Below are 57379 nucleotides of genomic sequence, written 5' to 3'. Positions count from 1 at the left end.
AAGTCCGCGGGCGGCAGGCCGACGCCGAGCCGAACGGCCGCGCCGCCTTCGAATTGCGCGAAGTACGCGCGCACGAGCTTCTTGCGCTGCGCGATGAAGCGCTCGAGATGCGGCAGCTGGCCGAGGCCGACACGCGCGGCGACGTCGGTCAGGTTGTACTTGCCGCCGAGCACGTCGCAGTCCATGCCGTCGAAGCCGGTGCGCGTGATGCCCTGCAGCCGGTACTTCTGCGCGAGCACCGCTTCTTCCTCGTTGTTCAGCACCAGCGCGCCGCCTTCGACCGAGGTCAGGTTCTTGTTCGCGTGGAAGCTGAACGACACGATGTCGCCGAGCTTGCCGATGCGCTCGCCATTCCAGGTGGAGCCGAACGCCTGCGCGGCGTCTTCGATCACGCGCAGCTCGTGCGCGCGGGCGATCCCGTACAGACGGTCCATGTCGACCGGCAGGCCCGCCAGGAACACCGGCAGCAACGCCTTGGTGCGCGGCGTGAGCGCTTTTTCGAGCAGGTCGAGATCGATGTTGCGCGTGATCGGGTCGATGTCGGCGAACACTGGCGTCGCGCCGGTTTCGAGGATCACGTTGCAGGTCGACACCCAGGTGGCCGGCGTCGTGATCACTTCGTCGCCGGGACCGACGCCGGCGATGCGCAGGCCGATTTCGAGCGTCGCGGTACCGGAATTGAAGGTGCGCACCGGGCGGCCGCCGCAGAACTCGGACAGCGCGGCCTCGAACTTCTGGTTCTGCGGGCCGGTGGTGATCCAGCCGGAACGCAGCACGTCGGCGACGCCCTGGATCGTTTCCTCGTCGATCTCGGGTTTGACAAACGGCAAAAACGGGACTTGTGACTGGCTCATGAATGCATCGCTCGATTGAAAGGGGCGCGGCCCGACGGGCGCGAAGTAAACCACAAACTACCCGCAAACCCAAGGCCGCGGCTTAAAAAACGCAACCGCTCAGCTTACCGCGGCCTACCTTACGTCACGCTTAGGCGGCGCGTGTGCCGCGCCGGTTCCTACGCGGGGCGCCGCGCCTAGCTGCGCGCGAGCACGACCACGCCGACGAGAATGATGCCGATGCCGACCAGCTTCTGCACCGACATCACTTCGCCGAACAGGTACCACGCGGCGATCGCGTTGACGACGTAGCCCAGTGACAGCATCGGATAGGCGATCGACACGTCCACGCGCGAGAGCCCGATGATCCACACCGCCACGCTGATCACGTAGCAGGCGAGCCCGCCGATGATCGGCGGCTGGGTTGCCAGCTTGAAGCCGATGGGCAGGATGTTCGCACGGGTGAATTCGAAGTGTCCAACGGCATTCGTGCCGGCCTTGAGCAGCAGCTGCGCGCCGGCATTCAGCGTGACGCCGGCCAGGATGCAGAACAGGGAAATCGGGTTCATCGAACGGTCTGGTTCTCGAAAGGGTTAGGGCTTTGCCGCGGGCGTGGAGACGGGGGCCGGCGTGGCCGATGCCGCGGGCCTCACTTCAACGGCTGCCGAGGCGGCGTTAGCGGGGGTAGCGGGCGCTGCTGCCGCCGCTGCGGCCGGGGCGGCGGCAGCAGCGTCGGCGAGCGGCTTCATCACCACCACGCGGCGCGGATCGCGCGCGATCACCTGCATCGGCACGCCTTGCTTGACGAGGCGCTCGTAGGTCGGCGGCGGGATCAGCGCGAGCGCGTAGGGATCGGCCTTCCAGCGCTCGATCCACGCGTCGACCGTCGGCACCCATTTTTGCGGCTCGACGGACACGCCGAATGCGAGCTCGTCCGGGTGGGCGACCATGATCATCGTGTGGCCGATGTAGAACGGCAGCGTGTGGTCGAGCACGCCGACCGAGTAGAACGGCGTGTCGGGCGGCAGCTTCGCGAGCTCGGCCTTGATCGCGGGCGCGAGCGGCGCGCCGGAGCTCAGGCGCCCGAACACGTCGTGGCCGGTGCCCGCGATGGTGCCGAGCAGCAGCCAGCCCGCGCCGAACGCGGCGAGGCTGCCGAGACCGACTCGCGCGTTGGCGCCCACGCCGCCCTGGCCGCGGCGGTTCAGCCACAGCGCGAACAGCGTGAGCACGAACGCGACGGCGAGCGCGGCGAGTACCCACACGCGGTATTCGGCATACAGCTCGGCTGGATTGCGCGCAGTGCCGAAGCGCGGCAGGAACAGCGCCGCGAACGCGGCGACCACGAAAAACAGCGCGTAGCCCGCCAGATGCCGGCGCAGCTGCTCGCGCGTGACGAGCGGCAGATACATGCCGATCAGCATGGCGATCGGCGGCGCGATCGGCAGCGTGTAGGACAGCAGCTTCGAGTGCGACGCGCTGAAGAACAGGAAAATGAAGACGATCCACGTGAGCATCAGCGTGACCGGCGCGAAGCCGTTCGGCTGACGCGGCTGGCGCCACGCGTGGCGCACGCTTTGCACGGTTACCGACAGCCACGGCAGGAAGCCCACCAGCAGTACTGGCACGAAGTAGTAGAACGCGCCGGGGCGATTCTGCTCGGGCGTCAGATAGCGCTTGAACTGCTGAACGACGAAGAAGAAGTTCAGGAATTCCGGATTGCGCTGCTGCACGAGGACGAACCACGGCGTCACGATCGCGAGAAAAACGATCAGCCCGCTCACCAGATGCAGACGCTTCCACAGCGCCCAGTCGCGCGCGATCAGCGTATAGAGCACCAGCACCGCGCCCGGCAGGATCAGCCCGACCAGGCCCTTGGAGAGCACCGCCAGCGCCATCGACGCCCAGCACACCCACATCCAGCCGCGCACGCATGGGGGCCGCAGGTTCGGGCGCTGGGCGAGCAGCAGCGCGCACAGCGTGAGCGCCATCCAGAGCGACAGGCCCATGTCGAGCGTATTGAAGTGGCCCATCAGGTTCCAGTACGGCGAACAGGCGAGCACGAGTGCCGCGAACACGCCAGTCGCCGCGTTGAACACGCGGGCGCCGGTAAAGCCGATCAGCAGTACGCCGGCGAAGCCCGTCAGCGCGGTGTAGAGGCGCGCCTGCCATTCGCCGATGCCGAACCACGCGAACGTCAGCGCGTTCGCCCAGGTTTGCAGCGGCGGCTTCTCGAAGTACTTGTAGGCGTTGTAGCGCGGCGTGATCCAGTCGCCGGTCAGGAACATTTCGCGCGCCATTTCGGCGTAGCGGCCTTCGTCGCTCGGCAGCAGATGGCGCCAACCAAGCGGCACGAACCAGATCACGGCGAGAACCAGCACCAGCAACAGGATCGCGGTGCGATTGAGCGGTAGCCTCGACGGCGTATCGTTCATGAAATATCAACCCTTCTTGTTATCGACGGCGCGCGCACGGGCGCGCCGCGGGGGGCCAGAACCGGGCCGGCCGGGTGCGCCGGCGCCAGGCACGCTCAGGCCTCGATCAGCAACGCGGCCGCGACCTTGCGGCCCTCGGCCATCAGAATGTTGTAGGTGCGGCAGGCGGCCTTGAAGTCCATCGTTTCTACGCCGATGCGTTTCGCGGTCAGCGCGGCGGTCAGGCGCGGGTGCGGGAAGCGCAGCCGCTCGCCGCTGCCGAACACGACCACTTCGGGCGCGGCGTCGACCAGCATCGCGAAATGCTCGGCGCTCAACTGCTCGAACGACGAGACGGGCCAGGGAATGACCGGCGCGTCCGGCAGCACGAGAATACTGCCCGCGTGACGCACCAGATTGATTTCGACGTAGTCGGCGCCGTAGCCGGTAACGGTATTGAGCGCGCCGCTGGAATCCTGATGTAATTTCAAATTGGTTTTCCGAAGTCGTCGTGAGACGTCATGCGTGTTGCCGGCCTGGCTGCACGTCGCACAGGCCGCGCGGTTCGACGCGTGTGACACACGAGAAGGCCGAAAAGGCTTGCCGATGCGGGTGGTGCATTGCGGAAGTCGGCCAAAATCCGCTAAATTATAACTTTTTAGCCGCCTTGCGGCGCCCCTCGCTCAAGTGCCGCCACAAGCCGCGCTGGGCGCATCGCCGTGGCCCACCGGCCACCTGGGTTGGCATCGCCCGCTTTCGCTGCGTTTTTTTTCACGCCGGAACCCGAAAAGCCGCGGCCGCTCGACAGTTCGACCCCATTTCGCGACTGGCCGCCGTCGCGTCCGAATTCCCCCGTAGCGGTGAATCCGCGCGGCCCGGCGTCGTCAGCCAGGCCCCGTTTGCCCAAGGTTTGCCCCAGCCATCAACCAGGATGAAGTGCCCGCCGTGAAACCGATTCTCAAATCCAATAAGTTGTTGAATGTCTGCTACGACATTCGCGGGCCCGTCCTCGAACATGCGAAGCGGCTCGAAGAAGAGGGTCACCGCATCATCAAGCTGAACATCGGCAATCTGGCACCGTTCGGCTTCGAGGCGCCGGACGAGATCATTCAGGACATGATCCTGAACCTGCCCAGCTCGTCGGGCTACTCCGACTCGAAGGGCGTGTTCGCCGCGCGCAAGGCGATCATGCACTACACGCAGAAAAAGGGCGTGCACGGCGTCGAACTGGACGACGTCTACATCGGCAACGGCGCGTCCGAGCTGATCGTGATGGCGCTCCAGGGCCTCGTCAACGACGGCGACGAAGTGCTGCTGCCCGCGCCCGATTACCCGCTGTGGACCGCCGGCGTGAGCCTCGCGGGCGGCACGCCGGTGCACTACATCTGCGACGAGTCGAATAGCTGGATGCCCGACCTCGATGACATCCGCGCGAAAATCACGCCGAACACGCGCGCGCTGGTCGTGATCAACCCGAACAACCCGACCGGCGCGCTGTACTCGGACGAACTGCTGCTCGGCCTGATCGAGATCGCGCGCCAGCACGGCCTCGTGATCTTCGCCGACGAGGTGTACGACAAGATCGTCTACGACGGCAAGACGCACACGTCGATGGCGTCGCTGTCCGAAGACGTGCTGACCGTCACGTTCAACAGCCTGTCGAAGAGCTACCGCTCGTGCGGCTATCGCGCCGGCTGGATGGCCATTTCGGGCCTGATCGGCGAGAACCGCCGGCTCGCGAAAGACTATCTGGAAGGGCTCGGCATTCTCGCGTCGATGCGGCTGTGTCCGAACGTGCCCGGCCAGTACGCGATCCAGACCGCGCTCGGCGGCTATCAGAGCATCAACGACCTGATCGTGCCGGGCGGGCGCCTGTACAAGCAGCGCGAGCTCGCCTACGACATGCTGACGGCGATCCCCGGCGTGAGCTGCGTGAAACCCGAGGCGGCGCTGTACATGTTCCCGCGCCTCGACCCGAAGGTGTATCCGATCCAGAACGACCAGCAGTTCATCCTCGACCTGCTGCTCGAAGAGCGCGTGCTGCTCGTGCAGGGCACTGGCTTCAACTGGAAGACGCCGGATCACTTCCGTGTCGTGTTCCTGCCGAACGTCGACGACCTCGCGGATTCGATCAACCGGATCGCGCGCTTCCTCGACGGCTACCGCAAACGTCACACGGCCTGAGCCGGCCTCGCGTACGATGTGGCGCCTGATGTGTCAAATGAGGCGCGCCGCTCGTGCCACCCCCGACACCCTTTTCAAACCTCTACTAGAAACACACGCTGCATGGAACCGATCAAAGTTGGACTGCTGGGCTTCGGCACGGTAGGCAGCGGGACCTTCACGGTACTGCGCCGCAATCAGGAAGAAATCAAACGTCGCGCGGGTCGCGGCATCGAGATTGCGCGCATTGCCGTGCGCAACCCGGCCAAGGCGACCGCGGCGCTCGGCGGCGCAGCCGGCAGCGTGGCGCTGACCGATGACTTCAACGCGCTCGTCGACGATCCTGCGATCGCGATCGTCGCGGAAATGATCGGCGGCACCGGCATCGCGCGCGACCTCGTGCTGCGCGCGATCAACAACGGCAAGCACGTGGTCACCGCCAACAAGGCGCTGCTCGCGGTGCATGGCACGGAGATTTTCGAGGCGGCGCGCGCGAACGGCGTGATGGTCGCGTTCGAGTCGGCGGTGGCGGGTGGCATTCCGATCATCAAGGCACTGCGCGAAGGGCTGACGGCGAACCGCATCCAGTACATCGCGGGCATCATCAACGGCACGACGAACTACATCCTGTCGGAGATGCGTGACCGCGGGCTCGATTTCGCGACCGCGCTGAAGGCCGCGCAGGAGCTCGGCTACGCGGAAGCCGACCCGACCTTCGACATCGAGGGCGTCGACGCGGCGCACAAAGCGACGATCATGAGCGCGATCGCGTTCGGCGTGCCGGTGCAGTTCGACCGCGCGTACGTCGAAGGCATCAGCAAGCTCGCCGCGATCGACATCAAATACGCCGAGGAGCTCGGCTACCGCATCAAGCTGCTCGGCATCACGCGACGCACCGACAAGGGCATCGAGCTGCGCGTGCACCCCACGTTGATTCCGGAAAAGCGCCTGCTCGCGAATGTGGAAGGCGCGATGAACGCCGTCGTCGTGCATGGCGACGCGGTCGGCACGACGCTGTACTACGGCAAGGGCGCGGGCGCCGAGCCGACGGCTTCCGCCGTGGTCGCCGATCTCGTCGACGTGACGCGTCTGCACACGGCCGACCCCGAGCACCGCGTGCCGCATCTGGCATTCCAGCCGGACAGCCTGTCGAACACCCCGATCCTGCCGATCGAAGAAGTCACGAGCGGCTACTACCTGCGTTTGCGCGTCGCCGACGTGACCGGCGTGCTCGCCGACATCACGCGCATTCTGGCGGACACCGGCATTTCGATCGACGCGCTGCTGCAAAAGGAATCGGAGCTCGTCGACGCGAACGGCAAGGGCGAAACCGACATTCTGCTGATCACGCACGAGACGGTCGAAAAGCAGGTCAATGCCGCGATCAGGTCGATCGAGGCGCTGCAGACCGTTGTCTCGCAAGTCACGAAGCTGCGCATGGAAGCGCTGAACTAGGCCGAACTATGAACTACCTCTCCACGCGCGGCGCCGGAGCCGGCGAGCGCCATACCTTCTCCGAGATCCTGCTCGGCGGTCTCGCGAAAGACGGCGGCCTGTATCTGCCGGCCGACTATCCGCGGGTCACCGCGGACGAACTCACGCGCTGGCGCACGCTGCCGTACGCGGATCTCGCCTTCGAGATCCTGTCGAAGTTCTGCGACGACATTCCCGCCGACCACCTGCGCGCACTGACGCGCAAGACCTATACGGCCGCGACCTACTGCAACGTGCGCGACGACGAAAGCGCCGCGCAGATCACGCCGCTGAAGACGCTTGGCGTCGAAGACGGCGCGCCGCTGTCGCTGCTCGAACTGTCGAACGGTCCGACGCTCGCGTTCAAGGACATGGCAATGCAGCTGATCGGCAACCTGTTCGAGTACGCGCTCGCGAAGCATGGCGAAACGCTGAACATTCTCGGTGCGACGTCGGGCGACACCGGCAGCGCCGCTGAATACGCGATGCGCGGCAAGAAGGGCATCCGCGTGTTCATGCTGTCGCCGCACAAAAAGATGAGCGCGTTCCAGACCGCGCAGATGTACAGCCTGCAAGACCCGAACATCTTCAACCTCGCGGTGCAAGGCGTGTTCGACGACGCGCAGGACATCGTGAAGGCGGTGTCGAACGATCACGCGTTCAAGGCGAAGTACAAGATCGGCACGGTCAATTCGATCAACTGGGCGCGTGTCGTCGCGCAGGTCGTCTATTACTTCAAGGGCTACTTTGCCGCGACGAAGTCGAACGCCGAGCGCGTGTCGTTCACGGTGCCGTCGGGCAACTTCGGCAACGTGTGCGCGGGTCATATCGCGCGCATGATGGGTCTACCGATCGAGAAGCTCGTCGTCGCGACCAACGAGAACGACGTGCTCGACGAGTTCTTCCGCACTGGTATTTACCGCGTACGCAAGGCGGCCGAGACGTATCACACGAGCAGCCCGAGCATGGACATCTCGAAGGCATCGAACTTCGAGCGCTTCGTGTACGACCTGCTCGGCCGCGATCCGGCGCGCGTGCTGCAATTGTTCCGCGACGTCGAGGAGAAGGGCGGTTTCGATCTCGCGGCAAGTGGCGACTTCGCGCGCGTAAGGGAGTTCGGTTTCGTGTCGGGCAGCAGCAGCCACGACACCCGCGTCGACACGATCCGCGACGTGTTCCAGCGTTACGACACGATGATCGACACGCACACGGCCGACGGCGTGAAGGTCGCGCGCGAGCATCTGCAGCCCGGCATTCCGATGATCGTGCTCGAGACCGCGCAGCCGATCAAGTTCGGCGAGACGATCCGCGAGGCGCTGCTGCGCGAGCCGGAGCGGCCGGCGGCGTTCTCGGGGCTCGAGTCGCTGCCGCAGCGCTTCGAGGTCGTGCCCGCGGATGCGCAGCGGGTGAAGGACTTCATCGTCGCGAATGCCGGCGAATAAGGGCGAGCGGGCCGCGTGAGCCGTTTTACGGCTCACGCGGGATGCCGCGTCGCTTCACGTTGATCGACGCCCACGCCCGCACTACGAGAAAACGCTGGCCGCACCCTCGGCGGCCACGCATCGAAAAAACACCAAAAGCTCCCCATAACGCCCGGCCGCCCAGGCTAACGGCATCGGCCGCTACAATGTTCTTTTAACCTGCGGCTTCCACCCCCCCAGATGTCCACACCCACGCCCCGCGCTCCGATGCTCGCCACTGCCGATGCGCTGGCGATCCTGCTCGACGCCGCGCGCGCGCTCGACGGTATCGAAACGCTGCCGACGCTCGACGCGCTGAATCGCGTGCTCGCCACCGACGTCACGTCGCCGCTCGACGTGCCGCCGATGAACACGAGCGCGATGGACGGCTACGCGGTCCGCATCGCCGATCTCGCGCACGGCAGCCGCCTGCCGGTCTCGCAACGCATTCCGGCCGGCCATGCGCCGACGCCGCTCGCGCCCAACAGCGCGGCACGCATCTTCACCGGCGCGACGGTGCCCGCCGGCGCGGACGCGGTCGTGATGCAGGAGCAGACCGAGGCGGCTGGCGACGAGGTGACGATCGTGCATCGTCCGCAGGCGGGCGAGTGGATCACCGCGCAGGGCGCCGATATTCGCGCGGGCTCGGTGATCCTGCCGGCCGGCACGCGGCTCACGCCGCAGGCGTTGGGGCTTGCCGCGTCGGTCGGATGCGCGCGGCTCGAGGTGCGCCGCCGCGTGAAAGTCGCCGTATTCTTCACCGGCGACGAACTGACGATGCCCGGCGAGCCGCTGAAGCCCGGCGCGATCTACAACTCGAATCGCTTCACGCTGCGCGGCCTGCTCGAGAAGCTCGGCTGCGACGTGACCGACTATGGCATCGTCGCCGATCAACTCGACGCGACCCGCGCGACGCTGCGCGAAGCCGCCGAGGCGCACGATCTGATTCTCACCTGCGGCGGCGTGTCGGTCGGCGAGGAGGATCACGTGAAGCCGGCGGTGGAGGCCGAAGGGCGTCTGTCGATGTGGCAGATCGCCATGAAGCCGGGCAAGCCGCTCGCGTTCGGCGCGGTGCGGCGTGGTGCGGGTGGTGCGGGTGGTGCAAATGGGGGCGAGCCGGCCGAAACGTTTTTCATCGGCCTGCCCGGCAATCCGGTGTCGAGCTTCGTGACGTTCCTGCTGTTCGTGCGTCCGTTCGTACTGCGGCTGGCCGGCGTGCAGGCGGTCGCGCCGCGCGCGCTGTCGCTGCGCGCGGACTTCACGCAGGGCAAGGCCGATCGCCGCAACGAGTTCCTGCGCGCGCGCGTGAACGTGGCGGGAGGGCTCGATCTGTTTGCCAATCAGAGTTCGGCCGTGTTGACGTCGACCGTGTGGGGCGACGGTCTGATCGACAATCCGCCGAACCACGCGATCAGCGCCGGTGAAACCGTGCGCTTCATTCCGTTTTCTGAACTGTTGAACTGAGGCCGGTCGTCCGTGGCATGCGCGGCGTAGACCGGCGGTATCCCGATGAAGATTGAACTCCGATACTTTGCGAGCGTGCGTGAAGCGCTCAATACATCCGACGAAAGCGTCGAGGTGCCCGACGGCATCGCGACCGTCGGCGATGTGCGCGCGTGGCTGCGCGTGCGTGGCGGCATCTGGGCCGAGACGCTCGCCGAAGGCCGCGCGCTGCGCATGGCCTGCAACCACCTGATGACCGGCGCGAGCACCCGCCTCACCGAGGGCTGCGAGGTCGCGTTCTTTCCGCCCGTCACCGGCGGCTGAACCGCGCTCTCGCACATCACGTTCACGCCAGCGACAAAAGCCCTCAGGAGCCGTCCATGCCCGTTCGCGTCCAGACCGAAGACTTCGACCTCAGCGCCGAGGTGGCCGCGCTGCGCGCGCGCAATCCGAGGATCGGCGCGCTCGCGTGCTTCGTCGGCACCGTGCGCGATCTCAACGAGGGCAGCGCGGTCGAGACGATGGAGCTCGAGCATTATCCGGGCATGACGGAGAAGTCGCTCGAGGCGATCGTCGAGCGTGCGCGCGAACGCTGGCCGGGCATCGAGGTGCTGATCGTGCATCGCGTCGGCAAGCTGTATCCGCTCGATCAGATCGTGCTCGTTGCGACGACGGCCGCGCATCGCGGCGACGCGTTTGCGTCGTGTGAATTCGTGATGGACTATCTGAAGACCGAAGCGCCATTCTGGAAGAAGGAGAAAACCGACGCGGGCGAGCGCTGGGTCGACGCGCGCGTGACCGACGATGCCGCGCTCGCGCGCTGGGGAATCGATTCGGGAAATCGGACTCCGGAGTAAACGAGTCGCGGGCCGCGGAGTTGCGACGGCGCACGCGGCGTCTTTGTGTGAGGGGCGTCGGCGCCGGCCGACGTTCACTCGTCCCGCGAGCGCCCGATGATCGGCACCGGAAACGGCTCCCCAGCCGGCCGCGACGGATGCTCGCCATCGTCGTCAACGTCGCCAACTCGCGGCCGACGCTTCGGCGCCACCCGCTCGAGCAGCGCCTGCTGCTCCGGCGGGATCTTGTAATCCCAGCCGAAACGGCTCAGTTGCAGACTCTGCGCGATCCGCAGCGCCGGCTCCATGAAACGGACCGCCGCGGCCGGCTGATAGCGCGATTCGACCGTATCGAGGAACAGATACAGCCAGCGGCTGAAATGCTGCGGCTCGATGCCTTCGAGCGGCTGATGCGCCTGCTGCACGTTGCCGCGATACTGCTTCGCGCCGAGCACGAGGCTGCTCCAGAATGTGCACATCTTCGGCAGATGGTCGTCCCAGCGGTCCGCGAGCTTCGCGTCGAAGACCGGACCGAGCAGCGGGTCGGCACGCACGCGATCGTAAAAGCCATAGACGAGGTCGCCGATATTGGCGTCGGTGGGTTCGGCCGCGCGTTCGACCGGCGGCGCGGCGGGGAAAGACGGATTCATGCGGATTCCAGAAAATTGCGGTTGCCGATGACGGCTGAACTGAACCTTGAACCCCCCGTTTTTCTAACAAACGGTTGATGCGGAAAAAGCTACTATTGCTATCCGAAACAGTTTTGCCGCGCGATTCGCGGAACGACACCCGCCGGCCAGTCATGCCAGCCAGTCATGTTAGGGCGTAGCGCTCGTTCCCGGCAAACCTTGCCTGGACGCGGTTATCGGGACGTTCAAGGCACTTGCTCGCAGCCTTTCAAGCTATACCGGGACCTATGAGACTTACCGACTATACGGATTACGCGCTGCGCGTGCTGCTGTACCTCGCGGTGCGGGGCGACGGATTATCGACGATTCAGGACATTTCGCAAGCCTACGGCATCTCGAAGAACCATCTGATGAAGGTCGTGCAGCAGCTGGGTGAGCTCGGCTGGGTCGAAACCGTGCGCGGCCGCAACGGCGGCTTGCGGCTCGGCGCGCAATCGCTGTCGCTGACCGTCGGCGACGTGGTGCGGGTCACGGAAAGCGACTTTGCGCTGGTCGGCTGTCTGCCGGACCGGCAGGGCCAACAGCGGCCTTGCGTCATCACGACGCAGTGCCGGCTGCGTGGCGCGTTGCAGGCGGCGAACCTCGCTTTTCTCGCCGAGCTCGATCGTTTTACGATCGGCGAAGTCGCGCAACCGAAAAGTCCGCTCGCGGCGTTGCTCGGGTTAGGCTCCACGATTCAGATGGTGCCGCTGCCGATTACGGTGGTATCGGATAGCACGCGCGGCGGCAGTCCGGCGACGCTGGGCCACAAGAACTAGAACATCCGGCCGGCTCCCGGGTGCGCAAACCCGCCCGGCCGCGCCACTGGGGAAGGATCGCGGCAGTTCTTGCGCTCAAATGTTAAATAGTTGCGACCGAGGCCAAAAAAGCGCTTGAAACCCTAATAAAACGCCTCATTTTGGTGGTAATCGAAATTGGAGGTCTCTTGATGAGAATCGACAAACTCACCACTAAATTCCAGGAAGCGCTCGCGGACGCCCAGAGTCTGGCGGTTGGCCACGACAATCAGTACATCGAACCCGTCCACGTGCTCGCGGCACTCGTCGCGCAGCAGGACGGCTCCGCTCGGTCGCTGCTGTCGCGCGCCGGCGTGCATGTACAACCTCTACAAACCGCACTGAACGACGCGGTCACGCGGCTGCCCCAAGTGCAAGGCACCGATGGCAACGTGCAGATCGGCCGCGAACTGACCGGCCTGTTGAACCAGGCCGACAAGGAAGCGCAGAAGCTCAACGACACGTTCGTCGCGAGCGAAATGTTCCTGCTCGCGGTCGCCGACGACAAAGGCGAGGCCGGCCGTCTCGCGCGCGAGCATGGGTTGTCGCGCAAGGCGCTCGAAACCGCGATCGCCGCGGTGCGCGGCGGCTCGCAGGTGCATAGCCAGGACGCCGAAAGCCAGCGCGAAGCGCTGAAGAAATACACGATCGACCTGACCGAGCGCGCCCGCGCAGGCAAGCTCGACCCCGTGATCGGCCGCGACGACGAAATCCGCCGTTCCATTCAGATCCTGCAGCGCCGCACCAAGAACAACCCGGTGCTGATCGGCGAGCCGGGCGTCGGCAAGACCGCGATCGTCGAGGGGCTCGCGCAGCGCATCGTCAACGGCGAAGTGCCGGAAACGCTGAAGAACAAGCGCGTGCTGTCGCTCGACATGGCCGCGCTGCTCGCGGGCGCCAAGTATCGCGGCGAGTTCGAGGAGCGCCTGAAGGCGGTGCTCAACGACATCGCGAAGGACGAAGGGCAAACCATCGTCTTCATCGACGAGATTCACACGATGGTCGGCGCCGGCAAGGCCGAAGGCGCGATGGACGCGGGCAACATGCTGAAGCCGGCGCTCTCGCGCGGCGAGTTGCATTGCGTCGGCGCGACCACGCTCGACGAATACCGTAAGTACATCGAAAAGGATGCCGCGCTCGAGCGCCGTTTTCAGAAGGTGCTGGTGGACGAGCCGTCGGTCGAGGCGACCATCGCGATCCTGCGCGGTCTGCAGGAGCGCTATGAGCTGCACCATGGCGTCGACATCACCGACCCGGCGATCGTCGCGGCCGCCGAGCTGTCGCATCGTTACATCACGGACCGCTTCCTTCCCGACAAGGCGATCGATCTGATCGACGAAGCCGCGTCGAAGATCAAGATGGAAATCGACTCGAAGCCGGAGGAGATGGATCGGCTCGACCGTCGTCTGATCCAGCTGAAGATCGAACGCGAAGCGGTGAAGAAGGAGAAGGACGAAGCATCGCAGAAGCGTCTGCAGCTGATCGAAGAGGAAATCGAGCGGCTCAACCGGGAATATTCGGACCTCGATGAAATCTGGACCGCGGAAAAAGCGGCGGTGCAGGGCAGCGCGCAGCTGAAGGAAGAGATCGAGAAGACGCGTGCGGAAATCGTGCGTCTGCAGCGTGAGGGCAAGCTCGAGAAGGTGGCCGAGTTGCAGTACGGCAAGCTGCCGGGTCTCGAGGCGCAGCTGAAGGAAGTCACGCGCGCCGAGGCCGAGGAGCAGAACAGTCCGAAGCGTCCGCGTCTGTTGCGCACGCAGGTCGGCGCGGAAGAAATCGCCGAGGTCGTGTCGCGGGCCACCGGCATTCCGGTGTCGCGCATGATGCAGGGCGAGCGCGAAAAGCTGCTGCAGATCGAGTCGAAGCTGCATGAGCGCGTGGTCGGCCAGGACGAGGCGATCAGCGCGGTCGCCGATGCGATTCGCCGCTCGCGCGCGGGTCTGTCGGACCCGAACCGTCCGTATGGCTCGTTCCTGTTCCTCGGGCCGACCGGCGTCGGCAAGACCGAGCTGTGCAAGGCGTTGGCGTCGTTCCTGTTCGATTCGGAAGAGCATCTCATCCGTATCGACATGAGCGAGTTCATGGAGAAGCACAGCGTCGCGCGTCTGATCGGCGCGCCGCCGGGTTACGTCGGCTACGAGGAGGGCGGTTATCTGACCGAGGCCGTGCGCCGCAAGCCGTATAGCGTGATCCTGCTCGACGAAATCGAGAAGGCGCATCCGGACGTGTTCAACGTGCTGCTGCAGGTGCTCGACGACGGCCGCATGACCGATGGCCAGGGCCGCACCGTCGACTTCAAGAACACGGTGATCGTGATGACCTCGAACCTCGGTTCGCAGGTAATCCAGGCGATGGTCGGCGAGCCGCAGGAAGCCGTGAAGGACGCCGTGTGGGAAGAGGTGAAGCTGCACTTCCGGCCCGAGTTCCTGAACCGGATCGACGACGTCGTCGTGTTCCATGCGCTCGATCGCTCTAACATCCAGTCGATCGCGCGGATCCAGCTGCAGCGTCTGCACGAGCGGCTCGCGAAGCTCGACATGCAGCTGGTGGTGTCGGACGCGGCGCTCGAGCACATCGGCAAGGTCGGCTACGACCCGCTGTTCGGTGCGCGGCCGCTGAAGCGCGCGATCCAGCAGGAGATCGAGAACCCGATCGCGAAGCTGATTCTGGCCGGCAAGTTCGGTCCGAAGGATGTAATTCCGGTCGAAGTGGACGACGGCAAGCTGCTGTTCGAGCGCGTCGTGCACTGAAGGCGATGGCTTGATGATGCGAAGGGACGACGGCAGGCGAGTCGTTCCACCAACGTTAAGAAACCGGCAACGAAGGTGACTTCGTTGCCGGTTTTCTTTTGCCCGCCGATTTCAAACCGGTGGCATCACCGTGGAGCGAAGGTCTCTGCGAGCCGCCAGCGCATGGCGCACAGCGTGCTCAAGCGTTGCCCTTGTTGCCGAGCAGCGCCGACAGGCCGCCGAGCGCGCCGAGCACCGTGGTCGCGTTCAGCTTGCCATCGGCCGGCACTTCGCCTTCCGGCGTGGCCGCGTTGACGACGTGCGGCAGGATCTGCGACAGCAGACCCGTCACCTGATCCGGCTGGACGCCGGCCTTGGCGGCGAGACCGGTCACGGCTTCCGAGCCCAGCACGTTGTGCAGCGCGTCGGGTGCGATCGGCTGGTTTTCGCCATTGCCGACCCACGACGACACGACGTCGCCGAGGCCCTTTTCCTGGAAGCGCTGGATCAGGCCGTTCAGGCCACCAGGCTGGTTGTTGACGAATTCGAGCGCGGCGGCGATCAGCGCTTGCTGGCCGCCGCCTTCTGGCGATTTGCCAAGCAGGGAACCGATGGTGTCGAGTAGGCTCATGACGGTCTCTCTTGAATGCCGGCGCGTATGACGGCCGGGCGGGTGACGTCGACGCGCGGTTGCGCGTCGCGGTGAAACGCAGGGCGGCAGCCCCGCCGGCATCATGCGCCGGACGCAGCCGCGGCGGATGCCGCCTTGCTCTTCTTCGCTTTCTTCTTCGAAGCCTTGGTGCCGGACGCGTCGGCCGGCGCGCTAGCCGCGGCGGCCGGAGCCGAAGCGGCTGCCGCTTCGGCTGTTGCGGCCTTGTCCTTCTTCTTCGACTTCGACGGCTTCGCGGCCGAGGCAGGGGCAGCCGCGGCCGGCGCTGCCGTCGTGGCAGCGGGCGCGGCGGCGGTGGTTGCCGCGGGAGCCGCCGGTGTGGTCTTCGTGGCCGGCTTGGTGGACGTCTTCGCGCCGGTCGGCGGTGCCGACGAGCCGTTGATCGTCAGTCCGGCCGCTTCGAGGTTCTCGACCGATTTCTGGCCGATGCCCTTCACACGCGCGGCGAGATCGTCGGCGTTCTTGAACGGGCCGTTTTTGGCGCGTTCGTCGAGAATTGCTTTCGCATGCACGGGGCCGATGCCCTTGACCGATTCGAGCGCGGCCTGATCGGCGGTATTCACTTCCACGGCCGCGGCAAATCCGGCCGACAGCGACAAAGCCACAGCGAGGCAAAGCATGAAAAGCTTCTTCAGCATGGCAAGCACTCCATTGAGGGCAAAAAAGTTAGCCGGGAACGGACCACCTATCCTGTCAGCGGGCGCTGCGTTTAAGCATAGGACAAATCGCAGGCCCGATTTGAGATAGCGGACGATTTATACCGATCAATTGATGACAAGTAAATCCGCCACACAATATTTAAAGCTTTTAGCGGCATGCAGTGCCGGTGAATTTATCGGTCGATATCGTTCGATTTCGGTCGCGATAACTCGTCTGCGATAAAGAATGAGCAACGCAAAGGAATGACAGCGTCCGACGCTTGACTTAGAGTGCACTCGAAGTCCTAACCTGAGTCCGTCATGTCGAAACACTCAACCGCGCTCACCATCGGTCAGGTCGCCGAAACGATCGGCGTGTCCACGCACACGCTGCGCTATTACGAACAGGCCGGCCTGATCCGGCCGGTCGGACGCACGCAGACGGGGCATCGGCTGTACTCGCCGGCCGATCTCGACTGGTTGCGCTTCGTGATGCGTCTGAAGGCAACGGGCATGTCGATCTCCGGCATGCAGCAGATCGCCGCGCTGCGCGCGCAAGGCCATCCGACGATGCGCGCACGCCGCGACCTGCTGGTTGCGCATCGCACCGCGCTGCTCGCGCGGATCGCCGATCTGCAGAGCAACCTCGGCGCGATCGACGACAAGATCGCGTACTACGAGGCGGCCACGAGCGGCGCGCTTGAGCCCGACCCGGCACGACAGGACGACGAAGCCTCGTCGCCTTCACACCCCGATAAGGACTCGCAATGGACTACGCACACAACGACCGCTACGCGCGGGGCTGGGACAAGCTCAGGGAAATCGACGGTTCGGCGGGCGAGCAGGTAATCGCCGCGCTCGCGCCCGTCGCGCCGGAATTCGGACGCCTGTTGATCGAATTCGGCTTCGGCGACATCTACAGCCGGCCGCAGCTCGATCTGCGCACGCGTGAGATTGCGACGATCGCATCGCTCGCGACCCTCGGCGGCGCGCAGCCGCAGCTGAAGGTACATATCTTGGCGGCGCTGAACGTCGGCTGCACGCGCGAGCAGATCGTCGAGGTGTTCATGCAGATGGCGCTTTATGCGGGCTTTCCGGCCGCGCTCAATGCGCTGTTCGCGGCGCGGGAAATTTTCGAGGCCAAGGATCGGGAGGGGCAGGCCGCATACGCGGCGTGAGCGGGCTGAGCTGCGTGGGGAACGGAAAGGCGGATGCAGAACAGGTCGCCTCTCACCCCGGCTTGGGCGCAACTGACGGTCCGGTCGGTGCTATTCGTGGCCTTCCCAACCCTCCATCCCCTCAAACAGCCGAATCAACCAGCGCCGCCGCAGCCTCGCGCAAATAGCGCTGGCTCACGATTCGCCAGTACACGAGCAAGCCGAGCCCGGCAATCGCGAGACTTGCGGAATTCGCGACCCAGAAGCCGCGCGCGCCGGTCAGCCAGGGCGGCGTGAGGCCGGTCGTATCGAAGCCGAGCGCATAGCCGCCGCCGAGCCCGACTCCCCACAGCGCCACCGCATAGATGATGGTCGGCACGACCGCGACCTTGTAGGCGCGCAGCACGAACGCGGTCGAGATCTGCAACGCGTCGAACAGGTGGTAGCAGGCGACGATCAGCACCAGCGGCAACGCCTTCGCCGCGACCTGCGCGTTCGTCGTATAGCCGTCGACAATGTACGGCCGCAGCACGAGCACGAGCGCGCCATAGCAGCACGCGATCGCAACCGCCATCGCGATGCCGTGACGCGACAGCGTGCGCGCCGCCTGCGGCCGATGCGCGCCGAGCGCCTGCGCGACCAGCGTCGACGACGCGATGCCGATCGACAGCGGCGTCATATAGAGCACCGCGCCGATGTTGCCGGCGATCTGATGTCCGGCGAGCGTCGTCGTGCCGAAACGCGCGATGAAAAGCGCCATGAACGTGTACGACGTGACCTCGATCAGATACGACAGCCCCATTGGAATACCGAGCCGCAGTTGCGCGGCCTGGCGCTTCCAGACCGGCCAGCAGAAGTGCGTGAAGATGCCGAGTGCCTTGAAATCGTCGACGCGCGCGAGCAGCAGCATGCCGAGCGCCGCGAGTGCCCAGTTGAGCAGCGTGCTCGCGAGCGCGCAGCCCGGACCGCCCAGCGCGGGCACGCCGAGGCCGCCGAAAATGAACCAGGTATTGAGCGGAATTTTCAGCAGCAGCGCGACGATCTGCAGGAACATCACGAGCCGCGGTTTGGCGAGCGCATTGGCGACGGAGCCGTAGACCCGGAAGGCGAGGCCGGCGGGCAGCCCGAACGCGAGAATCCGCAGGTACGCGAGCGTGCGCTCGTGCAGCGCGTCGGGCACGCGCGACAACGCCAGCAGCGGTCCGGGGAAGAACAGGATCAGAAAGCCGATCACGGTCAGCGCGGCGGCAAGCCACCATGACTGGCGGACCTCTTCGCCGATCTCGCCGTAGCGACGCGCGCCGTACAGTTGCGCGGTGATCGGCTGCAGCGCGGTCAGGATGCCGGTCAGGCCGATATAGACCGAGACGTAGATCGACGAGCCGAGGCCGAGCGCGGCCAGATCGACGGCCGAGTAGCGCCCGACCATCGCCGTGTCGATCACGCCGAACGCGATGATGGCCAACTGGCCGATCAATACGGGCCACGCGAGCGCGGCGATCTTCCGTACGTCGGCGAACATCGTCAGTCGCGCTTCTTGTGCCAGTTGCGGCGCTTGCCGGGCGGCGGCTTGGGACGGTCGATGCGCACGTACAGTCGGAAGCGCTCGTCGCGGTCCGCCGCGCGGCGGCCTTCCCACACGAGCTTCCAGATGTAGTCGGGCATCGCGCTCGGGTTGCCGTAGTCCTGCGAGTCCTGACGCAGGATCACGTCGCAGTCCTGGTCGAACGAAAAGTGCATGTCGCCGAAATACGCGAATGTCGCGATCTGCGCATTGCCGAGGCGCACCGGTGCGATGCACGTGTAGTCATCGGGCAAGTGGGCGGCGATCTGCTGCGCGACGTCGCGATAGGTCCGGCTGTAGTTGACGACCGGCAGCCACAGCGTCATCAGCAACACCCACATCAGCGTGGTGCCGGCGCTCGACAGCACGACGCTGCGCCACAGCACCTTCGGATGACGCGCGAGGCGCCAGCGCACCAGCAGGAACCAGCACACGGTCACCGCGACCGCGCACACGAACGACAGAATCTTGAACTGCGGCACGAAGCCGGGCGCGAGTCGCGCGAGATTGCGCGCGAGCGGATGCGGAAAGCCGGTCAGGCCTGCCACATACACGAGCCATACGAAGCTGCCGAGGATCGTGAAGCTCAGCAGCGCGAACCAGTCGATCGCGTTGATCGCGCCGCGCTTGAGCGTCGGCAGCGCGAAAGTGGCGAGTACCGCGAGCGGCGGCAGCAGCAGCATGTAGAGTCGGTTCGACTGATGGCTTTGCAGCACGACGAGCACGAACAGCGGCCCGATCACCGACAGCGGAATCGCCACGTGCGGCGCGCGCCGCAGTCCCTGCCAGCTGAACCACGACCACAACGCGAGTGGCCAGGCGGGCCATGTGAAGAGCGGCAGGTTTTTCAGCGCATACGCGGCGACCGAGCCGGGCGGGCCCGCGAACGAACTCAGGCTCACGTGCAGCCACTGGTTCAGATACCAGACAGCGTCGTCCGGGAACGCGGTGAGCGCGATGATCGGCCACGACACCGCGAGCACGAGCGCCACGGGCAGACCCGCGAGCAGCAGCCAGCGCGATCGCGTTTCGCGTACGATCAGCGTCATCGCGAGCGTGCCGAGCAGCAGCGCGCCGACCAGCACCGGGCTGCTCGCGAGTGTGACGAGACCGATCGCGAGACCCCAGATCAGCGCGCCCTGAATCGGCTTGTCGATCATGCGCACGAGACCGTACACGAGCATCGCGATGCAGACGAACTGCGCGAGCTGCGGCGTGGTCTCGTGACCGCGCTCGGCGAGGCCGAAGCACGCGAGCAGGATCAGCAGTGCGCCATCGGCGAGCGTGCGGCCATAGTCGCGCGGTTCCGGCTCGCCGCCGAACGCATATTTGAATGGCTGCACTTCGGCACGCCGGCCGAGCAGATACGCCGCGTACCAGACGAACGCACAGCCCGCGCAGAACAGCAGGCCCGTGAACACGCGCGACGCGTTGCTCGCGTCGACCCAAGGCGCGAGGACGCGGATCGCGCTCGCGCCGAGCCAGTAGCCGAGCGGGCCGTCCTCGGTCAGATATTTGCCGACCAGATTCGGCAGCAGCCAATCGTGCGCGCCGCCGTTCGCCATCGTCCACATCACACCAAAGCCGGCTGCGTCCTCGTTCTTCCACGGATCGCGGCCGAACAGGCCGAACGAGGCGTAGACGATACAGATGGCCAGCAGCAGCCAGCGCGGCAACGCACTGGTCGCAGAGGCGGTGAGGCGAACGACAGGTCTCATGCGGTGTGTGGAGTCTGGATAAACGATGCAGCCGGAGCGGCGCGGCAGGTCAGGGCGCGAGGGCCCGTTTCGAGCATCCGGCATTGTAGTCGTGCCGTGCGATGCACGTCACGGCCGGTAACGCCCGGCAACGTCAATGGACAAGCTGTAACACAGTGTCGCTGTAACACAGTGTCGCGAAAGCGCGGCGTGCGACCCAGCGGGCGCACAAGCGCAGGCGACAAAAAAGGGCAGCTCGCGCTGCCCTTTCTGTTTGCTCCGTTGCCGGCCGGAAGCCGGCACCGTTGCGGTATTACTTTACTGCCTTGCCCGAAGCACGTGCGCCGAACTTCTTGTTGAACTTCTCGACGCGGCCGGCCGTGTCCATGATCTTTTGCTGGCCGGTGTAGAACGGATGCGATTCCGACGACACTTCGATCTTCGCGAGCGGGTAGGTCTTGCCGTTGAATTCCGCGGTTTCGCGCGTCTGGATGGTCGAGCGCGTCACGAACCTGAAGTCGTTCGACATGTCGACGAACAGGACTTCGCGGTAATTCGGGTGAATGCCTTCTTTCATGGTCTTTCCTTTAATCTGGCGGTAGCCAACCCGCGTGCAGCCTCGAATGGGACTGCCTTCAGGCGCGAGCCACTTGCCTACGGTCGAAAAACCGCGATTATGCCAGAAAATCAGTCGCTTGGCGATTTTTCTGCCAGCGGATTCTATTGCGGCGCAAGCGGCGCCCATTCGCGGCGTCTCAAATGGGCGTGAACGTCAAACCGACGCGCGCTGGATCTTGCCGGTAGTAGCGCGCGAGCAGTCGGTACAGTTCCGGATACTCCGCCTCGAACGCTTGGGGGCGCACGAACAGCGCCTCGCTGCATACGGCAAAAAATTCCGACGGATGGTCCGCCGCATACGGATCGATCAGCGACTCGCATTCGAAACGCGCCCAGCGTCGCTCGGGCACCGCGTCGACTTTCGCACAGAAGTGATCGTATGCATGGTCGAACACATCGGCCCATGCCTGCGCGTCGAGCGGCGCGTGCCAGCGGCGCATCAGCGGCGGGTGGCCATCCGCTTCGCCGTTGAGCATGTCGATCTTGTGCGCGAACTCGTGGATCACGACGTTGTATGCGTCGCTGCCATCGGTCATCTGCGCGTCTTCCCACGACAGCACCACCGGGCCGCCTTCCCACGCCTCGCCGCTGGCGTCGTGTTCGATCTCGTGCACGACGCCATCTTCGTCCTCAACGGTCTTGCGGATCACGAACTCGCCCGGATAGACGATCACGCCGACCCAGCCGCGATACAGATCGAGGCTCAGGTTCAGCACCGGCAGGCACGCCTGCGCGGCGATGCCGACCGTCATCGCATCGGTCAGCTCGAGCTCGTGCGCGGTCGAGAACTCCTTCTGCGCGAGGAAGAGACTCGTCATCTCGCGCAGTCGCGCAAGATCGGGCGCTTCCAGATGCGTGAGAAAGGGTAGGCCGGCGAGTGTCGCCTGCCACAAGGAATCGTCGATCGCGTAGTCGCGCAGCGCGCGCTCGCGACGCCGTGCGCCCAGCCAGTTCGTGAGTTTCGACAGCATGCTTGGAGCCCACCTTCAGTCGATCTGTTTTTGCTACGCGGCGAACGGGCCGCCGCATATCGCGACGCCGATCAGAAAATAGAAACCGTCGAGCGACGCGAGCAAACTGGCGCTGCTGCGCAATCGACCGGCTGATCGACGCGATTGCGAGCGCGTGCGCTTCGCTCGCCGCATGACCGGCGGCGGCGGAGCCGCGCGCCAGCGTCGCGAGCGTGTTCTGGTAGACCGGATTGTACGGATTCACGGACTCCGCGAGGCGACTTTGATGCAGCGTGAGCCGGTGCTGCTCGACGATGATCACCGAGGCGGTCGCGAAGGAGATGGTCAACTGCCGGACGATGTTTTTCAGCCGGTAGCCGTGCGTGAACCCCTCCTCGATCAAGAAGATGCGGCACGTCAGATTCGCGACCGGCGGCACGATGAACAGCAACAGCAGGCCGCGCAGCAGCAGCGGCAGGGCGAGCGCCGCTTCGCCGACGTCCGGTGACATGCGTGTCGTCCACCCGGCGGCGAACGCGGCCACCCCGAAGCCCGGCACGATGATCCACTTCTTGCGCGGCAGCAGCTTCGCAAAACGCAGATAGACGAACAGCGCGCTCGCCGAAATCAGCGACGTGGCGCTGACGAGCCGCCCGGTGTTCTCGACGGGATAGCCGAGGCCCCTCCGAGAAACCGCGTGTACGTTCACGCTGATGTTGAGGCGGCGCATTGTCTCTGCGGACGACGGACGAAAAAAAACCGCTCGCAGTTTGCGAGCGGTTTTTCATGCGTTGCAGTTGCCGACTTGCAGTTGCCGACTAATACGGCCAGCACGAACGTCGCGCGTTAGCTGCCGCCGCCACGACGCATCATGTCGAAGAACTCGGAATTGCTCTTCGTCTGGCGGATCTTGTCGAGCAGGAATTCCATCGACTCGACTTCGTCCATGTCGTGAATGAACTTGCGCAGTACCCAGATCTTCTGCAGCGCTTCGGGCTTGATCAGCAGCTCTTCGCGGCGCGTGCCCGACTTGTTCAGGTTGATTGACGGGTAGACGCGCTTCTCGGCGAGACGGCGCTCGAGGTGCACTTCCATGTTGCCGGTGCCCTTGAACTCTTCGTAGATCACATCGTCCATGCGGCTGCCGGTTTCGATCAGCGCCGTGCCGATGATGGTCAGCGATCCGCCTTCCTCGATGTTGCGCGCCGCGCCGAAGAACCGCTTCGGGCGCTGCAGCGCGTTCGCGTCGACACCGCCCGTCAGCACCTTGCCCGAGGCCGGGACCACCGTGTTGTAAGCGCGCGCGAGACGCGTGATCGAGTCGAGCAGAATCACGACGTCGTTCTTCATTTCGACGAGGCGCTTGGCCTTCTCGATCACCATTTCGGCGACCTGCACGTGACGCGCGGCGGGTTCGTCGAACGTTGAGGCGATCACTTCGCCGGCCACCGAACGCTGCATTTCCGTCACTTCCTCCGGACGCTCGTCGATCAGCAGCACGAACAGCACGACGTCGGGATGGTTCTGCTTGATCGCGTGCGCGATGTGCTGAAGCATCACGGTCTTGCCCGACTTCGGCGACGCGACGAGCAGGCCGCGCTGGCCCTTGCCGATCGGCGCGATCATGTCGATGATGCGGCCGGTCACGTTCTCTTCGCCACGCATTTCACGTTCGAGCAGCAGCACCTTGTTCGGGTGCAGCGGCGTCAGGTTTTCGAACATGATCTTGTGCTTCGAGGCCTCCGGCGGCTGGCCGTTGACCTTGTCCACCTTCACCAGCGCGAAATAGCGTTCGCCGTCTTTCGGCGTGCGCACTTCGCCTTCGATCGTGTCGCCCGTATGCAGATTGAAGCGGCGGATTTGCGACGGGCTGATGTAGATGTCATCCGTGCTGGCGAGGTAGGAGGTTTCCGGCGAACGCAGGAAGCCGAAACCGTCCGGCAGCACTTCGAGGGTGCCGTCGCCGAAGATCGTGTCGCCCGCTTTGGCTCGTTTTTTTAGAATAGCGAACATCAATTCCTGCTTGCGCAGGCGGTTCGCGCTTTCGATCTCGAGGCCATTGGCCATCTCGATCAATTGGGACACGTGCAGAGTCTTAAGCTCGGATAAATGCATACGGAGAACCCGCAGGAGAAGGTGCGACGAAATGAAATCTGGGAGGAGGGTGAGCGGAACCGCTCAAAGACTTACACGTCTTTTCGACGTTTTGTGGATTCTAGCATAGCACACGCCAATTTAAGCCAGTGCGGCAGCGTGGCATCTTTGTTGCAAAGCGTGTTGCCGGCTGACAACACGCTTGACCGGCGGGCGCGGCGGTTTGCTCACCCGATGCGCCCGCTTCTCCAACTGCCTGCGGCGCGCGATGGACCCGCGAGCGCCGCGGCGTACTGCTTGCTTTACAGGTTGCCGTCGAGGAACGCGGTGAGTTGCGACTTCGACAGAGCTCCGACCTTCTGAGCGGCAACGGCGCCGTTCTTGAACAGGATCAATGTGGGGATGCCGCGCACGCCAAACTTGACCGGCGTGGACTGATGCTCGTCGACATTGATCTTCGCGACTTGCAGGCGATCGGCGTAGTCCTTCGCGACCTCGTCGAGGATCGGCGCGATCATCTTGCACGGACCGCACCATTCGGCCCAGAAATCGAGCAACACGGGTTTATCGGATTTCACGACGTCCTGTTCGAACGATGCGTCGCTAATATGCTTGATTTGTTCGCTCATTTATGAATACCTCTCTCGGTTCGAGGCCCGCCTGAATTGCTCGCCACGATACGTCAAAAACTGGGAATACTTCCGTTCGCTTTGCCGCATCCAGAGCCTCGCCGCGCATGCCTGTGAAAATCAGAAGAACCGTCTGAAAAAACGCCGGATTTTCACGCAATGCGCGGAAAGAGTCGCGTATGCGGGTCTTTCAACTGGCAGTGTAGCTTAATTCGCTATGCGTTGCCGATGGCGATAGTACTCATCAAGGCAGTGGGGCCAATAGGCCGCCGCCGCAGCGTCGGCCGGTTTCTGCGGCTCACGGCGACCGCGTTGGCAATCTAAATGGAGTCGCGCGCGGCGAACTCAAGTGCCGCGCGCGGCGGGCGTCGCCGCGGTGGCCGGGAGGGCGTCTGGCGGCGTGCAGAAAGCGGCCGCAAACCGCGCGAAGCGGTTCGAAGCGGAGCGTCGTTCGCGTTTTGCTCGTGTCAACAGTCGCACAATGCGCGCGGCAATGATAGAATCCTTCGTGACGGGCCTCCTCGCATGGAGGGATGGTCAACCTGGTCAGGTCGGGAACGAAGCAGCCACAGCCGTTTTCCACCAGTGCCGAGGGTCGGGCTCGTCACCTTTCCTTGCTTTTTTCTCCGCGGCCGTTTTCACGGCTTCTCCGCAGTTTCTCCTCAGTCATTCCCAGCTTTTGTATTGATCGTTCGCCGTCTTCGGATGGAGCGTCGTCGTGGCCGTTTCGCGCATTTCACGCGTCTTCCCGAATCGGTTTTGCGCGCCATTGTTACTGATACAATTTCCGGATGACCTATCAAGTTCTCGCACGCAAATGGCGGCCGAAGGATTTCGCTTCGCTCGTCGGACAGGAGCACGTGGTGCGCGCGCTCACCCATGCGCTCGACGGCGGCCGTCTGCACCATGCCTATTTGTTTACAGGTACGCGCGGCGTCGGCAAGACCACGCTGTCGCGCATCTTCGCGAAGGCGCTCAATTGCGAGACCGGCGTGACGTCGACGCCGTGCGGCGTATGCCGTGCGTGTCGCGAGATCGACGAAGGGCGCTTTGTCGATTACGTCGAAATGGACGCGGCGAGTAATCGTGGCGTCGATGAAATGGCCGCGCTGCTCGAGCGCGCGGTGTACGCGCCCGTCGATGCGCGCTTCAAGGTCTACATGATCGACGAAGTGCACATGCTGACGAACCACGCGTTCAATGCGATGCTGAAGACGCTCGAAGAGCCCCCACCGCACGTCAAGTTCATCCTCGCGACCACCGACCCGCAGAAGATTCCGGTCACCGTGCTGTCGCGCTGTCTGCAGTTCAATCTGAAGCAGATGCCGGCCGGCCATATCGTGTCGCATCTCGAACGCATTCTCGGCGAAGAGAGCGTGCCTCACGAGGCGCAGGCGTTGCGCCTGCTCGCGCGCGCGGCCGACGGTTCGATGCGCGACGCGCTATCGCTGACCGATCAGGCGATCGCCTATTCGGCGAACCAGGTCAGTGAAGACGCGGTGCGCGGCATGCTCGGCGCGCTCGACCAAAGCTATCTGATCCGCCTGCTCGACGCGCTCGCGCAGGGCGACGGCGCGGCGGTGCTGGCGGTCGCCGACGAGATGGCCTTGCGCAGCCTGTCGTTCTCGACGGCGCTGCAAGACCTGGCGAGCCTGCTGCATCGGATCGCGTGGGCGCAGTTCGCGCCTTCGTCGGTGCTCGACGAATGGCCGGAGGCGGCCGACTTGCGCCGTTTCGCCGACGCGTTGAGCGCCGAGCAGGTGCAACTGTTCTATCAGATCGCGACGATCGGCCGAAGCGAACTGGGCCTCGCGCCCGACGAATACGCGGGCTTCACGATGACGCTGCTGCGCATGCTCGCGTTCGAGCCGGCGCCGACAGGCGGCGGTGGCGGAGCAGCGGGAGCCGCTGGCACGCAGAGCGGTGCGGGCGGAGCCGGCGCCGGTGCGCAGCGCTCGGGTGCACCGACGGTTGCCGCGCTGCGCGCGCTGTCACCGTCGTCCGCGACGGCCATGGCGGCTGCTGCGCCCGTTCGTGGACCTCAGGTAGGCATCGCCGGCGAGGAGCAGGGCGACGCGATGAAATCCACCGCGCCGACTGCAAAGCCGATCGCGATGCCCGCAGCCGAGTCCGCGCAATCTGAAGCAGCATCGCAATCGCCCAATGCCGAAGTCGCCCGCGTGACAGAAGCGCCTGCCATTACGGCACCCCCGCTGGCGCCGTGGGAAGACGCGCCCGCGAATGCCGTCGCCACGATCGCCAGCTCCAGCGCGCCGGTCTCGAACGAAGTTTCCGACATCGCACCTTCGTCCGCACTGAGCGCGCTTGCAACTGCCGCGCCTGGTCGCGCGGAAGAGGCCACGTCACCGGAACCGGAAGCGCGGCCGGAATTGGCGGCGCCCGCTTCAACGGCGGCACCGGCGGCCGCAGCCGACTCCGTGCCGCGCCGCGCGGGCGGCGCCAGCGCCGCGCTCGACGTGCTGCGCAACGCCGGCATGAAAGTATCGTCCGACCGTGGCCGTGCTAACACGGACGTGTCCGCGAAGCCGGCCGCACCCGCCACACCGAAGCCGGCCGCACCGAAGTCGGCCGCACCGAAACCCGCCGCGCCGCGTGTGGCCGTGCCGGTGCCGACGCCCGGTGCGTCACGCCGCGTGTCGCAGGACACCGCCGCGCAGGCTGCGCCCACTCGCGACGCAAATAGCGGCGCGAGCAGCGATGCGCAGCAGAACAGCCCGTCGATCCCACCATGGGACGACATGCCGCCCGACGACTACCTGCCGTTGTCCGCCGCGGACGACGCGTACTTCATTCCGCCAGACGACAACTTCGTGCCGGTGTTCGACCGCGGCCCCGACGAGGTCCGCATGGACGGCGTGGCCGCGCAGCCCGCCGACACGCGCCCGCTGCCGCCTGCCGTGCCGCTCGATCCGCTAGGTTTCACCGGCGACTGGCCGGCGCTCGCCGTCGATCTGCCGCTGAAGGGCATCTCGAATCAGCTTGCCTTCAACAGCGAACTGATGGCGCTCGACGGCAGCACGCTGAAGCTCAACGTGCCGGTGCCGCAATACGCAGAAGCGTCGCAGGTCGCTAAACTGAAGGCAGCGCTCGTCGAGCGGCTCGGCCAGAACGTCGACGTGCAGGTCGAAGTCGGCCCGGCGCGCCGTACCGCCGCCGCGCACGACGCGAAGCTGCGCGCGCAGCGCCAGCAGGAAGCCGAGCGCGAGATCAGCGCCGATCCGTTCGTGCAGTCGCTGATTCGCGAGTTCGGCGCGAGCATCGTGCCGGGCTCGATCCGCCCGATTACCCCGGACGCCGCCCCGAACGGCGCGTCGCCGGCCCACTGATCCATCGTTCGCGGCGTCGTCGCGGCGCGGCGCCGGAATGCCAGATTTCACGCTATCTAGAAGGAGCACGTCCATGATGAAAGGCCAACTCGCCGGGCTGATGAAGCAAGCCCAGCAGATGCAGGAAAACATGAAGAAGATGCAGGAGCAACTCGCGCTGATCGAAGTCGAGGGGCAGTCGGGTGCCGGTCTCGTCAAGGTGACGATGACCTGCAAGAACGACGTGCGCCGCGTGTCGATCGACCCGAGCCTGCTCGCCGACGACAAGGACATGCTGGAAGATCTCGTCGCCGCCGCGTTCAACGACGCCGTGCGCAAGGCCGAGGCGACCGCGCAGGAAAAGATGGGCGGCATGACCGCCGGCCTGCCGCTGCCGCCGGGTTTCAAGCTGCCGTTCTGAACCTGCTCTGATTGAGAACGGGCTGAAGCGGGTGAGCGCCGCGGCGGTTGATTGCCGCGGCTGCGGCCGCTTCCTCGTCGCCGCGCGCCGCGTGCAGGCTGGAAACATCGAACCTGCAGCCGCGCGTGAAAGCGTCGTCACGGCGTGAAAGCGCGGCCCGGTTCGAGCAAGACCCCCGCATCCGATTCGCCCACCCGAGCACTACCCACGTCGACGCCGATCCGCATGAAACAACCTTCCGCCCTGTCGGCGCTCGTCGAAGCGCTGCGCGCGCTGCCCGGTGTCGGGCCGAAGTCCGCGCAGCGCATGGCGTATCACCTGATGCAGCACGATCGCGAAGGCGCCGAAAAGCTCGGGCGCTCGCTGTTGTTCGCGACCGAGCATCTGCGTCACTGCGAAAAGTGCAACACATTTACCGAAGCGCAGATCTGCGAGGTCTGCCTCGATGAGGAGCGCGATCCCTCGCTGCTGTGCGTCGTCGAAACGCCGGCCGACCAGATCATGCTCGAACAGACGATGACCTATCGCGGCCTCTATTTCGTGCTGATGGGGCGGTTGAGTCCGCTCGACGGCATCGGCCCGAAGGAAATCCATTTCGACCGGCTCGTGAAGCGCGCGTCGGATGGCGTCGTCAAGGAAGTCGTGCTGGCCACCAATTTCACCAACGAGGGTGAGGCCACCGCGCATTACCTCGGACAGACGCTGAAGGCGCGCGGCCTTGCCGTGACGCGTCTCGCGCGCGGCGTGCCGGTGGGCGGCGAGCTCGAGTATGTCGACGCGGGCACGATCGCGCGCGCGATGCTCGACCGTCGTTCGATGTAGCCACGCGGCTTTCGTTGGCCGCCGCCATATCCGTCCAGGCACGCATCGTCGCAAGTCGTTGCAAACCAGACAGACCGGGTGCACAACGATGCAGAACCAAGGAGACTCATGAGCGCCACTCCCGAATCAGGCGCGAGCGCCGCACCGCATGACGCGTGCGGTCCGCTCGCCGGCGTCAAGGTGCTGGAGCTCGGCACGCTGATTGCCGGGCCGTTCGCCGCGCGTTTTCTCGGCGAGTTCGGCGCCGACGTCGTCAAGATCGAAGACCCCAAAGGCGGCGACCCGCTGCGCAAATGGCGCAAGCTGTACCCGGAAGTCGGCGGTACGTCGCTGTGGTGGGCCGTGCAGGCGCGCAACAAGAAGTCCGTCACGATCAACCTGAAAGCCGAAGAGGGCAAGGAGATCGTGCGGCGCCTCGCGAAAGAGGCCGATATCGTCGTCGAGAATTTCCGGCCCGGTCTGCTCGAAAAGCTCGGGCTCGGCTACGACGTGCTGTCCGCCGAGAACCCCGGCCTCGTGATGGTGCGTCTGTCGGGCTACGGCCAGACGGGCCCGTATCGCGACCGGCCCGGCTTCGGCGCGATCGCCGAGTCGATGGGCGGTCTGCGCCATATCACCGGCTATCCGGATCTGCCGCCGCCGCGCATCGGCATTTCGATCGGCGATTCGATCGCCGCGCTGCACGGTGTGATCGGCGCGCTGATGGCGCTGCATCACAAGCAGGTGAACGGCGGCAAGGGGCAGGTCGTCGACGTCGCGCTGTACGAGGCCGTCTTCAACATGATGGAAAGCGTGGTGCCCGAATACGGCGTCTACGGCATGGTGCGCGAGCGTACCGGCGCGTCTCTGCCGGGCATCGTGCCGTCGAATACGTATCCGTGCCGCGACGGCAGCATCGTGATCGGCGGCAATAGCGATCCGATCTTCAGGCGCCTGATGATCGCGATCGAACGCGACGATCTCGCCAACGATCCGGCGCTCGCGCATAACGATGGCCGCGTGCTGCGCACGCAGGAAATCGACGCCGCGATCGGCGCGTGGCTGTCCACGCGCACGATCGACGAAGCGCTCGCGGTGCTGAACGCGGCCGACGTGCCGGTGGGCCGCATCTACAGCGTCGCCGATATGTTCACCGATCCGCAGTTCATCGCGCGGCAGATGATCCAGCGGTTCAAGTGGCAGGACGGCAAGGAAATCACGCTGCCCACGGTTACGCCGAAGCTGTCGGCGACGCCCGGTGAGACGCGCTGGCTGGGGCCAGAACTGGGTGAACATACCGATGAAGTCCTGCAATCGCTAGGTTATGATGCTGACGGCATCGCGCGGTTGCGGGCGCAACAGATCGTCTGATGCGCACAGCGCAACGCATAGAGAAAGGCGCGTAAAGCGCAGCGCTGACGCACGATTCGCGCCTTGCGACCGGCAGCCCCACACCGTGGCCAAGCGCTTGCGCAACGCGCACACGGGCGGTCAAAAAGCCGGACGACAAAAAATCTGGAGACAACGGACCATGCAACGCAGAACCTTCCTCGCCGGCGGTGCGGCGCTCGCGGGCGCCTCGCTCGCGGCCACGCCGTTCGCTTTCGCGCAGGGCAAGCCCGAGACCACCAAGGTCGCCATCGCGGTCGGCGGCAAGAACCTGTTCTATTACCTGCCGCTGACGATCGCCGAGCGCCGCAACTACTTCAGGGACGAGGGGCTCGAAGTCGAGATTTCCGACTTCGCGGGCGGCTCGCAGGCGTTGAAGGCGGCAGTCGGCGGAAGCGCCGACGTGGTCTCCGGCGCGTTCGAACACACGCTGCTGTTGCAGGCGCAAAAGCAGATGTTCCGCGAATTCGTGCTGCAGGGCCGCGCGCCGCAGATCGTGCTCGCGGTGTCGAAGAAGACGATGCCGAACTACAAGTCGATCGCCGATCTGAAGGGCAAGAAGATCGGCGTGACCGCGCCGGGTTCGTCGACGGCGATCATGGCGAGTTTCGTCCTCGCGAAAGCAGGGCTCAGTCCGAAGGACGTCGCGTTCATCGGCGTGGGCGCCGGTGCCGGCGCGATCGCCGCGCTGCAGTCCGGGCAGATCGACGCGATCGCCAATCTCGATCCGGTCGTCACGCGCCTCGAGCGCGCCGGCGACGTGCGCGTCGTGTCGGATACCCGCACGCTCACCGATACGCACATCGTGTTCGGCGGCGACATGCCGGCGGGCTGCCTGTACGCATCGCAGTCGTTCATCACGAAGAACCCGAACACCACGCAGGCGCTGACCAATGCGATGGTGCGCGCGCTCAAGTGGCTGCAGAACGCGAGCGGCAGCGAACTGATCAACACGGTGCCGGAGAGCTATCTGCTCGGCGACCGCGCGCTCTATCTCGACGCGTGGCAGCACGTGCGCGAAGCGATGTCGCCCGACGGCCTGATGCCCGCCGACGGTCCCGCGACGTCGCTGAAGACGCTGAAAGCGTTCGATCCGGTGATCCAGAACGCGCAGATCGATCTGTCGAAGACGTGGACCAACGACTTCGTGAAGAAGGCGCTCGCGACCGTCAAGGCATAAACGACGCGGCGCGCGCACAGGCGCATCGAATGGGACGTGGACAGGGCGATTCGCCGCGTCCACAGCCGTCGCCCCAGCGTCGCCGCGACAACTCCCCGCTAACCCGATTCCCGAAGCGAGCCGTACGATGACCGTTGCTGCCCTGGCGCTCGAAAACATCACCTGCACGTTCGCCGCGCGTGACAACCGCGCACAGCGCTACACAGCAGTTAAGGACACGACGCTGCGTATCGAGCCCGGCGAGTTCGTGTCGGTCGTCGGGCCGACTGGCTGCGGCAAGTCCACGCTGCTGAACATCGGCGCGGGGCTGCTCCAGCCGTCGACGGGCGGCGTCAGCGTGTTCGGCGAACAGCTCAGCGGCCTGAATCGCCGTGCGGGCTATATGTTCCAGGCAGATGCGCTGATGCCGTGGCGCTCGGCGCTCGACAACGTGATGGCCGGCCTGTCGTTTCACCGCGTACCGGCCTCGGAAGCGCGCGCGAAGGCCGAAGAGTGGTTGAAGCGTGTCGGTCTCGGCGGCTTCGGCGACCGCTATCCGCATCAGCTGTCGGGCGGCATGCGCAAGCGCGTCGCGATGGCGCAGACGCTGATCCTCGACCCCGACATCATCCTCATGGACGAGCCGTTTTCCGCGCTGGATATTCAAACGCGGCAACTGATGGAAAACGAGCTGCTCGATCTCTGGGCCGCGAAGCGCAAGGCCGTGCTGTTCATTACGCACGATCTCGACGAAGCGATCGCGATGTCGGACCGCGTGGTGGTACTGTCGGCCGGGCCTGCGACGCATCCGATCGGCGAGTTCCGGATCGATCTGCCGCGGCCGCGCGATGTCGCCGAAATCCGTTCGCATCCGCGCTTCGTCGAGTTGCATGCGCAGCTCTGGGGTGTGCTGCGCGATGAGGTGCTCAAGGGTTATCAGCAGCAACTGACCGCTGTTTAAATGTGCAGCGCATCCCCGCCTGCGCATCGAAAAGAAGACGTGTTCAATAATCGTCCAAGGCAAACCAAGTCATGTGGAAGACGTTGCGCCCGAGCCGGGCGAATCTGGTGATCTGGCAGTGGCTGCTGCTCGTGCTGTGCTTCGTGCTGTGGTACGTGCTGACGAGCCCGACGCTGATACCGCCGTTCTATTTCGACGATCCGAACAAGGCGGCGTTTTTCTTTGGTGAGCCGCAGAAAGTACTGCAGCGGATCTGGGAATGGTTCACGGGCGGCGAGATCTATCTGCATCTGTGGATTACGCTCGTCGAGACCGTGCTCGCGTTCGTCTTTGGCACCACGATCGGGCTCGGCGTCGGCCTGTGGCTCGCGCTCGCGCCGACCGCGAGCGCGCTGTTCGATCCGTACGTGAAGGCCGCGAACTCGATGCCGCGCGTGATTCTCGCGCCGATCTTCGGCGTGTGGTTCGGCCTCGGCATCTGGTCGAAGGTCGCACTCGGCGTCACGCTGGTGTTCTTCATCGTGTTCTTCAACGTCTACCAGGGCGTGAAGGAAGTGAGCCCGGTCGTGCTCGCAAACGCGCGCATGCTCGGCGCGAACCGCAAACAGCTGCTGCGTTTCGTCTATCTGCCGAGCGCGATGAGCTGGGTGTTTTCGAGCCTGCATACGTCGGTGGGGCTTGCGTTCGTCGGCTCGGTGGTGGGCGAGTATCTGGGCTCGGCGCGCGGCGTCGGCTATCTGATCCTGCAGGCCGAGGGCACCTTCGATATCAACACGGTGTTCGCGGGGATTCTGGTGTTGACCGCGTTCGCGCTGATTCTCGATGCGATCGTCGGGACCGCGGAGCGGCGTTTGATGAAGTGGCAGCCGCGCACCGGGGATACAGAGAAGTTGTGAACGTGGATCGCAAGCGGCGCGGCGGCCGAAATCGCAGTCGGCCGCCGCGCCGTTTTTGATGCTGCTTTATTGGTTGTGCTACGGCGTGATGACCACCTTGCCGATCACGCGGCGCTCGGCCATGTCGCGCAACGCGCGGCCGGTGTCGTCGAGCGAGTAGCGGGCCGACACGTAGGGCTTGAGCTTGCCTTCACGAATCCAGCCGGTCATCTGCTCGAATGCCGCGCGATTGCGCTGCGGCTCACGCTTTGCGAAGTCGCCCCAGAACACGCCGACCACGCTTGCGCCCTTGAGCAACATCAGGTTCAGCGGCAGCCTTGGAATCTCGCCATTCGCAAAGCCGACCACCAGATAACGCCCCCTCCAGCCGATGCTGCGAAACGCCGGCTCCGCATACACGCCGCCGACCGGGTCGTAGATCACGTCCGGACCTTTGCCGTCGGTGAGCGCCTTGATGCGCTCGCGCAGATCCTCGGTGTTGTAGTTGATCGTCGCGTCCGCGCCGTGCTTCACGCAGGTCGCGAGCTTTTCGTCGCTCGATGCCGCCGCGATCACGCGCGCGCCGAGCGCCTTGCCGATTTCGACCGCCGCCAGCCCGACTCCGCCGGCCGCGCCGAGCACGAGTATCGTCTCGCCCGGCTGCAGCGCGCCGCGATCGACCACCGCGTGATGCGAGGTGCCATACGCGAGCGTGAACGCGGCCGCGAGTTCGAACGACACGTCATCGTCGAGCGGCACGCAGGCCGCGGCGGGCGCAAGCGCCTGCTCGGCAAAACCGCCGGAGCCGGTGAACGCGGCCACGCGCGAACCAGGCTTGAACTGCGTGACGCCTTCGCCCACCGCGCGCACGATGCCCGCGGCTTCCGAACCGGGCGTGAACGGCAGCGGCGGCTTGAACTGGTATTTGTTCTCGATGATCAGCACGTCGGGAAAATTGATGGCCGCGGCCTTCACGTCGATCACGACGTGGCCAGGCGGCGCTTCGAGATCCGCCAGGTTGTCGACGACCAGGCTCTCGGGCGGCCCGTACTGCTTGCAGCGAATCGCGCGCATCGTGTCTCCGTATCGTTCAGGGTTGGCACTGTTTTCGAGTGTAAAGCAAAGCGCACGACCGTGCGATTTATTGTGCTGCGGGTTACAACGTGCAGCGCGCTTTTGATGCGTCGCGCGCGCTTCTCGCGCACGCCGTATTGCATTGCACAGCGCGAAGTACGCACAGGATCCGATTTCATCGACGAGCGCGCACGGCCGCGCGTTCAGTGCGAAGCAGCATCCTTGCGTTCGATACAAGCATCCGCGCACCTGGAAAATACTGGCTCGCACGACGCTTGTGCACGCCACGCAGACACGCCGTCCATGTCGTTCGCGTGCCATCTTTCCTCGGTTACAATCGGCGCATGCGAATCCTACTCAGCAACGACGACGGTTATCTGGCGCCGGGCCTCGCCGCGCTTTACGAAGCGCTGAAGCCGATCGCCAACGTCACCGTGATGGCTCCCGAACAGAACTGCAGCGCCGCGTCGAATTCCCTGACGCTGTGGCGGCCGCTGTCGGTCCTGCGTTCGGCGAACGGTTTCTACTACGTGAACGGCACGCCGACCGACTCGGTGCACATCGCACTGACCGGCATGCTCGACCATACACCGGACCTCGTCGTGTCGGGTATCAACAACGGCCAGAACATGGGCGACGACACGCTGTATTCCGGCACCGTCGCAGCCGCCACCGAAGGCATCATGTTCGGGGTGCCGGCCATTGCGTTCTCGCTCGTCGACAAGGACTGGGCGCATCTCGAAGACGCGGCCCGCGTTGCCGCCGAAATCGTCGCGCATTATCTCGCGCGGCCGTTGCCGGGACATCCGCTGCTGAACGTCAATATTCCTAACCTGCCGTATGACGAACTGCGCGGCTGGCAGATCACGCGACTCGGCAAACGTCATCCGTCGCAGCCGGTGATCCGCCAGACCAATCCGCGCGGCGAACCGATCTATTGGATCGGCGCCTCGGGCCAGGCGCGCGACGCGAGCGAAGGCACGGACTTCCATGCGGTGGCCAACGGCGCCGTGTCGATCACGCCGCTGCAGCTCGATCTGACCTACACGCAAATGCTGCCCGCGGCGCGCGACTGGCTGCGCGCCGGGAGCGGCAGTTCATGACCGGCGAGCGCGCGAAGCGCTTTCCGTTAGGTCTCGAGGACCTGGTGCGCGAACCGCGCCGGCCCGAGGGACGTCCGGGTGAGATGCGCGCGGCGGCGCTCGCGGCGAGCGCGGCGTTGAACGCACGGCAGCAGTCGGCGAAACCGACGCAGGGCGGCGCGGCCGCACGGGCGCAAGCGAGGACCTCAACTGCTGCGCAATCTACGCCGGCGACGCGGCCCCAGGTGATTCCCCAGGCGAAGACGCAAAGCGCTTCGTTCGGTACGTCAACGGCGGCGACCGGTGCAATGCCGCCAAAGCCGCAGGCCGCGCCAGTCGCAAAGACAACGGCGAACTCGTTGGCTGGTGCATTGGCGGGGCAGCCTGTCAAGCAAGCACCAAAGTCGTCGGTCAAGCCAGGCAAAAACTCGACGCATGCGTCTGGCCACAGCGCACGCGCGACGCCATCGCCACTCCAGTCGCAACTGCAGCAAAGCGCGAAACCCGCGCCGAACGCCGCGTTGGCCGGTGCAATGAGCGGCGCGATGAACAACGCCTTGGCGCTGACCTCGGAACGGGTTCGCGAACGCATGGTCGAACGCGTGCGAGCCAATGGCGTCAGCGATCAGCGTGTGCTGAACGCGATGGCGGCGGTGCCGCGCCACATGTTCGTCGATCCGGGTCTTGCGGCCCAGGCGTACGAAGATGCCGCGCTGCCGATCGGTCATCACCAGACTATCTCGAAGCCGTCGGTGGTTGCGCGAATGATCGAACTCGCGGCGGCCGGGCGCGCGCTGAACACGGTGCTCGAAATCGGCACCGGTTGCGGCTATCAGGCGGCGGTGCTGAGCCAGGTCGCACGCGAGGTTTATTCGATCGAACGCATCAAGCCGCTGTCCGAGCGCGCGAAGACGAATCTGCGTCCGCTGCGCATTCCGAATATCCGGCTGCATTACGGCGACGGGCGGCTCGGTTTGCCGTCGGCGGCCCCGTTCGACGCGATCGTGATCGCGGCGGCCGGGCTCGACGTGCCGCAGGCGTTGCTCGAGCAGCTTGCGATCGGCGGACGTCTGGTTGCGCCGGTCGGCTCGCAGGAAGGACAGAGCCAGGTGCTGACGCTGATCGAGCGCCTCGGCCCCGCGCAATGGCGCGAGTCGCGGCTTGATCGCGTTTTCTTTGTACCCTTAAAATCCGGAGTGATTTGACACCGATGAGTATGTTGCGCGCGATGCAGAGAACCACCCCGAATACCCCCCTGACCGTAACCCAGCGCAGCGTGTGCGTGCTCGCCTTGTCCCTGTTGATGACGGCCTGTGCATCCCGGCTCGACCAGGCGCCCGTCGTCGATCGCTCCGGCGGCGGCACGCTCGCCACCGCGCAGGGCGCGGCGCAACCGGCGGTGCCGCTCGGCCCGCCGCCGCCCGGCTACTATCGCGTGAAGCCGGGCGATACGCTGTACCGCATTGCGCTCGAAAACGGCCAGAATTACCGCGACATCTCGACGTGGAACAACCTGACCAACCCGAATCAGATCGAAGTCGACCAGCTGCTGCGCGTCGTGCCGCCGGGTGCGAATACCGCGGCCATGACGCCGGGCGTGTCGACCGCGCCGATCGGCAGCACGGGCGCGGTGCAAAGCGCACCGCTGAACAACAACGCGCCGGCCGTGGTCGGCGCAGCGATGCCGCCGCTCTACGGCGGCGCGACGAACGGTACGCCCGCGAATGGTGCGGTAGCTGCGCCTCCGGCCAATCCCTCTGCGGCGAGCGCCGACATCGGCAGCGCCGCGGCAGGCAACGTAGCATTTGCATGGCCGGTGCGCGGTCCGCTGCTCAACACGTTCAACGACTCGACCAACAAGGGCGTCAATATCGGCGGCTCCGCGGGCGAGCCGGTTAAAGCGTCAGCCGATGGTCGCGTCGTCTATGCCGGAAATGGGCTGCGTGGTTACGGCAATCTCATTATCATCAAGCATGATGCAACTTATCTCACCGCGTATGCACACAACCGCGCTTTGATGGTAAAAGAGGGGGACGCGGTTACGAAGGGGCAGAAGATCGCAGAGATGGGCAATAGCGATTCCGACCGTGTGATGTTGCATTTCGAAGTTCGCCGACAGGGTAAACCAGTCGACCCACTGAAGTATTTGCCGCCGCAATAAGCGATACGACCATGCCGAAATCGAAGCGCCGCCCGCCGCAAGCCGAGTCTGAGACGATCAGCGAAGTCACGTCTGCCGCAGTGGACGAAAGCGGCGCTTCGGAAGTGGAAGAAGAGGTCGCGGAGGAGCGCGATCTCGACGAACGCCAGAGCGGCCTCGACGACAGCGAGAGCGCTGACGCGCGCGAAACCACCGGCGAGGCGCCGCCCGACGCCGACGATTTCCGCGCACTGCTGCAGGCCGAGCTCACGGCCGACACGATCCAGCATTATCTGAATCGCATCAGCGTGAAGCCGTTGCTCACCGTCGAGGAAGAGCAGAAATATTCGCGCCTTGCCAAGGCCGGCGAGTTCGAAGCGCGGCAGGTGATGATCGAGCGCAATCTGCGGCTGGTCGTCAGCATTGCCAAGGGTTATCTGAATCGCGGCGTGCCGCTGCTCGATCTGATCGAGGAGGGCAACCTCGGCCTCATGCACGCAATCGAAAAATTCGATCCGACGCGCGGCTTCCGTTTCTCGACCTACGCGACGTGGTGGATCCGCCAGAGCATCGAGCGCGCGATCATGAACCAGGCGCGTACGGTGCGATTGCCCGTCCATGTGATTCGTGAGCTCAACCAGGTGTTGCGCGCGAAGCGCCATCTGGAAAAGAACTCGATGAATTCGGGGGAGGCGGCCGAGCGCCGCGACGCGAGCATCGACGACATCGCTTATCTGACCGGCAAGACCACCGACGAAGTCACCGACATCCTCGCGCTGAACGAGCACACCGCCTCGCTCGATGCGCCGCTCGATCTCGATCCGGCGAGCAGCCTGCTCGATCTGCTGTCGGACGACCAGAGCCAGTCGCCAGACGCCGAAGTGCAGCATCGCGAGCTCGAAACACTGACACGCGCATGGCTCGCGCGTTTGTCGGACAAGCACCGCCATGTGATCGAGCGGCGCTTCGGTCTGAATCACATCGAGCCCGCCACGCTCGAGGAGCTGGCCGACGAAATGGGCCTCACGCGCGAGCGTGTGCGCCAGATCCAACAGGAAGCGCTGGTGCGACTGAAGCGCTTCTTTGCCTCAAACGGTGTCCGCAAAGACGCCGTTCTCTGACCTGATGACACCGATTCTTGTTTTCGACATCGAGACGATTCCCGATGTCGCCGGCATCCGCCGGCTTGAAGATTTGCCCGCGTCGATGAGCGACGCCGACGTCGCCGAGCACGCGTTCGCCGCACGCCGCGAAAAAACTGGCAGCGATTTTCTGCCGCATCACCTCCAGCGGGTCGCGGCGATTTCCTGCGTGTTCCGTGACAACAACGGTTTTCGCGTGCGCTCGCTCGGTACGCCCGAGGACGGCGAGGCGACGCTCGTGCAGTCGTTCTATCGCGTGATCGAAAAGTACACGCCGCAACTCGTGTCGTGGAACGGCGGCGGTTTCGATCTGCCGGTGCTCAACTACCGCGCGCTCGTCAACGGCATCCCCGCCTACCGGTTCTGGGATCTCGGCGAGGACGACCGCGACTTCAAGTGGAACAACTACATCAGCCGCTACCACGCGCGACACACCGATCTGATGGACGTGCTCGCGATGTACCAGGCGCGCGCGAACGCGCCGCTCGACGCGCTCGCGAAGATGTGCGGCTTTCCGGGCAAGATGGGCATGGACGGCAGTCAGGTGTGGCAGGCGTTCCAGCAAGGGCGTATCGAGGAAATCCGCAATTACTGCGAGACCGACGTCGTCAATACGTACCTGCTGTATTGCCGCTTCCAACTGATGCGCGGTGGCTTTTCGCCGTCGGAGTATGCTGACGAGATCAACCTCGTGAAGAACGCGCTCGCGCTGGAAAGCGCGCCGCAGTGGGCCGAGTATCTGGCGGCGTTCGAGCAGTAAGCGCGCGCGAGCAGAGCCTCCGCCGGGGAGCCGCAATCCGGGCCGCGATCCGCACTCGCTCCGCGTGTGGTCCGCACCGCATCGCAGGCAAGCCCGGCGCTTCGTCTACAATCTCGCCTTTCCCCCATAGTTTGTCAGGAAGTCCGCAGGTGTCCCGAACTGCCCCCCAACGTCGCTCGCCGCGGCGCTCATCGAAGCATGCCAGGGCACACGCCCCGGCGCCGGCGCCCGTCATTACCGGCAACGAACCGCTCATCGAAATCGTTTCGCTCGATATGGAAGCGCGCGGCGTGGGCCGCACCACGAGCGAAGACGGCACGCCAGGCAAGGTCGTGTTCGTCGAAGGCGCGCTGCCGGGTGAACTCGTCAGTTATTCGACGCATCGCAGCAAGCCGAAATTCGAGCAGGCCGAAGTCGTCCAGGTGTTCCGCGAAAGCGTGATCCGCACGACGCCGAAATGCACGTACTTCAACATCTGCGGCGGCTGCTCGATGCAGCATCTCGACATGCGCGCGCAGGTGGCGGTCAAGCAGCGCGTGCTCGAGGACAGCCTGCAGCATCTGGCGAAGCTGCGCCCCGAAACGGTGTTCCGGCCGATTCACGGGCCGTCCTGGGGTTATCGCTATCGCGCGCGGCTCGCGGTGCGCTACCTGCCGGAGCGCGGCGGCATGCGCATCGGCTTTCACGAGAAGAAGAGCAGCTATATCGCCGACATGAAGACCTGCGAGGTGCTGCCGCCGCATGTGTCGGCGATGCTGATGCCGCTGCGTTTCATGGTCCGCAAGCTGTCTATCTACGACCGCATGCCGCAGCTCGAGCTCGCGGTCGGCTCGTCGGTCACGGCGCTCGTCGTGCGCAACCTCGAACCGCTGACGGCCGGGGACGAGCAGGTGCTGCGCGAGTTCGCGGACGAGCACAAGGTGCAGTTCTGGATCCAGCCGGGCGGTCCCGACACGGTCACGCCGCTTTATCCTCTCGACGTGCAGCTCGACTACACGCTGCCCGAATACGGCATCCGTATGCCGTTCAAGCCAACTGATTTCACCCAGGTCAATCACGCGATCAACCGCGTGCTGGTGAGCCGCGCGCTGCGCCTGCTGGCGCCGGCACGCACCGACCGCGTGCTCGACCTGTTCTGCGGGATCGGCAACTTCACGCTGCCGCTCGCGCGAATCTCGCGGGAAGTGGTCGGCATCGAGGGTAGCGAAGTGCTGACCCAGCGCGCGCTCGCGAATGCGGAGCTGAATGGCGTCGCCGGGCATACGTCGTTCGTGTGCCGCAACCTGTTCGAAGTCACCGCCGACGACTTGCGCGCGCTCGGCCACTTCGACAAGTTCCTCGTCGATCCGCCGCGCGAAGGCGCGCTCGCGATCGCGAAGGCGCTCGCGGAGATCGCGCAGAGCGGCAACGGGCCGCTGCCGACGCGCATCGTCTATGTGTCGTGCGCGCCGGCCACGCTCGCGCGCGATGCCGGGCTGCTCGTGCATGAGGCCGGCTATCGGCTGGTGGGCGCGGGCGTCGTCAATATGTTCCCGCATACGTCGCACGTGGAATCGATTGCGCTGTTCGAGCGCGATTGAGTCTCGCGGCGCGCACAAACGAAAACGCCACGACCGAGGTCGTGGCGTTTTCGTTTTCAGACGAAGGTCAGTGTGCCGTCGGCGTGAGGGCTCAGAACTGCCACCACGACTTCGCCGTGCCGGGCCGTGCGTGGCCGGTCACGTACGGGCTGTCGGGGAAGGTGCCGGCCAGCACGCGACGAGTGTCGTCGGCGAGTTGCTGGTTGTTCAGCTTCTCGTACGACAGGATCATGATGTGCAGCGCGTCTTCGATGGCCGGCGCGTTCTTGTACTCGCGCAATGCGAGCTGCGCACGGTTGATGGCGGCGACATAGGCGCCGCGGCGATAGTAGTAGTCCGCGGCGTGGACTTCGTGCGATGCAAGCGCATTCACGATGTAGCGCATGCGCTGCGCGGCGTCCGCCGCGTACTTGCTGTTCGGGAAGCGGTCCACCACGACCTTGAACGCGTCATACGACTCGCGCAGCGACTTCGGATCGCGCTCGCTCATATCCTGGCCCGAGAAGCGGCCGAACAGACCGAGGTCGTCGTTGAAGTGGATCATGCCCTTCAGGTAATACGCGTAGGCGATGTCCGGATGATCCGGGTGCAGCTGGATGAAGCGGTCGATGGCCTGGTCGGCGGCGGCGTTTTCGTTGTCTTTCCAGTTGCAGTACGCGACGTTGATCTGCGCCTGCTGGGCGAAGTGGCCGAACGGGTCGCGGCCCTCGAGCAGCTCGAAATACTTCGCGCACTTGCCCCAGTCGCCACCGGTCAGGGCGTCGTTCGCCTCCGTATATAATTTGTTGTTGTTCCACGCTGCCGTTTCGTCGGTCTTCTCCGGCAGGCCGTGGCAAGCCGCAACAGCGACGACGGCCGCGGCGCACGCAATGTATCCGGCCAGTTTCCGGGCCGCCTTCTTGATGGCCGCCAAATTGATCGCCGTTTCAGTGATGGTGTTCAAGGCTCGCATTTTCCAGTCTAGCTTTACGTCCAGGTGACCCAGATTCAATGACCCGCTCAAATACTCCAGGCGCCGCAGGCGCCGGGAATGGCAACGAAGATTATAGCGTAAGCGCCGACCCGGCCGACGCGTTGGGCGTCGATTCCCTCGACGACGATTTCTCCAGCGACGCGCTCGCCGCAAGCAGCCCGCAAGGCTCTGCGGCCGCGGCGGCACCCGTGCCCGTGCGCGCGGCCGACGAAGCGCCGCGCAGCGTCGTGGTACCCGACGAACTGGCCGGCGAGCGCCTCGACAAGGTGCTCGCCAAAGTATTCCCGGAGTTCTCGCGCAGCCGTCTGCAAAGCTGGATCGAGGCGCAGCGGGTGCGCGTCGACGGCAAGGCGGCGAAGATCCGCCAGCCGGTGCCGCTTGGCGCGACGATCGAGCTCGTGCCCGATCTGCTGCCCGAGCAGCTCGCCTTCACGCCCGAGCCTGTGCCGCTCGACATCGTCTACGAGGACGACACGCTCGTCGTCATCAACAAGCCGGCCGGCATGGTCGTGCATCCGGCGGCTGGCAATTGGAGCGGCACCGTGCTGAACGGGCTGCTCTACCGCTATGGCGAGTCCGCGGCGGGTCTGCCGCGCGCGGGCATCGTGCATCGGCTCGACAAGGAGACGTCGGGGCTGATGGTGGTCGCGCGCACGCTCGAGGCGCAGACTGACCTCGTGCGCCAGTTGCAGGCGCGCACGGTCAAGCGCCGCTATCTCGCGCTCGTGTGGGGCAACCTGCCCGACGAAGGCACGATCGACGCGCCGATCGGCCGCGATCCGCGCGAGCGCACGCGCATGGCCGTGGTGACGGGCGCGGCCGGCAAGCCGGCGCGCACGCATTTCCGGCGCGTGGCCTCGGCGATCTGGCAGCGTCAGCCGGTCACGGCGATTCACTGCGATCTGGAGACGGGGCGCACGCATCAGATTCGCGTGCATTGCGCGCACATCGGTCATCCGTTGCTCGGCGATCCCGTGTACGGACGCGCGCGCGGCAAGCGCTCGGTCACGCCGCTGCCAGACGGCTTCGCGCGCCAGGCGCTGCACGCGTGGCGGCTCGGCCTGATTCATCCGAAGACCGGCCGCTCGATGCAATGGCGCGCCGAGGTGCCGGCCGACATCGAGGCGTTGTCGGCCGCGCTCGGTCTGGGTCGCGACGACGCGGGCGAGTTCGACGATGCGTATGGCGAGGATGAGGACTACGATGCATCGGTCGACGACGGCGCGTACGATAAAGACAGCGACCACGACGAGGACGATCACGCATGAGCACCAATCTGCCGGAGCTGGGTTTTGCCGATGTCGTGCAACCCGCATGGAACGTGTCGCCGCGCGTGCGCGCGCTCGTGACCACCCGCGACGGCGGCGTCAGCGACGCGCCGTTCGGCCGCTGGCGCGACGGCGCCGACCAGCCCGGCGGGCTGAATCTGGGCATGAAGACCGGCGACGATCCCGCCGCGGTCGCGAGCAATCGCGCACGGCTCGTCGCGCTTGCCGGTGTTCGCGAGGCCGCGTGGCTCGAACAGATCCATGGCGCCGGCATCGTCCGCGCCGAGGATGCGATCGCGCACGCGCGCGAGCATGGTGCGCCGGCGCGCGCCGACGCGAGCGTCACCGATGGCGCGGGCATCGCGTGCGTCGTCATGGTCGCCGATTGCATGCCGGTGCTGTTGTGCGACGAAGCGGGGCGCGCGGTCGGCGCCGCGCATGCCGGGTGGCGCGGACTCGCGGCGGGCATCGTCGAGCAGACCGCCGCGCGGGTCGCGGCACTGGCGGGTGTGCGGGCGAGCGAGCTGCATGCCTACCTCGGGCCATCGATCGGGCCCACCGCATTCGAAGTCGGCGCAGACGTGCGTGACGCCTTCATGACCGGTGCCGACGATGCACAACGCGACGCGATCGCGCAGGCGTTCGTCGCGCATCCCGCGAATGCCGGCAAATATCTCGCTGATCTGCCGGCGCTGGCGCGCCTGCGCCTGCAGCGGCTCGGTCTTACACGCATCAGCGGCGGCGATCTGTGCACGGTCACGTTGCGCGAGCGTTTTTATTCGTATCGCCGTGATCGCGAGACCGGTCGCATGGCCGCGTTGATCTGGATCGACGAACAGGCGCAATCAATTGCCGATTAATTCGGGATGGCGCGCGGGCGCATCTTGTCATACTTTTAAAATCGAGCCGTGCTTTTATTTCGCGTGAATGCGCACCGGGTCGTTATTCGCGAATCCCACTGCCGACCGGTCGCTGACGGCCCGTTCCCCGGCCTTCACACGCATTTTTTGTTGCGCCGCCGGAAGGCCCGCCAATAGCGCGAATCGCCCGCCGGCTGTGTGGGCGACCGAACGAATAAATATGCTTAAGTGCCATGCGCCGTAGGAGTTTTTCGGATTTACCCGCGGCAGGCATCATTTGATTCGTTAAAGCGCGATTTGCCATACAGGGAAAACGATAATTAAAAAACTATCGCACTGCGGCAAAATCGGGAGCAAGCATTGACATGCCTTGTGATGGGGAGCAAGAATGTTCCTTCTAAGCTCCTCGTCGTTCATGGGACAGGGCGTGACGAAGTCGCGAGCAATCGCCACGTGCGCACGGACCTGCCTCTCAACCCGTCCGCAAGGACTTACCGGTCAAAAGCAGGTATGGCAGCATCTCATTCCTCAGCTTCCCCCAGCACCGACTCCTCGAAGGAGCAGACGCAGCAGGCCGGTACGAGCGGTGCATCGTCAGCCGCAGGCATGCAGCAATTTCTCGACGCCTGGATGAACGCCTGGCGTTCGTTCGGCGCGCAGCCCAATGGCACGGCATTTCAGATGCCCTCAATGCCGCAGATGCCGGACCTTGCGCAGATAACGGCGGGCTTCCCGCAAATACCGGCGTTTCCCGGCATGCCCGACTTCAGCAAGCTGGCCGCCGGTGCGTTGCCGTCGTTGCCGGGGCTGAGCATTCCCACCGCCGCGATTCCGCCCGAGCGTTTGCAGAAGCTGCAGACCGACTATTCGCGCGAGGCGATGGAGCTGATCCAGCAGGCCACCACGTCGGCGATCAAGGCGCCCGAGCTCAAGGACCGGCGCTTTAGCGCGGACGCCTGGAGCGCGGCGCCCGCCTACGCGTTCACCGCCGCGTGGTATCTGCTGAACGCGCGCTATCTGCAGCAACTGGTCGACGCGCTCGACACCCAGCCGAAAACCCGCGAGCGCATTCGCTTCGCGGTCCAGCAGTGGACCGCGGCGGCCTCGCCGAGCAACTTCTTCGCGCTGAATCCCGAAGCGCAGAAAACGCTGCTCGACAGCAAAGGCGAGAGCTTGCGCCAGGGCGTGATGAACCTGCTCGCCGACATGCAGCGCGGCAAGATTTCCCAAACCGACGAATCGCGTTTCGCGGTCGGCGAGAACCTCGCGAACACCGAAGGCTCGGTCGTGTTCGAGAACGATCTGCTGCAGCTGATCCAGTACAAGCCGCGCACGGCGACCGTGCGCGAGCGGCCGCTCCTGATCGTGCCGCCGTGCATCAACAAGTACTACATTCTCGACTTGCAACCCGAAAACTCGCTCGTCGCGCACGGGCTTGATTCGGGCCATCAGGTGTTCCTGATTTCGTGGCGCAACGCGGATCAGTCCATCGCGCACAAGACGTGGGACGACTACATCGGCGAGGGTGTGCTCACCTCGATCGACACCGTGCGCAAGATCAGCGGCCGCGAGCAGATCAATACGCTCGGCTTTTGCGTCGGCGGCACGATGCTCGCCACCGCGCTCGCGGTGGCTGCGGCGCGCGGCGAACATCCGGCCGCGTCGATGACGCTGCTCACCGCGATGCTCGACTTCTCCGACACGGGCGTGCTCGACGTGTTCGTCGACGAGGCGCACGTGCAGATGCGCGAGCAGAGCATCGGCGGCAAGAACGGCGCGCCGCCGGGACTGATGCGCGGCGTCGAGTTCGCGAACACGTTCTCGTTCCTGCGCCCGAACGACCTCGTGTGGAACTACGTCGTCGACAGTTACCTGAAGGGCCGCACGCCGGTACCGTTCGACCTGCTGTACTGGAACAGCGACTCGACCAGTCTGCCTGGGCCGATGTACGTCTGGTATCTGCGCAACACGTATCTCGAGAACAAGCTGCGCGAGCCCGGTGCGCTGACCACCTGCGGCGAGCCGATCGATCTGTCGAAGATCGACGTGCCGACCTTCATCTACGGTTCGCGCGAAGACCATATCGTGCCGTGGCAAACCGCATATGCGTCGGCGCCGCTGCTCACCGGGCCGCTAAAGTTCGTGCTCGGCGCGTCGGGCCATATCGCCGGCGTGATCAATCCGCCCGCGAAGAAGAAGCGCAGCTTCTGGAAGCTCGATACCGACGCGAAGACGCTGCCCGAAAGCGCGGACGAATGGTTCGACGCGGCGACCGAAGTGCCCGGCAGCTGGTGGCCGGAATGGACCGACTGGCTCGATCAGTACGGCGGTAAGAAAGTGAAGCCGCGCGCCAAGTTGGGCTCCGACGAATTCCCGGTCATCGAGCCGGCGCCGGGCCGCTACGTGCGGCAACGGGAGTAGGTTCACGCACAGGCTCGACGCGCGCGTACGGCATTGTTGTCGACGTCGGCATAGTGCGCAGTCGGCCGGTGCATAGGTGTTTGGCAGGTGAATGAGCGTCTGGTTGATGAAGGCGTGAGAGCAACGCAAGTTGCAACGCAATTTTTAACGTAACGGGCTGTGGCGCAGTTGGCCGGGATGCCCGGAGGATATGGAAATGACTGATGTTGTGATCGTATCGGCCGCTCGTACTGCAGTGGGCAAGTTTGGTGGGTCGCTGGCGAAGATTGCCGCACCTGAACTCGGCGCGCTCGTGGTGCGCGCCGTGCTCGAACGGGCAGGCGTGAAGCCGGAACAGGTGAGCGAAGTTATTCTGGGCCAGGTGCTGACGGCGGGCTCCGGTCAGAACCCCGCGCGTCAGGCGCTGATCAAGGCGGGTTTGCCGGCGGCCGTGCCGGGCATGACGATCAACAAGGTCTGCGGCTCAGGTCTGAAGGCCGTGATGCTCGCGGCCAACGCGATCATCGCCGGTGACGCGGACATCGTCGTGGCAGGCGGCCAGGAAAACATGAGCGCCGCGCCGCACGTGCTGCCGGGTTCGCGCGACGGTTTCCGCATGGGCGACGCGAAGCTGATCGACTCGATGATCGTCGACGGCCTGTGGGACGTCTACAACCAGTACCACATGGGCGTGACGGCCGAGAACGTCGCGAAGGAGCACGGCATCACGCGCGAACAGCAGGACGCGTTCGCGGCGCTGTCGCAGAACAAGGCGGAAGCCGCGCAGAAGGCGGGGCGCTTCAACGACGAAATCGTGCCGGTCGAGATTCCGCAACGCAAGGGCGAGCCGCTGCGCTTCACCACCGACGAATTCGTGCGTCATGGCGTGACGGCCGAATCACTCGCGAGCCTGAAGCCGGCGTTCTCGAAGGAAGGCACGGTCACGGCGGCCAACGCATCGGGTCTGAACGACGGCGCAGCCGCGGTGCTCGTGATGTCGCTGAAAAAAGCGGAAGCGCTCGGCCTCACACCGCTCGCGCGCATCAAGGCATACGCGAACGCGGGTGTCGATCCGAAGGTGATGGGCATGGGCCCGGTACCGTCTTCGCGCCGTTGCCTCGAGCGCGCGGGCTGGACGCCGGCCGACCTCGACCTGATGGAAATCAACGAAGCGTTTGCCGCGCAGGCGCTCGCCGTGCACAAGCAGATGGGCTGGGACACGTCGAAGATCAACGTGAACGGCGGCGCGATCGCGATCGGCCACCCGATCGGCGCGTCCGGTTGCCGGATTCTCGTCACGCTGCTGCACGAAATGCAGAAGCGCGATGCGAAGAAGGGTCTGGCGTCGCTGTGTATCGGCGGCGGCATGGGTGTCGCGCTCGCGGTCGAGCGCGTTTAAAGTACGCTGGGTACGCCGCGCGCACTCGCGACCGGTCGCGCACGGTCTTCGCTGGCACAGGCATCTGGCCGCGCCGCACGCCAACTGGCGGTGCGGCGCGTTGCAACAGGTGACTCGTGTCGGCAGTGCGCGTTGCCAGACGGTCGCCCGGCGGCAACGCGAACCAGCATCAGGCGAGGCACGAGGCCGCCGGCAGGCGCCTCGACAACGATAACGGAGTGTGGTTTATGACACAGCGAATTGCGTACGTAACGGGCGGCATGGGCGGCATCGGCACCAGCATCTGCCAGCGTCTGCACAAGGAAGGCTTCAGGGTGATCGCCGGCTGCGGCCCGAATTCGCCGCGCCGTGCGAAGTGGCTCGACGAGCAGAAGGTACTCGGCTACGACTTCGTCGCCTCCGAGGGTAACGTCGGTGACTGGCAATCGACCAAGGACGCATTCGACAAGGTCAAGGCCGAAGTCGGCGAGATCGACGTGCTGGTCAACAATGCCGGCATCACGCGCGACGTCGTGTTCCGCAAGATGACGCACGAAGACTGGACGGCGGTGATCGACACCAATCTGACCAGCCTGTTCAACGTCACCAAGCAGGTGATCGACGGCATGGTCGAGCGTGGCTTTGGCCGGGTGATCAACATTTCGTCGGTGAACGGCCAGAAGGGCCAGTTCGGCCAGACCAATTATTCGACCGCGAAGGCCGGCATTCATGGCTTTACGATGTCACTCGCGCAGGAAGTGGCGACCAAGGGCGTGACGGTCAACACCGTGTCGCCGGGCTACATCGGCACCGACATGGTCAAGGCGATCCGCCCGGACGTGCTGGAAAAAATCGTCGCGACGATTCCGGTGCGCCGCCTCGGTCAGCCGGACGAAATCGGCTCGATCGTCGCGTGGCTTGCGTCGGAAGAATCGGGCTTCTCCACGGGCGCCGATTTTTCGCTGAACGGCGGCTTGCATATGGGCTGAGCCATCGGCGCGCCGGACCGGAAGGCGGCGCGCTTCGGCTCAGATGGTTTCGCCGGCGTCCCGGCTGCGCAATGGATCCCGTTGCACAGCCCGGACGCCGTTTCCGCGTTTGCTTAACTCGAGCTTAAAGGCGTTACATGACTACTACTACAAAGAAAACGGCCGAACGACTGATCAAGAAATATCCGAATCGTCGGCTCTACGACACCGAGACGAGTACCTACATCACGCTGACTGATGTGAAGCAACTCGTGCTCGATCAGGAAGATTTCAAGGTGATCGATGCCAAAAGCAACGAGGACCTGACGCGCTCGATCCTGCTGCAGATCATTCTCGAAGAAGAGAGCGGCGGCCTGCCGATGTTCTCGTCGTCGATGCTGTCGCAGATCATCCGGTTCTACGGTCATGCGATGCAAGGCATGATGGGCACGTATCTGGAAAAGAACATCCAGGCCTTCATCGACATTCAGGCGAAGCTTGCCGACCAGTCGAAGAATCTCTATGAAGGCAAGGCGATGAACCCCGAAGTCTGGTCGCAGTTCATGAACATGCAGGCGCCGATGATGCAGGGCATGATGACCAGCTACATCGAGCAATCGAAGAACATGTTCGTGCAGATGCAGGAGCAGATGCAGAATCAGGCGAAGACCATGTTCGCCACGTTCCCGTTTACGCCGGGCGGCGCGGTCACTGCGAGCAATGCGAGCAATGCGCCGGCCACGCCGCAGGCCAATCCGGAGACGGAGAAGAAGTGAAGGAGTGAATGGCGGCGAGCTCGCGGGAGTGCAGCCGCCGACGCGCTACAATGGCGGCCCGCGCGTGGGGACGCTTTTCCGTCGGAACCGGATTCCGGCCGCGGCTCGATGTCCGTTGCGTCCACTGCCGGCACACCGCTGCTTGCGCCGTTACCGTTTCTTCCGCTGGACCCGCCCTATGTTTCAGACCGTCTCCCTGATCGCGTCAGCGTCTTCCGTTGCGAAGGCCGCGCGGATCATGCTGCTCTGACCCGCCGTTCACCCACACCGCTCATGAGCCGGCTGTTTCTCGCCCCGATGGAAGGGCTTGCGGACTATGTGCTGCGCGACGTGCTGACGAGCGCGGGCGCTTTCGACGGCTGCGTGTCCGAGTTCATCCGCATTACAGGCTCGCTGCTGCCAACCCGCGTCTACGAGCGCGAGGCGCCCGAAATCCTGCACGCGAGCGTGACCGCCAGCGGCACGCCGATGGTGATCCAGCTGCTCGGCAGCGATCCCGAGTGGATGGCACGCAATGCCGCGTACGCGGCCATGCTGTCGCCCTACGGTATCGACCTGAATTTCGGCTGTCCCGCCAAAGTCGTCAATCAGCACGGCGGCGGCGCGATGCTGCTCGCGAACCCGAAGTTGCTGAACCAGATCGTCTCGGCCGTGCGCGTCGCGGTGCCTGCCGATATCGCGGTGACGGCAAAAATGCGCCTCGGCGTGTCCGACACGTCGCGGGCGATCGAATGCGCGCAGGCGCTCGCGGACGGCGGCGCGGCCTCGCTCGTCGTGCATGCGCGCACGCGCGACGACCGCTATCGGCCGCCTGCGCACTGGGAGTGGATCGCGCGCATCGACGACGCCGTCGACGTGCCCGTCATCGCGAACGGCGAAGTCTGGACGGTGGGGGACTGGCAGCGTTGCCGCTCGGTCAGCGGCTGCGCGGACGTGATGATCGGGCGCGGCGCCGTGTCGGATCCGTTCCTCGCGCAGCGAATCCGCGGGCTCCTCGACCCGTGTCCATCTGCCGACGAATGGCAGCAGGTGCTGGGTTCGATCGTCGGCTACATGAACAAGCTGCGGGCGCATGGCACGCTGACCCATGAGCACGGCCGCGTCAAGAAGTGGCTCAGCTACCTGCAGCGGACCTGGCCGCAAGCCGCCGAACTGCATGCGGCGATCCGGCGAGTGCAGGACTCTGACGAAATTCTTACGGTAATCGGCCAGGCGCTGGCGGCCGGAGCCGCGTTGGCGCCGACGCGTCAGCACGTTTCCAGCGACGAAAATAGCGAGCTGAATCAACCCGGTCCTGCCGAACCCATCCCCGTTTGAAGACTAGAATTCAAAGACTTACGAGCGGTGGCGGTGGCGAACCGCTACAATTCAGGGTTTAACGTCTTCAAGCGGTTCCCCATGTCTTCCAGCCCCTCGAACGCTCCGGCCGTGCCGGGCGCCACGCCGAAAGTCGGCTTCGTCTCTCTCGGCTGCCCCAAGGCCCTCGTCGATTCCGAGCAGATCATCACCCAGTTGCGCGCCGAAGGCTACGAAATCTCCGGCACCTATGACGGCGCGGACCTCGTGGTCGTCAACACCTGCGGCTTCATCGACGAAGCCGTGCAGGAAAGCCTCGACGCGATCGGCGAAGCGCTCAATGAAAACGGCAAGGTGATCGTCACCGGTTGCCTCGGTGCGAAGAAGAGTGCGAGCGGCTCGGGGCTGATCGAGGAAGTGCATCCGAAGGTGCTCGCGGTGACCGGCCCGCACGCGCTCGGCGAGGTGATGCAGGCGGTGCACAGCCATCTGCCGAAGCCGCACGATCCGTTCGTCGATCTGGTGCCCGCCGCGGGCGTCAAGCTCACGCCGCGCCACTACGCGTACCTGAAGATTTCCGAAGGCTGCAATCACCGCTGCACGTTCTGCATCATCCCGTCGATGCGCGGCGATCTGGTGTCGCGCCCGGTCGCGGAAGTGATGCTCGAAGCGGAGAACCTGTTCAAGTCCGGCGTGAAGGAACTGCTCGTGATCTCACAGGACACGAGCGCATATGGCGTCGACGTCAAATACCGCACCGGATTCTGGAACGGCAAGCCGATCAAGACGCGCATGACGGATCTGGTCGCCGCTCTGGGCGAACTCGCCGCGCAATACGGTGCGTGGGTGCGTCTGCATTACGTGTATCCGTATCCGAGCGTCGACGAAGTGATTCCGATGATGGCCGAGGGTCCGTACAAGGGCCACGTGCTGCCGTATCTCGACGTGCCGTTCCAGCACGCACATCCGGAAGTGCTGAAGCGCATGAAGCGCCCGGCCAACGCCGGGAAGGTGATGGAGCGCGTCAAGGCCTGGCGCGAGATCTGCCCCGATCTGACGATCCGCAGCACGTTCATCGCCGGCTTTCCGGGCGAGACCGAAGAGCAGTTCGAGACGCTGCTCGATTTCATCCGCGAGGCGGAGCTCGATCGCGTCGGCTGTTTCGCGTATTCGCCGGTCGAAGGCGCGAGCGCGAATGAACTCGACGGCGCGCTGCCCGATGAAGTGCGTGAGGAACGTCGCGCGCGCTTCATGGAAGTGGCCGAGCAGGTGTCGGCCAAGCGCATCGCGAGGAAGGTCGGCAAGACGCTGAAGGTGCTCGTCGACGAAATCAACGCGGACGGCGGCATCGGCCGCACCGCGGCGGATGCGCCGGAGATCGACGGCGTCGTCTATATCGCGCCGTCCGCCAAGGCGTCGAAGCGCTACAAGGTCGGCGATTTCGTGTCGGTGAAGATCACCGGCGCGGACGGCCACGATTTGTGGGGCGAGGTCTAAGCGATGACGCACAGCGCGGCCGCACAGCCTGAAGCTCACACACCGGACATCCTCGCGCTCGGCGAGGCGATGATCGAATTCAACCAGTCGGCGAAGGATCAACCGAACTACCTGCAAGGCTTCGGCGGCGACACGTCGAACTTCTGCATCGCGGCCGCGCGCCAGGGTGCGAGGACCGGTTTCGTGTCGGCGGTCGGCGCCGATCATTTCGGACGCCTGCTGGTCGATCTGTGGGAGCGCGAGCAGGTCGACACGTCGTTCGTGCGCATCGATGCGCAAGCGTCGACCGGCGTCTATTTCGTGTCTCACGGCCCCAACGGCCACGCGTTCGACTATCTGCGCGCGGGCTCGGCGGCGAGCCACTATGCACCCGCCGATCTGCCGCGCGACGCGCTCGCGGCGGCGAAGGTCGTCCATCTGTCCGGCATCAGTCTCGCGATCAGCGTCAGCGCCTGCGACGCCGCGCTCGAAGCGATCGCGCATGCGCGCGCGAATGGCGCGCGCGTGAGCTTCGACACCAATCTGCGTCTTAAGCTGTGGCCGCTGGCGCGGGCGCGCGCGGTGATGCTCGAGGCGATCCGCCAGACTGACATCTGCCTGCCGAGCTGGGACGATGTGACCGAACTGACGGGGCTGACCGGCCGTGACGAGATCGTCGATTTTCTGCTGTCGCACGGACCGGGCGTGGTCGCGCTGAAGCTCGGCAAGGACGGCTCGTATATCGCGACGCCGAACGAGCGGCGCGTCGTGCCGGGCCATGTCGTCGATGCGGTCGATGCAACCGGCGCCGGCGACTGTTTCGGCGGCGCCTTCATCGCGCGCATCGTCGCGGGCGACGATCCATTTGCCGCCGCGCGCTACGCGAACGTTGCCGCCGCGCTGTCCACGCAAGGTTATGGCGCGGTCGCGCCGATTCCGTCGCGCGAGACCGTCGAGCGGCGGCTGGCGAACTAGGTTTTACGTAAGCCGCGCGCGGCGCAGCATGGCCCGCGCTGGTGCAATCATCCAGGCAGACTGGAGAGACAACAGGAGGGACAAGCGATGCAACGGGACGTAGTGGTGGTAAGTGGTGTGCGCACGGCAATCGGCACGTTCGGCGGCAGCCTGAAGGATTTCGCGCCGACCGATCTCGGCGCGCGCGTGGTGCGCGAAGTGCTCGAGCGCGCGAGCGTGTCGGGCGACGAAGTCGGACACGTCGTGTTCGGCAACGTCGTGCACACCGAGCCGAAAGACATGTATCTCGCGCGCGTCGCAGCGATCAACGGCGGGGTCGCGCAGCATACGCCCGCGCTGACCGTGAACCGGCTGTGCGGCTCGGGCTTGCAGGCCATCGTGTCGGCCGCGCAAAGCGTGCTGCTCGGCGATGCCGATATCGCGATCGGCGGCGGCGCTGAAAACATGAGCCGCGCGCCTTACTCGATGCCGGCCGCGCGCTTCGGTCAGCGCATGGGCGACGCGCGTCTCGTCGACATGATGGTCGGCGCGCTCAACGATCCTTTCCAGTCGATCCACATGGGCGTGACCGCCGAGAACGTCGCGCGCAAGTACGAGATCTCGCGCGACGCCCAGGACGCGCTCGCGCTCGAGTCGCATCGTCGCGCGGCCCACGCGATCACGAGCGGCTACTTCAAGGAACAGATTCTGCCGATCACGATTGCGTCGAAGAAGGGCGACGTCGTGTTCGACACGGACGAGCACGCGCGGCTGAACGCAACGGCGGACGACTTCGCGAAGTTGAAGCCGGTGTTCGCTAAGGAAAACGGCACGGTGACGGCGGGCAACGCCTCGGGCATCAACGACGCGGCCGCGGCCGTCGTACTGATGGAGCGTAGCGTCGCCGAGCGGCGCGGCGTGAAGCCGCTGGCGCGGCTCGTGTCGTACGCGCATGCGGGCGTCGATCCGGCGTATATGGGCATCGGCCCGGTGCCGGCGAGTCGCAAGGCGCTCGAGCGGGCGGGTCTCACGGTTGCCGATCTCGACGTGATCGAGGCCAACGAGGCATTCGCCGCGCAGGCCTGCGCGGTCAGCAAGGAGCTCGGCTTCGATCCGGCCAAGGTCAATCCGAACGGCTCGGGCATTTCGCTCGGCCATCCGATCGGCGCGACCGGCGCGCTGATTACCGTCAAGGCGCTGTACGAGCTGCAGCGCATCGGCGGGCGCTATGCGCTCGTCACGATGTGCATCGGTGGCGGGCAGGGGATCGCGGCGGTTTTCGAGCGTCTGTAAGCGCGCACGGCAGGCCGGCGCGACATAGGTAGCAAGCAGGAACCAGCAACAAGGATCGACGGGATGCAGGAAGCGAAAGTGACGAAGGGTTCGGCAACGCGCGCCTTGCGCCGGCGCGCCGGCGTGGTGGTGAGCGCCGCCGCGCTGTTGTGCACGGGCACGGTGCTGTGGATGCCGTCGCAGGCGTGGGCGGAAAGCGATGCGGTCAAGGCACTGGCCGCGCCGCCGCCGATCCAGCTGCCGCTGAAACCGAGCCCCGAGTTCGCGAAGTTTCCGCGCTACGCGGGCACGCTCGGCGCGCGGCCGATCGTGCTGCGGCTCGGGCCCAAGACCGACGATCCATCTGGCGTGCACGGCGAGTATCAGTACACCGATAGCGGGGAGGTGATTCTGATCGCCGGCGATCGCGACGGCGATACGCTCGAAGTCGAGGAATCGAACGACGGCACGCATATCACCGGCAACTGGGTCGGCAAGTTCGCGGCGGACGGCTCGCTCGAAGGCGACCGCATGAACGTCGACGATTCGAACCCGCAGGAATTCAACCTGAAGCCGCTGGCGGCAGGGCAGGCGGTGCCGTTGGCCGGTTCGGCCGGCGGTGCGGCGACGAGGCCTGCAGCCCCCTCACCGCAACCGGCCGGGGCCAACGGCGCGGCGGCTCCCGCGCCGGCACCCGCTGCCGGCGGGCACCCAGTGGGCGGCGTCAGCAACCTGCAAACGGGTGACTGATGCGCGCGCGCGCCGGGCATCCGGAATCGCGCAGCGCGGCCGTTGCTTCAGGCTCGCTTCACTATGTTTTTCACCGAGCTTCACATGACTGAATCCAAATTCAAACATGGCCTGCAGACCCGCATCGTGCGTGCCGAGGACCAGATCACGCCGGGCTTCGAATCGTTCTCGACGCCCGTCACGCGCGCGTCGACGGTGGTGTTTCCCGACCTCGCGGCGATGCGCGCGCTCGACTGGAAAAACGACGCGCAATGGCGCTACGGCCTGCATGCGACGCCGACGCAGATCGCGCTCGCTCAGCGCCTCGCCGCGATCGAGGGCGGCAATCATGCGCTGCTGCAGCCGTCGGGGCTGTCGTCGATCTCGAACGTCTACTTCGGCCTCGTGAAGGCCGGCGACGACGTGCTGATTCCCGATAACGTGTACTCGCCGAACCGCGACCACGGGGACTGGCTCGCGCGCGATTTCGGTATCACGGCGCGCTACTACGATCCGCTGATCGGCGCAGGCATCGCCAGTCTGATCCAGCCGAACACGCGCCTGATCTGGATCGAGGCGCCCGGCTCGGTGACGATGGAAGTGCCCGACGTACCGGCCATCACGGCGGCGGCGCGCGCGCACAAGGTCGTCACCGCGATCGACAACACGTGGTCCGCGGGCCTCGCGTTCCGGCCGTTCGACCACGGCGTCGACATCTCGGTGCAGGCGCTGACCAAATACCAGTCGGGCGGCGGCGACGTGCTGATGGGCGCGACGATCACGGTCGACCGCGACGTGCATGTGAAGCTGAAGGCGGCGCGCATGCGCATGGGCATCGGCGTGTCCTCGGACGACTGCTCGCTGATCCTGCGCAGCCTGCCGAGCATGCAGTTGCGTTTCGCGCAGCACGATCGCGTGGCGCTGTCGCTCGCGACGTGGTTGAAGAGCCGGCCGGAAATCGTCGCGGTGTTGCATCCGGCGCTCGGTGACTGTCCGGGGCACGAAGTGTACAAGCGCGATTTCAGCGGCGCGGGCGGACTGTTTTCGGTGGTGTTCGACGAACGGTACAGTGCGGCGCGGATCGACACGTTTTGCGAGTCGCTCGAACTGTTTTCGCTCGGCTGGAGCTGGGGCGGCGCGCATAGCCTCGCGATGCCGTACGACATCGCGTCGATGCGCACTGCGGCGCAGTGGCCGCGTCGCGGCACGTTGGTGCGCTTCTATATCGGTCTGGAAGACGAGGCGGACCTGCGTGCGGATATCGAGCAGAGCCTGGCCAAGCTGGCTTAACACGCGTTAGCCCTGTTCGACACGTTGTTCGAGAAGCCCGCCGGGATGTGTTCCCGGCGGGCTTTTTTGTGTGCGCCCAGCATGGGCGCACTCCTGGAGGTGCAAGTCCTCCCATAAGCTGACCACAGCGAATGAAGTGAAGCGCAACTGCGTAAGGGTGACCGAGCGTGGGGAGGAAGCGTGGAGCAAAGCCGTG

Annotated in this window: 50 protein-coding genes, 1 other RNA gene and 1 pseudogene (1 of these 52 cut by a window edge); 36 read left to right on the top strand and 16 right to left on the bottom strand. The window is 65.1% G+C overall.

The window, feature by feature from the left end:
* The 4 genes from F6X39_RS26800 to F6X39_RS26785 all read right to left on the bottom strand — a co-directional run.
* Positions 1–854, bottom strand: the 5' portion of a protein-coding gene (locus F6X39_RS26800) for a DegT/DnrJ/EryC1/StrS family aminotransferase (RefSeq protein ID WP_187618796.1). The gene continues 298 nt to the left of window position 1, outside the view; the window shows 854 of its 1152 coding nt (coding positions 1–854); it begins with the start codon at positions 852–854; its stop codon lies beyond the left edge, outside the window.
* Between the two features lie 176 nt (positions 855–1030).
* Positions 1031–1402 (bottom strand): SMR family transporter, encoded by a 372-nt coding sequence (locus tag F6X39_RS26795; RefSeq protein WP_013089326.1) that lies wholly within the window; start codon positions 1400–1402, stop codon positions 1031–1033.
* 24 nt (positions 1403–1426) lie between these two features.
* Complete coding sequence (locus tag F6X39_RS26790) at positions 1427–3268, bottom strand: ArnT family glycosyltransferase (RefSeq protein WP_187618795.1); 1842 nt, start codon at positions 3266–3268, stop codon at positions 1427–1429.
* Between the two features lie 95 nt (positions 3269–3363).
* On the bottom strand, positions 3364–3738 hold the full coding sequence (locus tag F6X39_RS26785) for an Mth938-like domain-containing protein (RefSeq protein WP_090804589.1): 375 nt from the start codon (positions 3736–3738) through the stop codon (positions 3364–3366).
* A 445-nt stretch (positions 3739–4183) separates the two neighbouring features.
* Here F6X39_RS26785 and F6X39_RS26780 point away from each other — a divergent pair, with 445 nt between their 5' ends.
* From F6X39_RS26780 to F6X39_RS26755, 6 genes are all read left to right on the top strand, one after another.
* The gene (locus tag F6X39_RS26780; protein ID WP_316251726.1) at positions 4184–5431 is read left to right on the top strand and encodes a pyridoxal phosphate-dependent aminotransferase; all 1248 of its coding nucleotides are present in this window, start codon (positions 4184–4186) and stop codon (positions 5429–5431) included.
* 102 nt (positions 5432–5533) lie between these two features.
* Positions 5534–6865, top strand: a complete 1332-nt coding sequence (locus F6X39_RS26775) for a homoserine dehydrogenase (protein WP_187618793.1) — start codon at positions 5534–5536, stop codon at positions 6863–6865.
* 8 nt (positions 6866–6873) lie between these two features.
* Positions 6874–8325, top strand: a complete 1452-nt coding sequence (thrC, locus tag F6X39_RS26770) for a threonine synthase (protein ID WP_187618792.1) — start codon at positions 6874–6876, stop codon at positions 8323–8325.
* Positions 8326–8571: 246 nt separating this feature from the next.
* Positions 8572–9807 (top strand): gephyrin-like molybdotransferase Glp, encoded by a 1236-nt coding sequence (gene glp, locus F6X39_RS26765; RefSeq protein WP_184028988.1) that lies wholly within the window; start codon positions 8572–8574, stop codon positions 9805–9807.
* Positions 9808–9852: 45 nt separating this feature from the next.
* Complete coding sequence (moaD, locus tag F6X39_RS26760; protein WP_187618791.1) at positions 9853–10110, top strand: molybdopterin converting factor subunit 1; 258 nt, start codon at positions 9853–9855, stop codon at positions 10108–10110.
* Positions 10111–10166: 56 nt separating this feature from the next.
* Positions 10167–10643 carry a molybdenum cofactor biosynthesis protein MoaE gene (locus F6X39_RS26755; RefSeq protein WP_090804601.1) on the top strand — a complete coding sequence of 159 codons (477 nt, stop codon included), beginning with the start codon at positions 10167–10169 and terminating at the stop codon, positions 10641–10643.
* A 74-nt stretch (positions 10644–10717) separates the two neighbouring features.
* Here the strand turns inward: F6X39_RS26755 and F6X39_RS26750 are convergent, their stop codons facing one another.
* Entirely contained in the window at positions 10718–11272 is a 555-nt protein-coding gene (locus F6X39_RS26750; protein WP_187618790.1) for a group III truncated hemoglobin, read from the bottom strand.
* 266 nt (positions 11273–11538) lie between these two features.
* Here F6X39_RS26750 and F6X39_RS26745 point away from each other — a divergent pair, with 266 nt between their 5' ends.
* Positions 11539–12069: an Rrf2 family transcriptional regulator gene (locus F6X39_RS26745; protein ID WP_184043901.1), complete on the top strand. Its 531-nt coding sequence runs from the start codon at positions 11539–11541 to the stop codon at positions 12067–12069.
* A 170-nt stretch (positions 12070–12239) separates the two neighbouring features.
* Positions 12240–14837, top strand: coding sequence for an ATP-dependent chaperone ClpB (gene clpB / locus F6X39_RS26740; protein ID WP_090804607.1), 2598 nt, complete (start codon positions 12240–12242; stop codon positions 14835–14837).
* Positions 14838–15015: 178 nt separating this feature from the next.
* On the opposite strand, the gene F6X39_RS26735 is transcribed toward clpB, so the two are convergent.
* Both F6X39_RS26735 and F6X39_RS26730 read right to left on the bottom strand, forming a co-directional pair.
* Positions 15016–15447, bottom strand: a complete 432-nt coding sequence (locus F6X39_RS26735) for a YidB family protein (RefSeq protein WP_018418148.1) — start codon at positions 15445–15447, stop codon at positions 15016–15018.
* A gap of 101 nt (positions 15448–15548) precedes the next feature.
* Positions 15549–16124, bottom strand: coding sequence for a ComEA family DNA-binding protein (locus F6X39_RS26730; protein ID WP_187618789.1), 576 nt, complete (start codon positions 16122–16124; stop codon positions 15549–15551).
* Positions 16125–16445: 321 nt separating this feature from the next.
* Here F6X39_RS26730 and F6X39_RS26725 point away from each other — a divergent pair, with 321 nt between their 5' ends.
* Both F6X39_RS26725 and F6X39_RS26720 read left to right on the top strand, forming a co-directional pair.
* The gene (locus F6X39_RS26725; protein WP_090804611.1) at positions 16446–16973 is read left to right on the top strand and encodes a MerR family transcriptional regulator; all 528 of its coding nucleotides are present in this window, start codon (positions 16446–16448) and stop codon (positions 16971–16973) included.
* Positions 16892–17302, top strand: coding sequence for a carboxymuconolactone decarboxylase family protein (locus tag F6X39_RS26720; protein ID WP_187618788.1), 411 nt, complete (start codon positions 16892–16894; stop codon positions 17300–17302). The genes F6X39_RS26725 and F6X39_RS26720 overlap by 82 nt, the downstream gene beginning before the upstream one ends.
* 121 nt (positions 17303–17423) lie before the next feature.
* On the opposite strand, the gene F6X39_RS26715 is transcribed toward F6X39_RS26720, so the two are convergent.
* From F6X39_RS26715 to trxA, 7 genes and pseudogenes are all read right to left on the bottom strand, one after another.
* A complete protein-coding gene (locus F6X39_RS26715; protein WP_187618787.1) occupies positions 17424–18803 on the bottom strand; it encodes an MATE family efflux transporter in 1380 nt (459 codons plus the stop codon).
* Between the two features lie 2 nt (positions 18804–18805).
* A complete protein-coding gene (locus F6X39_RS26710) occupies positions 18806–20563 on the bottom strand; it encodes an ArnT family glycosyltransferase (RefSeq protein ID WP_187618786.1) in 1758 nt (585 codons plus the stop codon).
* 292 nt (positions 20564–20855) lie between these two features.
* Positions 20856–21119 (bottom strand): type B 50S ribosomal protein L31, encoded by a 264-nt coding sequence (locus tag F6X39_RS26705; protein WP_090804621.1) that lies wholly within the window; start codon positions 21117–21119, stop codon positions 20856–20858.
* Positions 21120–21297: 178 nt separating this feature from the next.
* On the bottom strand, positions 21298–22131 hold the full coding sequence (locus F6X39_RS26700) for a zinc-dependent peptidase (RefSeq protein WP_187618785.1): 834 nt from the start codon (positions 22129–22131) through the stop codon (positions 21298–21300).
* Between the two features lie 33 nt (positions 22132–22164).
* Positions 22165–22792 (bottom strand): annotated as a pseudogene (locus F6X39_RS26695) (MFS transporter); the annotation flags it as partial.
* 164 nt (positions 22793–22956) lie between these two features.
* Entirely contained in the window at positions 22957–24225 is a 1269-nt protein-coding gene (rho, locus tag F6X39_RS26690; RefSeq protein WP_026225411.1) for a transcription termination factor Rho, read from the bottom strand.
* Positions 24226–24506: 281 nt separating this feature from the next.
* Entirely contained in the window at positions 24507–24833 is a 327-nt protein-coding gene (trxA, locus tag F6X39_RS26685) for a thioredoxin TrxA (protein WP_013089343.1), read from the bottom strand.
* 510 nt (positions 24834–25343) lie between these two features.
* On the opposite strand from trxA, the gene ffs reads away from it, so the two are divergent.
* The 8 genes from ffs to F6X39_RS26645 all read left to right on the top strand — a co-directional run bounded on the left by ffs (position 25344) and on the right by F6X39_RS26645 (position 33786).
* Positions 25344–25442: signal recognition particle sRNA small type (gene ffs / locus F6X39_RS26680), an RNA gene on the top strand.
* Between the two features lie 182 nt (positions 25443–25624).
* Positions 25625–28180 (top strand): DNA polymerase III subunit gamma/tau, encoded by a 2556-nt coding sequence (locus F6X39_RS26675; protein WP_187618784.1) that lies wholly within the window; start codon positions 25625–25627, stop codon positions 28178–28180.
* Positions 28181–28253: 73 nt separating this feature from the next.
* Positions 28254–28580: a YbaB/EbfC family nucleoid-associated protein gene (locus tag F6X39_RS26670; protein WP_027197578.1), complete on the top strand. Its 327-nt coding sequence runs from the start codon at positions 28254–28256 to the stop codon at positions 28578–28580.
* Between the two features lie 225 nt (positions 28581–28805).
* On the top strand, positions 28806–29402 hold the full coding sequence (gene recR, locus F6X39_RS26665) for a recombination mediator RecR (RefSeq protein ID WP_018418135.1): 597 nt from the start codon (positions 28806–28808) through the stop codon (positions 29400–29402).
* A gap of 108 nt (positions 29403–29510) precedes the next feature.
* Positions 29511–30752 (top strand): CaiB/BaiF CoA transferase family protein, encoded by a 1242-nt coding sequence (locus F6X39_RS26660; RefSeq protein ID WP_187618783.1) that lies wholly within the window; start codon positions 29511–29513, stop codon positions 30750–30752.
* Between the two features lie 160 nt (positions 30753–30912).
* Complete coding sequence (locus tag F6X39_RS26655; protein WP_187618782.1) at positions 30913–31950, top strand: ABC transporter substrate-binding protein; 1038 nt, start codon at positions 30913–30915, stop codon at positions 31948–31950.
* A 127-nt stretch (positions 31951–32077) separates the two neighbouring features.
* Entirely contained in the window at positions 32078–32890 is an 813-nt protein-coding gene (locus tag F6X39_RS26650) for an ABC transporter ATP-binding protein (RefSeq protein ID WP_090804630.1), read from the top strand.
* 71 nt (positions 32891–32961) lie between these two features.
* Complete coding sequence (locus tag F6X39_RS26645) at positions 32962–33786, top strand: ABC transporter permease (protein ID WP_090804632.1); 825 nt, start codon at positions 32962–32964, stop codon at positions 33784–33786.
* Positions 33787–33864: 78 nt separating this feature from the next.
* Here F6X39_RS26645 and F6X39_RS26640 read toward each other — a convergent pair whose 3' ends face one another.
* A complete protein-coding gene (locus F6X39_RS26640; protein WP_187618781.1) occupies positions 33865–34839 on the bottom strand; it encodes an NADPH:quinone oxidoreductase family protein in 975 nt (324 codons plus the stop codon).
* 344 nt (positions 34840–35183) lie between these two features.
* Between F6X39_RS26640 and surE the strand changes: the two genes are divergently transcribed.
* From surE to rlmD, 6 genes are all read left to right on the top strand, one after another.
* The gene (gene surE / locus F6X39_RS26635) at positions 35184–35942 is read left to right on the top strand and encodes a 5'/3'-nucleotidase SurE (protein WP_184063695.1); all 759 of its coding nucleotides are present in this window, start codon (positions 35184–35186) and stop codon (positions 35940–35942) included.
* Positions 35939–37126, top strand: a complete 1188-nt coding sequence (locus F6X39_RS26630; RefSeq protein ID WP_187618780.1) for a protein-L-isoaspartate(D-aspartate) O-methyltransferase — start codon at positions 35939–35941, stop codon at positions 37124–37126. Before surE ends, F6X39_RS26630 begins: the two co-directional genes overlap by 4 nt.
* Before the next feature lie 5 nt (positions 37127–37131).
* Positions 37132–38082 (top strand): peptidoglycan DD-metalloendopeptidase family protein, encoded by a 951-nt coding sequence (locus F6X39_RS26625; protein WP_184028933.1) that lies wholly within the window; start codon positions 37132–37134, stop codon positions 38080–38082.
* 11 nt (positions 38083–38093) lie between these two features.
* Positions 38094–39182: an RNA polymerase sigma factor RpoS gene (gene rpoS / locus F6X39_RS26620; RefSeq protein ID WP_018418126.1), complete on the top strand. Its 1089-nt coding sequence runs from the start codon at positions 38094–38096 to the stop codon at positions 39180–39182.
* A 4-nt stretch (positions 39183–39186) separates the two neighbouring features.
* Positions 39187–39963 carry a 3'-5' exonuclease gene (locus F6X39_RS26615; RefSeq protein WP_184064915.1) on the top strand — a complete coding sequence of 259 codons (777 nt, stop codon included), beginning with the start codon at positions 39187–39189 and terminating at the stop codon, positions 39961–39963.
* A 149-nt stretch (positions 39964–40112) separates the two neighbouring features.
* The gene (gene rlmD / locus F6X39_RS26610) at positions 40113–41543 is read left to right on the top strand and encodes a 23S rRNA (uracil(1939)-C(5))-methyltransferase RlmD (RefSeq protein ID WP_187618779.1); all 1431 of its coding nucleotides are present in this window, start codon (positions 40113–40115) and stop codon (positions 41541–41543) included.
* 91 nt (positions 41544–41634) lie between these two features.
* On the opposite strand, the gene F6X39_RS26605 is transcribed toward rlmD, so the two are convergent.
* Positions 41635–42495 carry an outer membrane protein assembly factor BamD gene (locus tag F6X39_RS26605; RefSeq protein WP_187618778.1) on the bottom strand — a complete coding sequence of 287 codons (861 nt, stop codon included), beginning with the start codon at positions 42493–42495 and terminating at the stop codon, positions 41635–41637.
* Between the two features lie 38 nt (positions 42496–42533).
* Here F6X39_RS26605 and F6X39_RS26600 point away from each other — a divergent pair, with 38 nt between their 5' ends.
* From F6X39_RS26600 to F6X39_RS26545, 12 genes are all read left to right on the top strand, one after another.
* The gene (locus tag F6X39_RS26600) at positions 42534–43784 is read left to right on the top strand and encodes an RluA family pseudouridine synthase (RefSeq protein WP_187618777.1); all 1251 of its coding nucleotides are present in this window, start codon (positions 42534–42536) and stop codon (positions 43782–43784) included.
* Positions 43781–44644, top strand: coding sequence for a peptidoglycan editing factor PgeF (pgeF, locus tag F6X39_RS26595; protein ID WP_187618776.1), 864 nt, complete (start codon positions 43781–43783; stop codon positions 44642–44644). Before F6X39_RS26600 ends, pgeF begins: the two co-directional genes overlap by 4 nt.
* A 606-nt stretch (positions 44645–45250) precedes the next feature.
* Positions 45251–47065, top strand: coding sequence for a class I poly(R)-hydroxyalkanoic acid synthase (gene phaC, locus F6X39_RS26590; protein WP_187618807.1), 1815 nt, complete (start codon positions 45251–45253; stop codon positions 47063–47065).
* 196 nt (positions 47066–47261) lie between these two features.
* Positions 47262–48443, top strand: a complete 1182-nt coding sequence (locus F6X39_RS26585; protein WP_187618775.1) for an acetyl-CoA C-acetyltransferase — start codon at positions 47262–47264, stop codon at positions 48441–48443.
* Between the two features lie 227 nt (positions 48444–48670).
* A complete protein-coding gene (locus F6X39_RS26580) occupies positions 48671–49411 on the top strand; it encodes a 3-ketoacyl-ACP reductase (protein WP_187618774.1) in 741 nt (246 codons plus the stop codon).
* 137 nt (positions 49412–49548) lie between these two features.
* Entirely contained in the window at positions 49549–50166 is a 618-nt protein-coding gene (phaR, locus tag F6X39_RS26575; RefSeq protein WP_187618773.1) for a polyhydroxyalkanoate synthesis repressor PhaR, read from the top strand.
* A 273-nt stretch (positions 50167–50439) separates the two neighbouring features.
* Positions 50440–51483: a tRNA dihydrouridine synthase gene (locus F6X39_RS26570; protein ID WP_187618772.1), complete on the top strand. Its 1044-nt coding sequence runs from the start codon at positions 50440–50442 to the stop codon at positions 51481–51483.
* 81 nt (positions 51484–51564) lie between these two features.
* Entirely contained in the window at positions 51565–52959 is a 1395-nt protein-coding gene (gene rimO / locus F6X39_RS26565; RefSeq protein WP_187618771.1) for a 30S ribosomal protein S12 methylthiotransferase RimO, read from the top strand.
* Positions 52960–52962: 3 nt separating this feature from the next.
* Positions 52963–53913, top strand: coding sequence for a sugar kinase (locus F6X39_RS26560; protein ID WP_187618770.1), 951 nt, complete (start codon positions 52963–52965; stop codon positions 53911–53913).
* An 87-nt stretch (positions 53914–54000) separates the two neighbouring features.
* Entirely contained in the window at positions 54001–55185 is a 1185-nt protein-coding gene (gene bktB / locus F6X39_RS26555) for a beta-ketothiolase BktB (RefSeq protein WP_184003465.1), read from the top strand.
* A gap of 63 nt (positions 55186–55248) precedes the next feature.
* On the top strand, positions 55249–55914 hold the full coding sequence (locus tag F6X39_RS26550; protein ID WP_187618769.1) for a hypothetical protein: 666 nt from the start codon (positions 55249–55251) through the stop codon (positions 55912–55914).
* Between the two features lie 84 nt (positions 55915–55998).
* Entirely contained in the window at positions 55999–57183 is a 1185-nt protein-coding gene (locus tag F6X39_RS26545; RefSeq protein WP_187618768.1) for a cystathionine beta-lyase, read from the top strand.
* The last annotated feature ends 196 nt before the right edge of the window (positions 57184–57379 follow it).

The sequence above is a fragment of the Paraburkholderia sp. UCT2 genome, assembly GCF_014397665.1.
Taxonomy (GTDB): Bacteria; Pseudomonadota; Gammaproteobacteria; order Burkholderiales; family Burkholderiaceae; genus Paraburkholderia; species Paraburkholderia tuberum.
This window is presented reverse-complemented; position numbering and strand designations above follow the sequence as displayed.

What these genes read in the sequence shown, in the direction of transcription:
- F6X39_RS26795 (WP_013089326.1), bottom strand. Translation starts at nt 1,402, where the DNA reads ATGAACCCGATTTCCCTGTTCTGCATCCTGGCCGGCGTCACGCTGAAT.
- F6X39_RS26790 (WP_187618795.1), bottom strand. Translation starts at nt 3,268, where the DNA reads ATGAACGATACGCCGTCGAGGCTACCGCTCAATCGCACCGCGATCCTG.
- F6X39_RS26775 (WP_187618793.1), top strand. Translation starts at nt 5,534, where the DNA reads ATGGAACCGATCAAAGTTGGACTGCTGGGCTTCGGCACGGTAGGCAGC.
- thrC (WP_187618792.1), top strand. Translation starts at nt 6,874, where the DNA reads ATGAACTACCTCTCCACGCGCGGCGCCGGAGCCGGCGAGCGCCATACC.
- glp (WP_184028988.1), top strand. Translation starts at nt 8,572, where the DNA reads ATGCTCGCCACTGCCGATGCGCTGGCGATCCTGCTCGACGCCGCGCGC.
- moaD (WP_187618791.1), top strand. Translation starts at nt 9,853, where the DNA reads ATGAAGATTGAACTCCGATACTTTGCGAGCGTGCGTGAAGCGCTCAAT.
- F6X39_RS26755 (WP_090804601.1), top strand. Translation starts at nt 10,167, where the DNA reads ATGCCCGTTCGCGTCCAGACCGAAGACTTCGACCTCAGCGCCGAGGTG.
- F6X39_RS26750 (WP_187618790.1), bottom strand. Translation starts at nt 11,272, where the DNA reads ATGAATCCGTCTTTCCCCGCCGCGCCGCCGGTCGAACGCGCGGCCGAA.
- F6X39_RS26745 (WP_184043901.1), top strand. Translation starts at nt 11,539, where the DNA reads ATGAGACTTACCGACTATACGGATTACGCGCTGCGCGTGCTGCTGTAC.
- clpB (WP_090804607.1), top strand. Translation starts at nt 12,240, where the DNA reads ATGAGAATCGACAAACTCACCACTAAATTCCAGGAAGCGCTCGCGGAC.
- F6X39_RS26735 (WP_018418148.1), bottom strand. Translation starts at nt 15,447, where the DNA reads ATGAGCCTACTCGACACCATCGGTTCCCTGCTTGGCAAATCGCCAGAA.
- F6X39_RS26730 (WP_187618789.1), bottom strand. Translation starts at nt 16,124, where the DNA reads ATGCTGAAGAAGCTTTTCATGCTTTGCCTCGCTGTGGCTTTGTCGCTG.
- F6X39_RS26725 (WP_090804611.1), top strand. Translation starts at nt 16,446, where the DNA reads ATGTCGAAACACTCAACCGCGCTCACCATCGGTCAGGTCGCCGAAACG.
- F6X39_RS26720 (WP_187618788.1), top strand. Translation starts at nt 16,892, where the DNA reads ATGGACTACGCACACAACGACCGCTACGCGCGGGGCTGGGACAAGCTC.
- F6X39_RS26715 (WP_187618787.1), bottom strand. Translation starts at nt 18,803, where the DNA reads ATGTTCGCCGACGTACGGAAGATCGCCGCGCTCGCGTGGCCCGTATTG.
- F6X39_RS26710 (WP_187618786.1), bottom strand. Translation starts at nt 20,563, where the DNA reads ATGAGACCTGTCGTTCGCCTCACCGCCTCTGCGACCAGTGCGTTGCCG.
- F6X39_RS26705 (WP_090804621.1), bottom strand. Translation starts at nt 21,119, where the DNA reads ATGAAAGAAGGCATTCACCCGAATTACCGCGAAGTCCTGTTCGTCGAC.
- F6X39_RS26700 (WP_187618785.1), bottom strand. Translation starts at nt 22,131, where the DNA reads ATGCTGTCGAAACTCACGAACTGGCTGGGCGCACGGCGTCGCGAGCGC.
- rho (WP_026225411.1), bottom strand. Translation starts at nt 24,225, where the DNA reads ATGCATTTATCCGAGCTTAAGACTCTGCACGTGTCCCAATTGATCGAG.
- trxA (WP_013089343.1), bottom strand. Translation starts at nt 24,833, where the DNA reads ATGAGCGAACAAATCAAGCATATTAGCGACGCATCGTTCGAACAGGAC.
- F6X39_RS26675 (WP_187618784.1), top strand. Translation starts at nt 25,625, where the DNA reads ATGACCTATCAAGTTCTCGCACGCAAATGGCGGCCGAAGGATTTCGCT.
- F6X39_RS26670 (WP_027197578.1), top strand. Translation starts at nt 28,254, where the DNA reads ATGATGAAAGGCCAACTCGCCGGGCTGATGAAGCAAGCCCAGCAGATG.
- recR (WP_018418135.1), top strand. Translation starts at nt 28,806, where the DNA reads ATGAAACAACCTTCCGCCCTGTCGGCGCTCGTCGAAGCGCTGCGCGCG.
- F6X39_RS26660 (WP_187618783.1), top strand. Translation starts at nt 29,511, where the DNA reads ATGAGCGCCACTCCCGAATCAGGCGCGAGCGCCGCACCGCATGACGCG.
- F6X39_RS26655 (WP_187618782.1), top strand. Translation starts at nt 30,913, where the DNA reads ATGCAACGCAGAACCTTCCTCGCCGGCGGTGCGGCGCTCGCGGGCGCC.
- F6X39_RS26650 (WP_090804630.1), top strand. Translation starts at nt 32,078, where the DNA reads ATGACCGTTGCTGCCCTGGCGCTCGAAAACATCACCTGCACGTTCGCC.
- F6X39_RS26645 (WP_090804632.1), top strand. Translation starts at nt 32,962, where the DNA reads ATGTGGAAGACGTTGCGCCCGAGCCGGGCGAATCTGGTGATCTGGCAG.
- F6X39_RS26640 (WP_187618781.1), bottom strand. Translation starts at nt 34,839, where the DNA reads ATGCGCGCGATTCGCTGCAAGCAGTACGGGCCGCCCGAGAGCCTGGTC.
- surE (WP_184063695.1), top strand. Translation starts at nt 35,184, where the DNA reads ATGCGAATCCTACTCAGCAACGACGACGGTTATCTGGCGCCGGGCCTC.
- F6X39_RS26630 (WP_187618780.1), top strand. Translation starts at nt 35,939, where the DNA reads ATGACCGGCGAGCGCGCGAAGCGCTTTCCGTTAGGTCTCGAGGACCTG.
- F6X39_RS26625 (WP_184028933.1), top strand. Translation starts at nt 37,132, where the DNA reads ATGAGTATGTTGCGCGCGATGCAGAGAACCACCCCGAATACCCCCCTG.
- rpoS (WP_018418126.1), top strand. Translation starts at nt 38,094, where the DNA reads ATGCCGAAATCGAAGCGCCGCCCGCCGCAAGCCGAGTCTGAGACGATC.
- F6X39_RS26615 (WP_184064915.1), top strand. Translation starts at nt 39,187, where the DNA reads ATGACACCGATTCTTGTTTTCGACATCGAGACGATTCCCGATGTCGCC.
- F6X39_RS26605 (WP_187618778.1), bottom strand. Translation starts at nt 42,495, where the DNA reads ATGCGAGCCTTGAACACCATCACTGAAACGGCGATCAATTTGGCGGCC.
- F6X39_RS26600 (WP_187618777.1), top strand. Translation starts at nt 42,534, where the DNA reads ATGACCCGCTCAAATACTCCAGGCGCCGCAGGCGCCGGGAATGGCAAC.
- pgeF (WP_187618776.1), top strand. Translation starts at nt 43,781, where the DNA reads ATGAGCACCAATCTGCCGGAGCTGGGTTTTGCCGATGTCGTGCAACCC.
- phaC (WP_187618807.1), top strand. Translation starts at nt 45,251, where the DNA reads ATGCAGCAATTTCTCGACGCCTGGATGAACGCCTGGCGTTCGTTCGGC.
- F6X39_RS26585 (WP_187618775.1), top strand. Translation starts at nt 47,262, where the DNA reads ATGACTGATGTTGTGATCGTATCGGCCGCTCGTACTGCAGTGGGCAAG.
- F6X39_RS26580 (WP_187618774.1), top strand. Translation starts at nt 48,671, where the DNA reads ATGACACAGCGAATTGCGTACGTAACGGGCGGCATGGGCGGCATCGGC.
- phaR (WP_187618773.1), top strand. Translation starts at nt 49,549, where the DNA reads ATGACTACTACTACAAAGAAAACGGCCGAACGACTGATCAAGAAATAT.
- F6X39_RS26570 (WP_187618772.1), top strand. Translation starts at nt 50,440, where the DNA reads ATGAGCCGGCTGTTTCTCGCCCCGATGGAAGGGCTTGCGGACTATGTG.
- rimO (WP_187618771.1), top strand. Translation starts at nt 51,565, where the DNA reads ATGTCTTCCAGCCCCTCGAACGCTCCGGCCGTGCCGGGCGCCACGCCG.
- F6X39_RS26560 (WP_187618770.1), top strand. Translation starts at nt 52,963, where the DNA reads ATGACGCACAGCGCGGCCGCACAGCCTGAAGCTCACACACCGGACATC.
- bktB (WP_184003465.1), top strand. Translation starts at nt 54,001, where the DNA reads ATGCAACGGGACGTAGTGGTGGTAAGTGGTGTGCGCACGGCAATCGGC.
- F6X39_RS26550 (WP_187618769.1), top strand. Translation starts at nt 55,249, where the DNA reads ATGCAGGAAGCGAAAGTGACGAAGGGTTCGGCAACGCGCGCCTTGCGC.
- F6X39_RS26545 (WP_187618768.1), top strand. Translation starts at nt 55,999, where the DNA reads ATGACTGAATCCAAATTCAAACATGGCCTGCAGACCCGCATCGTGCGT.